Source organism: Novosphingobium sp. IK01 (genome assembly GCF_033242265.1).
GTDB lineage: Bacteria > Pseudomonadota > Alphaproteobacteria > Sphingomonadales > Sphingomonadaceae > Novosphingobium > Novosphingobium pituita.
In genome coordinates this window covers 2,795,809-2,850,836 of record NZ_BTFW01000001.1, presented here as the reverse complement: position 1 = coordinate 2,850,836, position 55,028 = coordinate 2,795,809, and the positions used below count along the sequence as shown (strand labels likewise).

Sequence of the window (55,028 nt, the reverse complement as noted above, 5' to 3'; positions counted from 1 at the left end):
GCGCTCGCCGCATACCATGTCGGCATTCCGGCATAGGCGCGGGCCGGAGCAGGCGCCATTACAGCAACCCCAGATACGTATCGTATTCGAAGCGGTCGATCTGGCGCAGGAACATCGCGCGGTCCTGCTGCTTGCAGGCCAGATAGATCGCGCAGAATCGCGCGCCGAACATTTCCGCCGCGCGCTCCGAGGCAGCAAAGGCAGCCATCGCCGCGCCCCATTCGACCGGCAGCGGGGCCCCGGCGCCCGGCTGCATCGGATCTTGCGCGGGGGGCGGCATCGCGCCTTCCTCGATCCCCTGCATCATCGCGCCCAGCATCGCGGCCATGGCGATGTAGGGGTTCACGTCGGCCCCGGAAATGCGATGCTCGATCCGCGTCGCCTTGGCGTCCCCGGCAATCACCCGGATCGCCGCCGACCGGTCATCGATCCCCCAGCCTGCCGATGTCGGCGCATGGGCATCGGGACGGAACCGGCGGAACGAATTGTAATTGGGCGCAAAGGCCAGCATCGTCTCGGGCATGGCAGCCAGCAGCCCGGCCACGGCATGGAACAGCGCGTCGGACGGGCCACCCTCGGGCCGGGCCAGCACATTGGCGCCCGAAGCATCCTGAAGGCTGGCATGGATGTGCATGCCGCTGCCCGAACAGTCGCCATAGGGCTTGGCCATGAACGTCGCGCCCAGACCCTGCGCGGCGGCCAGCGCGCGCACGATCCGCTTCATCAGCACGGTATCGTCCGCCGCCGCCAGTGCGTCGGCACGGTGGAGCAGGTTCAGTTCATACTGGCCCGGCCCCGCCTCGCTCACCACGGCGTCTGCCGGGATGCCCATGGCGTGGGCCACCTCCATGATCTGGTCGAACAGCGCGACATGGGCGGTGAGCGCGCTGGTCGAAAGCGTGTCGTTGCGCGCCATGTTGCCATCGGGCGGCACGGGCAGGCCCTGATCGAGGCGGTAGAGATAGAATTCCAGTTCGGTCGCCACCACCGGGGTCAGCCCGCGCGCGGCATAGCGTGCCAGAACGGCCTTGAGCACCCCGCGCGGGTCGGCCTGCGCGGGCGTGCCATCAGGCCCTTCATCGCGCCCGACCATTTCGAGGAAGACCTGCGCGCTGTCCTCGCCCAGCCAGGGCGCCTTGCTCCAGCGCCCGGCCACCGGCCAGCACAGCCCGTCCGGGTCACCCGTGCCGAAGGCCAGCCCGGCCTCGGGCACATCACAGCCCCAGGCATCGAGCGCGAAGATCGAGAGCGGCATCGGCAGCCCCTTGGCCGCCAGCCCCAGCGCCTTGTCGCGCACCATCCATTTGCCGCGCGGCGCCCCGTTCACGTCGACGAGAAAGGCCTCGACGCGGGTTACTTCAGGGTGCGCGTCGAGCCAGTCGGCAAACGAGGCGTCAGCAAGCGAGGGAGAGGCGGGAGCGATGGCAGAATTCATAGTGTGATCACATATTGCATCGTCCAGCGGCTGTCCAGCCTCTAACCGGACCTACCCCTTTCACCACCCCATGCCCCATTCTCCCGGAGGAGGAAAGCCCCGCGCACGGCCCCGCCGCAAGACCCGAGCCACGCAATGAAAAAACCGCGCAAGCCCCGCCGGTCCGCCCTTGCGCCGAAGCCCTGCGCGGGCCTTGTCCCACACAAAAACCGTGCCCGACCATCACCAGGCCGCGCAGACGGCTTGCAAGCGCGCAATTGATCCCACATAGTGATCACACATTTTCAGACCGGACCGCGCCCCACGATGACGAGCCCCAGCCTGCCCGCCCAGATTCCTTCACGCCTTCCCTCGCTCAGCGTGATCGGCGCCGAGCGTGCGCCCGCTGCCAGCGGGGAAAGCCTCGACAACCTGGATCCGGGCACGGGCCGCATGCTCAACACCCTGCCCGCCGGCAGCACCGCCGACATCGACCGCGCCGTGGCCGCCGCCCGCGCCCGGTTCGAGGGCGGGCAATGGCGCGACATGAAGCCCGCGCAGCGCAAGAAGACCATGCTGGCGCTGGCCGACGCGCTCGAAAGTGCCGCCGAGGAATTCGCCGTCCTCGAAACGCTCGATACTGGCAAGCCGATCAGCGACACGCGCGGGGTCGACGTGCCCCTCGCGCTCGATACCTTGCGTTTCTATGCCGAGAGCATCGACAAGATTTACGGCGAAGTCGGCCCGAGCGGGCCGGACAAGCTGTCCTATGCGGTCCACGATCCGCTCGGCGTGATCGGGGCCATCGTGCCGTGGAATTTCCCGCTGCTGATGGCCATGTGGAAGATCGCCCCGGCCATCGCGATGGGCAATTCGATGGTGGTCAAGCCTTCCGAACTGTCCTCGCTCACCGCGCTGCGGCTGGGTGAACTCGCACTCGAAGCGGGCCTGCCCGAAGGCGTGCTCAACGTGGTGACCGGCACCGGGCCGGACGCCGGGGCGGCGCTGGCGCTGCATCAGGATGTCGACATGATCGCGTTCACCGGTTCGGGCCCGGTCGGTCGCCAGCTCATGCATTATGCCGCCGACAGCAACCTCAAGCGGGTCAGCCTCGAACTGGGCGGCAAGAGCCCGCACATCGTCTTTGCCGACTATCCCGACCTCGACCGCGCGGCACAGGCCGTGGCCTGGGGCATCTTCTACAACCAGGGGCAGGTCTGCACGGCGGGTTCGCGCCTGCTGGTCGAGCGTTCGATCCATGGCGAATTCGTCGAGAAAGTGCTGGCCGTGGCGCGGACCATCGTGCCGGGCGATCCGCTCGATCCGGCAACGAAACTGGGCGCGGTGATCAGCGAGAAACAACTCGACGGCGTGCTGGTAAAAATCGCGCGGGCGCAGCAGGAGGGCGCGGCCCTGCGCCTTGGCGGCAGCCGCGCGCGCGTGGAAAGCGGCGGCTTCTTCCTTGATCCCACGGTGTTCGACGCGGTCGACAACCGGGCCAGCCTCGCCCGCGAGGAAGTGTTCGGCCCGGTTCTCGCGGTGATCCCGTTCGACACCCCGCAGGAAGCGCTCGCGCTCGCCAACGACACCGATTATGGCCTGGCCTCGGGCCTGTGGACCGGCTCGATCGACGTGGCGCAGGCCTTTGCCCGGCGGCTGCGCGCAGGCATGGTCTGGGTCAACGGCTGGGACGCCTGCGACATCACGATGCCCTTTGGCGGCTTCCGGCAATCGGGCTTTGGCCGTGACCGCAGCCTTCACGCGCTCTACAAATATGCCGACATGAAATCCGTGACCATTTCCACCACCGGGATTTTTCCGGCATGAGCGGGGCGCCTTCGCGCCTTTTGCTGGGCGTTTCGTGCTGCCTGCGCGAGAATGATGGGGCCGAGCCTGTCCACGGGGTGATCGACCGCTATCTGCGCGCGCCGGCCCGGCATGGCGATTGCGATGTCGTGCTGGTCCCCGCGCTGCCCGGCCTGACCGACTGGACCGCCATGGCCGGTCGGCTCGACGGACTGCTGCTCACCGGAAGCCCTTCGAATGTCGAACCATGGCGCTATGGCACGCCGTCCGCAGGCAGGCTTGCCGATGGCCCGTTCGACCCGGCGCGCGATACCACCACGCTCGCGCTGGCAGAGGCCATGCTGCGCGCGGGCAAGCCGGTCTTCGGCATCTGCCGGGGGTTTCAGGAACTCAACGTCGCCTTTGGCGGCACCTTGCGCGTGCTCGCAACCGATGGACCGGTTTCCCACCATGCGCCCGACGGGGTCAGCCTCGAAACCATGTTCGCGGCCTGCCACCCGGTCGCGCTCAGCCCCGATGGCATCATGGCCCGCGCGCTCGGCACGCAGGAGATGACCGTCAACACCGTCCACTATCAGGGCGTCGATGCACTGGGCATTGTCGGGCCGGGCCGGAGCCTGACCATCGAGGCGCGCGCGCCCGACGGCCAGATCGAGGCCTTTTCCGCCGACGTCGTAGGGGCCGAAGTCTTCGCGGTGCAGTGGCACCCGGAATGGGACGCCGACAGCAACCCCGCCTCGGCCTGGTTCTTCGCCCACCTCCACGGTGCGATGGAGCGGGCGCGAACCCGCACGCACGCAGACACAGGAGCCGCCTGAAGATGATGAGCACCTGGGACAGGAGCAAGGGCTCGTTCCTCGCGGTGATCGCTGCACCGGCCCTGTGGATCGTGCTGTTCTTCGTGGTCCCGCTCAGCGTGATCTGGGCCTACAGCTTTGGCCGCACGCTCGGGCTGACCGAAGTGGCCGTGACGGGCACGCTGGCCAACTATGCGCGGGTGTTCGATCCGGTCTACCTGATGATCTTTGGCAAGTCGCTGGTCTTTGCCGGGCTGACGACTGCGGTGTGCCTGCTGGTGGGCTTTCCCTATGCGCTGGCGATGACCTTTGCCTCGGATCGGGGCAAGATCCTGCTGTTGCTGGGGATCATGCTGCCGTTCTGGACCAACCTGCTGGTGCGCACCTATGCGCTGATGGCGGTCATGCGCACCGAGGGCTATATCAACGACGTCTTCGGCCTTGTCGGGCTGGGCCCGTTCGAGATGCTGCACACCAATTTCGCGGTGATCGTCGGTCTCGTCTATGTCCACCTGCCGTTTATCGTGCTGCCGCTCTATTCGACGCTCGACCGGATGGACCGCTCGCTGATCGAGGCCAGCCTCGATCTGGGCGCAGGGCACATCACCACGATGCTCAAGGTGGTGATCCCGATTGCCAAACCGGGCATTCTCTCGGCGATCATGCTCACCTTCATTCCCGCGCTCGGCTCCTACCTCACGCCCGACCTGCTCGGCGGGCCCGACAGCCAGATGATCGCCAGCGTGATCGAACGCCAGTTCAAGCGCGCGAACGACTGGCCGTTCGGCGCGGCGCTCTCGTTCATGCTGATGTATCTGACACTGCTGGCCATGGGCCTGCGCGCGCTTTACGAGCGGCGCCAGTCTGGTGCACGCACGGCGGGAGAAGCCTGATGTCCGGCAAGAACCCCATCGGCCCGCTCGACTATGCCCGCCGCTGGCCCTTGCGGCTCTGGGTGGGCGCGGTGATCCTGTTCCTCTACGTCCCGCTCGCCAGCCTCGTCGCCTTCAGCTTCAACGACAGCCGCCGCACGATCCGCTGGGAGGGCTTCACGCTCGACTGGTATGGCACGCTGGCCAACGACGACGCACTGATCGCGGCCTTCACCAATTCGCTGACCATCGCCTTTCTCTCGATGATCGTCTCGGTCGTGCTCGGCGCGCTCACCGCCATTGCGCTCTGGCGGTTCCGCTTTCCGGGCAAGGGCCTGTTCGACGGGGCGGTCACCCTGCCGATCGTCGTGCCGGAAATCTGCATGGGCGTGGGGATGCTGGTGTTCTTTGGCCAGATCATGCCCTGGCCGCGCGATCTGGTCTGGCCGTTCGATCTGGGCGCCATCGTGATCGCCCATATCACGTTCAGCTTCCCGTTCGTGGCGGTGGTCGTGCGTGCGCGCCTGGCCAGTTTCAACCGCGAGATGGAAGAAGCCGCGCGCGATCTGGGCGCGAGCGAGCTGCGCGCGCTGTGGGACGTGCTCGTCCCCCATGTCCGCCCGGCGCTGATCTCGGGAGCCCTGCTCGCCTTCACGCTCAGCCTCGACGATTTCGTGATCACCTTCTTCACTTCGGGGCCCAACACGGTCACCTTCCCGGTGAAGATCTATTCGATGGTGCGCTTTTCGGTCACGCCCGAGGTCAACGCGGCCTCCACCGTGCTGATGCTCATCACCATCGCCCTCACCGCCATCGGCATGAAGCTGCAAGGCAGCGCCATGACGCAAAGCCACTAGATTTCGGCACAGGAACCCCGCCCCCGCCCATGACCATGACCATGCCCCAGACACTCCAGCCGCTCATCCAGTTCGAGGCCGTCTCCAAGCGCTTCGGCTCGTTCATCGCGGTCGACGATGTCAGCCTCGATATCGAGCGGGGCGAGTTCTTCTCGCTGCTCGGCCCCTCGGGCTGCGGCAAGACGACCCTGCTGCGCATGCTCGCCGGGCTCGAAACGCCCAGCGAGGGGCGCATCCTGATCGACGGGGTCGACATGACCCACGTTCCGCCCAACCGCCGCCCGGTCAACATGGTGTTCCAGTCCTACGCGGTCTTCCCGCATCTGACCGTAGCGCAGAATGTCGCCTATGGCCTGAAGATCGACCGCGTGCCCCGCGACGAGCGCGAGGCGCGGGTGGAAGAGGCGCTCAAGCTGGTCAAGCTCGACGAATTCGGCCACCGCAAGCCCGACCAGCTTTCGGGCGGGCAGCGCCAGCGCGTCGCGCTCGCCCGCGCGCTGGTCAAGCGGCCCAAGGTGCTCCTGCTCGACGAGCCGCTCTCCGCGCTCGACGCCAAGCTGCGCGATGCGATGCGTGCCGAACTCGCCCAGATCCAGCACGATGTCGGCGTGACGTTCGTGATGGTCACCCACGACCAGGACGAGGCGCTGGCCATGGCCAGCCGCTGCGCGCTGATGAACCGGGGCCGCCTGCAACAGGTGGCCGCGCCCGCCGACCTCTATGAATATCCGGCCAACCGCTTCGTGGCCGACTTCATCGGCACGATCAACATGGTCGAGGGCCGCCTGAGCATCGACGAGCCCGATCACGCCGCGGTCACCGCGCGCCAAGTGCCCGCGCCGATCTACCTCGACCACGGTGTCACCGGCGCGCCCGACACCCCGGTCTGGGTGGGCATTCGGCCCGAAAAGATCACCATGACCCCGATCGCCCAGGGCCGCCCGGAAGGGCCCGCCGCCTTGCCGCAGGCCAATGTCGTGGCCGGAACCATCGTGCGTTCGGCCTATCTGGGCAGCCAGACTCTCTACGACGTGGAAACCGGAGGGGGCCCAAACGGTGGGGGCATGGTATTCAAGGTGGCGCGGGCCAATGGGGTGCGCAGCCTGTCGCCCTCCCTGGCGACCGGCCTGCCGGTGGGCGAACAGGTTTTTCTCAGTTGGGCACCGGGCGCGCCGGTCGTCTTGCTGGGGTAGACCAACAAGGCAGTTGCCCGCGCCCGAAGGCCGGGCCATGATCACGCCACGCCACTCTTTTCCCAAGAAGAACGAGGCCTATCTGATGACCCAGGACTTTGCCGAATGGATCCGCGCCAAGGGCATCAGCGAAGTCGAATGCCTCGTGCCCGACATCAACGGGGTCGTGCGCGGCAAAGTCTGGCCCGCCGACAAGTTCATCGCCTCGGTCGGCAACATGAGCCTGCGCCTGCCCTCCTCGGTGTTCTCGGTCACGATCACCGGCGCCTATGCCGATACCGACGAGGATGATTTCCTCTACCGCGACCCCGACGTGACGCTCCAGCCCGACATCAGCTCGATCTGCGTGGCGCCCGGCTTTCGCACCCCCACCGCCTTTGTCGTGGCCGATGCGCTTCACCGCGATGGCAGTCCCTTCACGGTCGCACCGCGCCATGTGCTCAAACGCATTCTGGCAAAATATGCCGCGATGGGCTGGCAGATGGTCGTCGCGCCCGAGCTGGAATTCTACCTGACCGAGATGAATTCAGACCCCGACCTGCCGATCCAGCCCCCGCGCGGGCGCTCGGGCCGGGCGGAAAGCTCGCCCCAGCCCTATGGGCTGGAATCGGTGACCGAATACGAGGACATCATCGAGGAAATCTACGACAATTCGGAAATTGCCTCGCTCCAGCTCGACACGATGATCCACGAGGGCGGCACCGCCCAGCTCGAAATCAACTTCAACCACGGCGATCCCGTCGCGCTGTGCGACCAGGTGGTGATCTTCAAGCGCATCGTCCGGCAGGTCGCGCTCAAGCATGGCGTCTATGCGACCTTCATGGCCAAGCCGATGGAAAGCCAGCCGGGCAGCGCGATGCACCTGCACATCTCGGCAGTGGACGAGGCGGGCCACAACCTGTTCGGCACGGACGATGGCCTGACACAGGAATTTCGCTGGTTCGTGGGCGGGCTGCAACGCTACCTGCCGCAAGTCGTGCCGCTGTTCGCGCCCAACGTGAACTCGTTCCGCCGCATCCGCCCGGCCCACAGCGCGCCGATCAACGTGCAATGGGGCCTCGACAACCGCAGTTGTGGCTTGCGCATCCCGGTCAGCTCGCCGCGCAACACCCGGATCGAGAACCGCCTGCCCGGCGCCGATGCCAATCCCTATATCGCCATCGCCGCCACGCTGGCCTGTGGCTATCTGGGCCTGAGCGAGCGGATCGAGCCGCTCCCGCTGATCACCCGCAACGCGTACAACGAAGCGCGTACCCTCCCCCACAACCTCGATGCCGCGCTCAAGCAGATGATCGAATGCCAGCCGGTGATCGACCTTCTCGGCGCCGAATTCATCAAGGCCTTCCACGAGATCAAGCTCAACGAACTGGCCGCCTACGACGAAGTGATCTCGTCATGGGAACGCGATCACCTCTTGCTCAAAGCGTGAAGCACCGCCACACCTTGAAGCGATGACCGTTTCCCGCCGCATGTTCCTGCGCGATGCCGGCCTTGCCGGCATCGGCCTCAGCTTTACCGGTGCCATGGCAGGCTGCTCGCGCAGCAAGCCTTCGCGCGCGCTCAACCTCTATACCTGGGACACCTATATCGGCGAGCACACCGTCGCCGATTTCACCAGAGCGGCGGGCGCGGGTGTCAACATCAGCCTGTTTGCCAACAATGATGAACTCTTCGCCAAGCTGCGCGGCGGCAACCAGGGCTATGACGTGATCGTGCCCTCGAACGATTTCGTCGAGCGCATGGTCGCGGCCAATCTGCTGGCCCCGCTCGATCCCACGAAAATCCCCAACCGGCGCAATATCGCCCCGCGCTTCCTCGATGCGCCGTTCGATCCGGGCCGCCGCTATTCGATGCCCTATACCTGGATCGTCACCGGCATCGGCTATCGCAAGTCGAAGGTGAAGGGCATTCCCGACAGCTGGAAATGGGTGCTCGATTCCGATGCCTACAAGGGCCGCATCGCCCTTCTGGGCGAGGCCAGCGAACTGTTCGAGATCGGCGCCAAGTATCTGGGCCACCCGGCCAATACCAGCGACCCGGCGGTGATCGAGCAGGTCAAGGCCATGCTCATCCGCCAAAAACCCAATATCGCCGCCTTCCACGACGACAACGGGCAGGACATGCTGCTGGGTGGCGATGTTGATCTGGTGATCGAATACAACGGCGACATCGCGCAAGTCATGCGCGACGATCCCGATCTCGATTTCGTGGTCCCGCGCGAGGGCGGCATCCTCGCCAGCGACGGGCTGTGCATCCCGCGCAATGCCCCAAACCCCGATCTGGCCCATGCTTTCATCAATTTCGTGCTGGGCGCCGCGCCGGGCGCCGACATCGCCCGCACGATCCGCTATCCCACCCCCAACGAGGCCGCCCTCGCGCTGATGCCCGACAGCTATCGCAAGAGCCCGGTGATCTTCCCCCCCGCCGCCGCGCTCGCAACCTGCGAATATTCACGCTATCGCGGGCAGGCGATGAACAGCCTCTACGAAGCCGCAATGACCCAGGTCCGCGCGGCCTAGGCGGCACCAGACACTCAGAGGATCTCGAAGCCGCTGCCCAGTGCCGTGCGCAGTTTGTCGAGGGCCTGCGCCTTGAGCTGGTGGACGCGGGGGACCGAGACTTCGAGGACTTGCGCGATTTCGGCCAGGTTCAGTTCCTCGACGAAATAGAGCTGGATCACCAGTTGCAGCCGCTCGGGCAGGCCCGCCACGGCGCGGGCGACCATGTGGCGGGTTTCGCTGTCGGCCAACTGGGCAAAGGCATCGGGGCGCTCGTCGGCGAAGGCCGGGTCGCTGTCGGCATAGGCATCGTCGATGGATTCGAGGCGGACCGGCTCGCTCGACAGACGCAAGTCGGCCAGTTCGGCATCGGTCAGGCCCAGCGCGCGGGCCAGTTCGGGCTCGGTGGGCATGCGACCCAGTTCCATCGTCAACTGGTTGGTCTTTTCGCGCAGGGTGCGGCGGCGGTCGGACGAGGTGCGCGAGAGCGGCATCGTGCGGCGCACCAGATCGACCATGGCCCCGCGCACGCGCAGCTTGGCATAGGCGGCAAAGCCATCCTCGGTCGGGCCGCTGTGCTTTTGCGCGCATTCGGTCAGCGCGACCAGCCCGGCCTGGACCAGATCGTCGACATCGACGCCCGAATGGCCCGAGCCGTGGACATGCCAGGCCAGACGCCGCACCATCGGCAGGAACCGGCGGATACGCTCGGCGGTGTCGTCACCATAGGCACGCATGGCGGCAAAGCTTCGGTGATCGTGTTTCATGGACGCTCGTTTCGGCAGAAATGGAACAGGGTGCGGGGGGAGCGGAAAAAGGCAGGATTCATGCCGCCATGGCCGGGGGGGCTGGCAATTGCGGGGGGGCGGGGGGCGCTTCCTCGCCGATCACGGCGACGACCTCGATCGGCTGGGTGGGCGGCAGTTCGGCAATCGAGAGCACCACGCAGCCCGGCGCGCGCTGGCGCATGAGCGCGGCCAGCGCCCGGCGCGCGCGCGGCTGGACGATCAGCGCGGGGGCAATCGCGCCGATGCCGCGTTCGGCCATGATCGCGCCCACCCGCTCGCCGATGGTGCGCGCCAGATCGGGCTCGATCACCGGCTGCCCGGTGACCGGATCGTGCATGCCCCCCACGATCATCCCTTCGAGCTGGGCCGAGAGGGTGAGCACCGGCAGGCGCTCGGTCGGCCCGCAGACACGCGCCACGATCAGCCCGCCCAGCTCGGCACGCAGGAGATCGACCAGCTTGTCGTGCTCGGTCGTCTGGAGCACGCCCTGCGCCAGCGCCGACAGGATCGGCAGCGGATGGGCGATGGTGATCCCGTCTTCGAGCAGGGCGTGGAACAGGCGGGTGATCGCGGCGAGCGAAAGCGGCTGGGGATGAAGCGCCTCGACAAGGCCGGGCGTGCGTTCGCGCACCGCGTCGAGGATCGCGCGCACTTCGTCGGGGCCAAGCAGAAGCTGGGGCCGCTCGCCCAGAAGCTGGTTGAGGTGGGTGGCGATGACCGTGCTGGCGTCGACGGTCAGGAAGCCCTCGGCAATCGCCTGATCGCGCAAGGCGGCCTCGATCCACAGCGCCGGGCAGCCGAAGCTGGGGTCGCGGGTTTCCTCGCCAACCAGCGCATGGTCGGGCCGCGCCTCGCCCGCGTCGATTGCCAGCACGCGGTCGGCCCGCACCATCGCCCCGCCCAAGGGCACCCCGCCGAGCAGGATGCGATAGTCGTTGGGAGGCAGTTCGAGGCTGTCGCGCACGCGGAAGGCCGGGACGACGAAGCCGAACGACTGGCTCAACTGCTTGCGCACGCCGGTGATCCGCGTGACCAGCGGCGAGCCGCGCCGCTCGTCGACGAGGTGGACGAGACCATAGCCCAGCTCGATGGTGACGAGCGTATGGTCGCTGACCTCGTCGAGGGTAATGCGCGAGGGATCGCTGGGTGGAGCTTCGGGCTCCAGCACCGGGGCCGGACGGCGCGCACGGCGGCGCAAGGCCCACCACAGCCAGCCCGCCGCCGCCGCCGCAGGCAGGAATACCGATTGCGGCATGGCCGGGATCACGCCGATGGCTGCCAGAATGATCGCCACGGGCAACCATGTGGCCGGATTGGCGAACTGGTGGCCGATCTGCCCGGCCAGATCGCGCGTGTCGGCCACGCGGGTCACGATGACGGCGGCGGCAATCGAGAGCAGCAGCGAGGGCACTTGCGCAACGAGCGCGTCGCCCACGGCCAGCGTCACATAGCGCTGGGCTGCGTCCCCGGCGGTCAGCCCGTGGCTCAGCATGCCGAGGCAGAAACCGGCGATGATGTTGACGCCCAGAATCAGCAGGGCGGCAATCGCATCGCCCTTCACGAACTTGCTGGCGCCGTCCATCGCGCCATAGAAATCGGCCTCGGTCGCCACTTCGCGGCGGCGGGCCTTGGCTTCGTCGGCGGTCATCAGGCCAGCGGCAAGATCGGCGTCGATGGCCATCTGCTTGCCGGGCAAGGCATCGAGGGTGAAGCGGGCCGAGACTTCCGAAACGCGGCCCGCGCCCTTGGTGACGACCACGAGGTTGATGATCACCAGGATCATGAACACGAACAGCCCGACCGCGAAATTGCCGCCGATCAGGAAGGCGCCAAAGGCCTCGATCACATGGCCCGCCGCTGCCCCGCCCTCGTGCCCGCGCACCAGCACGATGCGCGTGGAGGCGACGTTGAGCGCAAGGCGCAGCAGGGTGGCAAACAGCAGGACAGAAGGAAACGCGCTGAAGTCGAGCGGCTTTTCCGCGTTCATCGCCGCCATCAGGATCGCCACTGACAGGGCGATGTTGAGGACGAAGAACATGTCGAGCAGCATCGAGGGCAAGGGCACGATCATCAGCACGATGAGCGTGAGGATGCCGGCGGGCAGGGCCATGGCACCGGGCGAACCGCCAAGAGGGGCAAGCTTCCTGAACATCACCGTTTACAGCCCCATGGCCTTGAGCCGGCCATAGGCCTGGCGGACATGCTCGCTGCCCGCGCCCGCCAGCGATGATCCCCCGCCCAGCGCGAAGGTCTCGCGCAAGGTGTCGGCCATCGAGGTGCGGCCCTGCGCAGCGGTCGGCTGCGCCGCGCCCGCATCGAAGGCGGCTTCCTGAAAGGCCTGTGCCACCGGGCTGCCTGTGAAGGTCTTGCCGGTATAGCTCGCGCTGCCCGCGCCCAGTTCGGGCGCGCCCGAAGGCAGCGTGGCCCAGGGGCCGTCGAGCGCAGACGGATCGCCATAGGGCAGATTCGCCAGGGCCCAGTCGCCATGGAGCGACGGCAGGCTGCTGCCGGTCGCGGCAGCCTCCAGCCGGTCGCGCAGGAGGCTCATGACCCCGGCCAGCGAACGCGGGGCGCCGGTGGAATCGTAGAAGATCGGACGATTGGCCGCCGCCGCCTTGGGCAGCAGCGCGGCGGCGCTGGCATCGGGATTGGCGCCAAGGCCGGTCAGGAAGCGCGTGGCCCCGTCTGCTCCCAGAAAGTGCGCGAGGTAAAGTTCGGCATGGTCGGGGTCGCGGCCCAGCACGGTCTGGAGCGCGGCGCGGTTGTCGTTGGCCAGTTCGCCCGCCATCAGCGCGGACAGGCGCGGATCGTTGCGCAGCGCCAGAAGCTGCGTGCGCAGCCCCGGATCGCTGGCGGCATTGCCCACCGCCTGCCCGGCCCAGTCGAGCCCATGCTCGGCGCCATGGCGGGCAAGCGTGGTCAGCCAGGTCTGCCCGGTGAACTGGTAGAGCCCCGTCGCACTCGACGTGCGGGCGCGGGCGCGCGGGTCGAGCCCCGATTCCAGCCGGGCCTGGGCCAGCAGATAGCCGAAGTCGACCCCGGTTTCATCGGCGGCATGGGCAATCGCCCCATGGACACCACCATCGCCCGAGGCACCCGGCGGCAGGGAACCGGCAACCGATGCTGCATTCCGGGCGGCAGGGTTTTGCACTGAGCTCAACGCCAATTCCCTTGTCTTCAAACGGGCGAGCCAGATGCGACGCCCGGAGCAAGGGAGAATTTGCAAAGCCCGTGCCAAATGCGGGCGCCCTGCACGAAAACGGCGGAAAACCGCGCCCGACAGACATGCGAAAGGGCGGCATTGCGCACTGCAATGCCGCCCTCATGCTGCGCACAAAACGGCGCGGGAGACAAAAGAGGATGTCGCTCAGCGCGCGCGGGCAGTCCGGGCATGATGGGCACGGACCTCGCCGGCGCGGGCCCGATAGATCGCGGGGGCTCCGGTCAGGGCATCGAGCCGGGCCGAGACATTGGCCGCGATCAGGTTGCGCACGCGGCGGTTGGCCTCGTTGAGGCGGCGCGCGGCATCGACCATGCCCCGGCATTCCTCGTCGAGGGCCTCGGCCGGGACGGCTTCGAGGCGGCTGCACAGGGCAGCTTTGCCCACCGCGCAGCCCATGATCGCGTCGATGTCGAGGCCCGAGAGGGCCTGCCGCTCCTGCGCCAGAACGGCGAGCATCTGTTCGAGCGCCTGGTGCAGGTCGGCGGGGTAGCGGATCGGGGCATCGGCAGTCATGGTGGTCACGGTCATTGCGGGGTCCTCAGCAGCAGGCCTGCGGCAATCATGGCATCGCCGATGCGGGCGGGGAGGACCGGATAGGATCCTTCCTCGATGGCCCGGCGGATCTGGGCGACGCGATCGGTATCCACCGGAACGTCACCCGCACGGGTGGCATCGGTGGTGGTGACGGTGGCAGCGCCCCCGGCAACGGCAGCGGTGGCCGCAACGGCAGGGGGCGGTGAAGCTGGGGCCGTCGATGCGGCGGCGGCAGTGGTGGTGGTGACAGGTGGGGTGGTGGTGACAGGTGGGGTGGTCTTGCCCTGGACCGCGCCCACCGGCCACGACGGTCCGATTTCGATGTTGGACATGGTCGAAGCTCCTCGGGGTGATGCCGGGAAGGACGGTGCCATGCCGGGGTTCTTAAGGGGCAGCGGCGGAATTTTGCCGCATCTCTTCGCCTCGCGTCATCATCATGGTTTATTCGACGGGAACCTCGACCAGGCCGGGGCGCACGATGCGCGCGCGCAGCGGGTCGGCTCGCGGGGCCGTGCGCACGCGGATCCACGCGCCCGCGGCCCCGGCATCGAGCGCCTCACCGCCTTGTTCCACCGAGAAACCTTCGCCCCGGATGGCGATGGTGACAGCCTCGCCGCGCTGGATCGAAAGCGGCGCGCTGGCCCCTTCCGCGAGAGCGGGCGCCTGGGCCAGCGGTACGTAGAGACGCCAGCCCCCGCCATCCGGGCAACGCACGACGACGCTGTCCCTTGCGGGCGAGCGCGTATCCAGCCCGGCGTTGCGCCAGCCCACCAGCAGCGGTGAATGACAGGCGGCCAGCCGCAGGCGCCGGTCGATCGGCTGGGCCGCGCCCCCCGGCACGCCGATGGCGCGGCCCGTGAAGCGGGCCACGGCCAGATCGATCATCGCAAGGTCGGCAAAACCGGCGGGCGCCGCCAGCACGGGGGCCTGAAAGCCCGATCCGGCCAGAAAGGCGGCAAGAGCGCAAGCGGCGGCACAGGCAGCACCCCGCAAGGGACGCAAACAGGAAACGGGCATCGGGCGATCTCGATATCTGGTTGACGGATAGCCGGAAGAAAGCAGGGTTCGTGCCAGATGATGGCAGATGCGCGCGGGCAAGCCGCTCAGGGCTGCTCGCGGTCATAGCCCAGCGCCACGCTGGCCCCGGCCGGAAGGCCCGGCTCGATCACCAGACGCGCGCCTTGCGCCCGCGCGCCCGCCATCCGTGCCAGCATGGCGGCATGGTCGAGCGCGGCCTCGCGCGCACCGGGCGCCGGGGCATAACGCACCACCACCGAGAGCCGCAGGCGCGGATCGCGCCCCTGATCGGCCAGCCACTGCCCCAGCGGGGGGGCGCCGGGCGCATCGCGCCAGAGCCCGACCGGCTCGGCCTGAAGCGAGGCGGCGATGCTGGCCGGAGGGGCCGGTTTGGGCGGGGGAGGCTGGCTTCGGGCGCGCGGATCGGGGCCTTCGGCAACCGACAGGGCCGAGGCGGTGATCATGAACAGGATCAGCGAGAGATCGGCCAGAATGGTTTGCCAGCCGGTCTGTCCGGGCCGGGTGATCATGCCGCTTCACGCGGATCGGGGGTGGAAGGGCCGGGCGCCGGGGCTTCCTGACCGGCCAGACGGCCCTCCTCCTCCGGCGGATCGTCGGGCTCGGGAGGGATCAGCCCCTCACCCGGCTCGAACGGCGCGAGGGCATAGCCCTCGCCATGGGGCGCCGGTGTCGAGGGCGAAGGCGCCGTGTTGCTCCGGTCGGGGCGTCGGTCGGGGCGCCGGTCCGGGCGTCTGTCCGGGCAGGCCGGGCCGACCTGCCGGGCCAGCCATTCCATCACGCTGGCGCGGGCTTCCTCCTCTTCCTGCGAGGCCCGCTCGACCGCGCGGCCCAGCGGGCCCAGCACGATATGGGCCAGCAACAGGCCATAGAGCGTGGTGAGCACCGACATCGCGATGGCACCGATGAAATTGCCGTGGGCAAGGCTGTCGACCCTGAGCTGGCTGAGCGCGACCAGCGTGCCCGCCAGCCCGAACACCGGGGCCAGATCGGCCCCTTGCGCCAAAGTGCGCACGGCGGCGGTCGCCTTGCGCAGGCGGGCGCGGCGCCAGACCTCGTGCTGCTCGACCAGCCCGTCGAGCGAGCGGGTGCGCAACAGCGCGCCGGTGGCGGCCTCGAATTCCGGGTCGGGCAGGCGCCGGGGATTGGCGCGGATCACCCCGTCCTGACAGATCAGCGTGACCTCGTGGGCCAGTTCGGCACGCATCGCATCGGCCTTGAAACCGGGGCGCAGCAAATGGCCCACGGCCACGAGCGCGGTCGCGCTGTCGCGCCAGCCGCACCGCAGCACGGTGCCCAGCAAGGTTCCGCCCACGACGATCCCGGCCGAGAAGCCGTCGAGCAGATGGGATAGGTCCATGGCCAGTCCTTCATGGGGCCCCTTGGGTGGAGCCGCTCGGGCCAAGGACGGCGCGGAGGGAGGGAAATTCAGGGGATGCCCACGCCTTCCCCTCCGCTTCCCCTCAACCGGCATCATCGGGAAGACCTGCCTTGCCGGGGCGGCAGCGGTTTGCCGGATGGGCAGGGCAGAATGGGCGCACGGGGAACACCGGGCCGGATTTTGCGCGATTGGCACGCCCCTTGCCTAGCGAGGGACGACAGCGGGACCGGCAAGGGTTCTGTCCCGCACAGCAAAGGCCAAGCCCATGAGCGATACCCCACCCTCCAGCGCGCTGTTCGGCATTCATGGTGCCGCGCTCGAACTGCGTGCCAGCCGCCTCGGGCTGCTGGCCTCGAACATCGCCAATGCCGCCACCCCCGGATACAAGGCCCGCGACATCGATTTCGGCGCCGCGCTCAAAGCCCGGCTGGCCGGGGCCAGCCAGGCCCAGGCCGAGGCGGGGGCCACGCTCTATCGCGTGCCGGTCATGCCCAGCCTCGACGGGAACACCGTCGAGATGGCCACCGAGCAGACCGCCTTTGCCGAAAACGCCGTCGGCTATTCGGCCACGCTGCAATTCATCAAGGGGCAGGTCGACGAAGTGACCCGCGCGCTGCGGGGAGACTGACCATGGGCACCGTTTCTCCCAAGGGGCCGCTCACCCTGTTCGGGGTTGCCGGGCGGGCGATGTCGGCCCAGCTCGTGCGGATGAACGCGGCGGCCTCGAACCTGGCCAATGCAGGCACTGTCGCCACCAGCGACGCGGGGGCCTATCGCCCGCTGCGCCCGGTCTTCGCCGAAGAGCTCGACCGCAAGAGCGGCCTTGCCACGGTCAAGGTCCAGGGGGTCTTCCGCGCCGACGTAGGAGCGGTGCGCACCCACGATCCCGATCACCCGATGGCCGATGCCAACGGCGATGTCTGGTCCGCCCCGGTCGATGAAAGCGCCGAGATGGTCGAGATGACCGAAGCCAGCCGCCAGTACCAGAACATGGTCGAGGCGCTGCAAACCGCCAAGCAACTCATGCTCGACACGATGAGGATGAAATAATGACCACTGTCACGTCAGCCAATGGCACATCAGCCAATGGTGCCGCGAGCGCCACTTCAGCAAACGCCACCGGGTCGGGCGCTTCGACCGCAACCGGCTGGGGCAGCCTGGGCGCCGACGACTTCCTCAAGATGCTGACCGCCCAGCTCCAGAACCAGGACCCGACCAACCCGGTCGACAACAGCCAGATGGTCACCCAGCTCGCCCAGTTCTCGACGCTGTCGAACTCGACCACGATGAGCAGCACATTGAGCGCCATCGCCGGCAAGCTCGACACCCTCAACACCGCCAATGCGGGCAGCTCGGCCACCGACAGCCAGATCGCCGCCACGCTGGCCACCATCTCGCAGCAACTGGCCGCCATCAGCGCGGCGCGTGGCGCCGCGGCCTGATCCCCCTTCTTCCAAGGAGCACACCCCCATGTCGTTCTACACGTCCCTCAACGGCATCAAGAATGCCCAGACCAGCCTCAACGTGGTGAGCAACAACATCGCCAACTCGGAAACCACCGGCTTCAAGAACAGCCGCGTGATCTTTGCCGACGTGGTCGCCGGCACGGCCTTCACCAATCCGCGCCTGATCGAGGGGATCGGCGCCAAGGTGGAATCGATCACCCAGAACTTCAAACAGGGCCCGATGGAGTCGACCGGCTCCTCGCTCGATCTGGCGATCAGCGGCGACGGCTTTTTCACCACCGTCTCGCCCACCACCGGGCAAACCTATTATTCGCGCAACGGCGCCTTCCAGCTCGATCCGGCGGGCGCCATCATCGATGGCTCGGACAACCGCCTCCAGCTCTTCCCGACCGATGCCACCGGCGCGGTCACCAGCACGACCATGATCGACGGCATCGTGCCGGCCACCAATGGCACGGGCTCCGAATTCGCCGGGCTGACCGTGAGCGAGAACGGCAATGTGACGGCCTCCTATGCCGATGGCACCAACACCATCATCGGCAAGGTGGGGCTGGCCACGTTCCTCAATCCGCAGGGCCTGCGCCAGCAGGGATCGTCGGACTGGACTTCCACCGGCATCTCGGGCGCGGCCAGCTATGGCCAGCCAACCAATGGCCAGTACGGCAAGCTCATGTCGGGCTATCTCGAACGCTCGAACGTGGAAATGTCGGACGAGCTGGTCGGCCTGATCGTGGCCCAGCGCGCCTATCAGGCCAATGCCAAGGCCATCGACACCTCGACCCAGGCCACCCAGGCCATCCTCAACTTGCGCAGCTGATCCAAACGGCTGACTGAACGGGAGGGCGCCGCGCATGGACCGGCTGATCTATACCGCCTATTCGGGCATGACCGCCTCGCTCGTGCGCGAGCGGGTGATCGCCAGCAACATGGCCAATACCCAGACCACCGGCTTTCGTGCCGACATGCTCAACGGCGTGCCGATGACCCTCAAGGGGCCCGCGCTCGAAGCGCGCGCGATGACGCAGGACTTCGTCCACGCCTCGAACATGAAGCAGGGAACCGTGGTGCCCACCGGCAACCCGCTCGACGTGGCGCTGACCGGCACGGCCCTGCTCGCGGTGCAGGCGCCCGACGGCAGCGAGGCCTATACCCGGCGCGGCGATCTTTCGGTCAACCCGGACGGACTGCTGCTCAATGGCGACGGACGACCGGTCATCGGCGATGGCGGACCGGTCACCGTGCCGGTCGAGGGCAAGATCACGATTTCGCCCGATGGCTCGGTCATGGCCTCCGACCCGCAGAACCCGACCGCGATCCCGCAAGTGATCGCGCGGATCAAGCTGGTCTCGACCGAGGGCAGCCAGGTGGGCAAGGGGCTCGACGGGCTGTTCCGCGTGACCGGGGCCAATGGCACCATCGGCGCCCTGCCCCAGGACGAGGAAGCCAAACTCGTCCCCGGCTCGCTCGAACAGTCGAATGTCGATCCCACGCAAGTCCTCGTCGAGATGGTCGAGGCGCAGCGCCTGTTCGACATGCGCACCAAGCTGATCGCCACCGCGCGCGAGGTGGATGAACAATCGACCTCGCTCATGCGCCTGCCGTCCTAGCTAAAGTTTGAAGTGAAAACATGATGTCATTCGTCATCCCCGCGCAGGCGGGGATCCAGTGCCCAGGGTTGCCCATGCAAACAGAGCGCCAAGCTGGATTCCCGCCTGCGCGGGAATGACGAGAAAGGGATCGAACATCGCGCGGCGCGCCCATTTGCTCATGCCGCCTATCGTCCGCTCTGATCTTCCGCTGATTTTCGAACGCGAGGTTTCCCATGCCCAGTTCCGCCCTTCATGTCGCGCGTACCGGTCTCGAAGCACAGGACACGCGCATGCGCGTGATCGCCAACAACCTGGCCAACGTGGGCACCACCGGCTTCAAGCGCGACCGCGCCAATTTCGCCACGCTGACCTATCAGGACACCCGCATCGCCGGGCAGCAGTCGTCGAACGAGACGGCCTATGCCACCGGGCTCAATCTGGGCACGGGGGTCACCCTTCAGGGCACCAGCCGGATGGACAGCCCCGGCCCGTTGCAGAACACGGGTGCCGCGCTCGACCTCGCGCTCGATGGCGACGGCTTCTTTCAGGTGAACCTGCCCGGCGGCCAGCTGGCCTATACCCGCGCGGGCAATTTCAGCCGCTCGTCCGAAGGCACGCTGGTCACCTCGCAAGGCTATCAGGTCCAGCCCGCGATCACCATTCCCGAAGGCGCAGGCACGATCACCGTCGCCCCCGACGGCACCGTGACCGCCACCCTGCCCGGCGCCAACGAGGCCACCACGCTCGGCCAGATCACCATCGCCAGCTTTCCCAACTCGCAAGGGTTGCGCGCGATCGGCGACAACTTCCTGATCGAGACCGGCGCAAGCGGCAATGCCCAGATCGGCAACCCCGGTGACGCCGGGCGCGGCCATATCCAGCAGGGCTATCTCGAAGGCTCCAACGTCAATGTCGTCGAGGAACTGGTCGACATGATCGAGTGCCAGCGCGCCTACGAAATCAATTCCAAGATGATCGCCTCGATCGACGAAATGCTGCGCAACGCCAACCAGACGTTGTGATGCACGCGCGATCTTCCAGCCAGAACGCCGGGAACCCCGCCCCATGATGACCCCGTTCGATCCGCTGTTCGATGCCGCGCTGCACGCACGCAAGCCCCGCCATCGCCCGGCGCCCACTCCGCCCCATCTGGCCCCCCGCGCCACCTCGCTCGGCTATCGGCTGATGGTGCTGGTCATGGTGCCCCCGCTGCTGGTGGCGCTGATGCTGATCGCCCGGCCCGCCCATGCGCGCACCCGGATCGAACCGGGCTTCGAGGCCGCCTTGCCCGATCCGCCCGCGCCCAAGCCCGCCGATGGCGGCATCCTCAACCTGACGAGCGGCTATGCCGCGCTGGTCGAGGGCGCCCGCGCGCACGGGGTCGGGGATTCGCTGGTGATCGTGCTGTCCGAACAGTTCACCTCGTCGAAATCGGCAGCCAGCAAGACCGGCAAGACCGCCTCGTTCAGCTTCACCCCCCCCAACAAGGGGCCGCTCTCGCTGCTGAGCGGCAACCAGCTCAACAATTCGGGGGCGAGCACCTTCAACGGCTCGGGCAATGCCTCGCAGACCAGTTCGCTGGGCGGTGAAATTGCCGTCACGATTGCCGAAGTGCGCCGCAACGGCACCGTGCTGGTGCGGGGCAACAAGCGCCTGCTGCTCAGCCAGGGTCAGGAATGGGTGCAGTTTTCGGGCATCGTGCGGCTGGCCGATATCGACACCACCAACCGGGTCCAGTCGGGCCAGGTGGCCGATGCGCGGATCACCTATTCGGGCAGCGGCAGTATCAGCCGCGCCTCGCGCGAGGGCTGGCTGACCAAGCTGCTGTCGTTCTTCAGCCCGTTCTGACGCGCCGTTCCTGTCCCGCGCCCTTCCAGCCGAGGTCCTTCATGCTGCCCCTTCCCGATTCCCTCCCCGATCTGGCCCTGGCCGCCCTCGCCGGCCTGGCCTTGCGGCCTCTGGCCAGCGCGCCTCGCACGGGTGGGGGCAAGGCGCCCCGCCCGAAAACCGGGCTTTCGTGGATGGCCCTGCTCGCTGCGCTGCTGGCCGCCGTGCTGGGGCTTCCGGCGGCAGCCCATGCCGAGCGGGTGCGCGATCTGGGCGAGTTCCAGGGCGTGCGCTCGAACCAGTTGACCGGCTATGGCGTGGTCGTGGGCCTGCCGGGGACGGGCGACGACAACCTCGAATATGTCACGCAGGCTATGCGCGGGGTTTCGGGGCGGCTGGGCGTGCAATTGCCGCCCGGTGTCTCGCCGGGTCTCAAGAACGCCGCCGCGGTCATGGTCACCGCCGACCTTCCCGCCTTTGCCAAGCCGGGCCAGCGCATCGACGTGACCGTCTCGACCATCGGCAAGGCCAAGTCGCTGCGCGGCGGCGCGCTCGTGCTCGCCCCGCTTTATGGCGCGGACGGGCAGATCTATGCGATGGCGCAGGGCAATCTGGCGGTGGGCGGCCTTGGCATCACCGCCAAGGACGGCTCGCAACTGACCGTCAACGTGCCCACGGTCGGCCGCATCGCCGAAGGGGCCACGGTGGAACGCGCGGTGGCCACCGGCTTCGATCGCGACCCGACCTTGCGCTGGAACCTGTTCGACGCCGATTTCCTGAATGCCGCGCGCGTGCGCGATGCGATCAACCGCCGTTTTCCCGGCATGGCCAGCGTGGAGGACGGGGTAACGCTCGCCCTCGCCCTGCCCGGCGGGGTCGATGCACGGGCCAGCACGATGGCCCAGATCGAGGCGATCGAGGTGACCCCTGCCGAAGCGGCGGCCAAAGTCATCGTCAACAGCCGCACCGGCACGGTTGTCATCAACAGTGCGGTGCGCCTGTCGCCCGCAGCGATCAGCCACGGCAAGCTGGTGGTGAAAATCGACGAGAAACCGCGTGTGTCGCAGCCCGGCCCGTTCTCCAACGGACAGACCGCGATTGTCCCCAACAGCCAGATCAGCGCCAGCGAGGACACGGCCCATGTCGCCCTTTTCGCGCCGGGGGCCTCGCTCTCCTCGCTGGTCAACGCCCTTAACAAACTGGGCGTTTCGCCGTCCGATCTGGTGGCGATCCTCGAAGCGCTCAAGCAGGCCGGTGCGCTCAAGGCCGAAATGGTGGTGATCTGATGACCAATACGACCCCGGTTTCAGGCCTTTCGGCCCCCTCTTCTGCCCCCGCGGCGAGCGGCACGGACCGCGCCCGCCTGCACAAGGCCGCGCAGGATTTCGAGGCGATGTTCCTGCGCCAGATCCTGTCCAGCGCGCGCGCTTCGACACAAGGCAGCCAGGCCCTGTTCGGCCACAAACCCGACGACACCTTCACCCAGATGCGCGACGACCGCTTTGCCCAGATCATCGCGCAATCGGGCACACTGGGTCTGGCCGCCCGCCTCGAAGCGCAATTCGCCAGCCATCTGGCCGCCACGGCTGCCGATACGGCCTCACGCGCGGTTTCGGGTGTGGTCTCGGGCGTGGCGTCCGGCGTGCAATCGGCGGCGCACTCTGTGTCCTCGCTTCTTTCCTCCAGCGCCGCGAAAGGCTGAGCGCCATGGCCTCCGATCTTCTCACGATTGCCCGCAGCGGGGTGAAGGCCGCGCGCATCCAGCTCGACATCACCGCCCAGAACATCACCAATGCCTCGACGGAAGGGTACGTCCGCCGCTCGGTCGCCACCGAAGAAGTCGTCTCGCTCGGCTATCTCGGGCAGAACCGCGATGTCTCGCTTTCGGGCGTGCGTGTCTCGGGGGTGATCCGCAATGCCGACGCCTTTCGCCAGGCCGAAGTGCGCCGCACCGGGGCCGACACCGCGCGCGCCGATACCGAAGTGACGGGGCTCGAAAACATCAACGCCGCGCTTGAAAATTCAGGTATCTACGATGCGATCACCGGGGTCGAGGCTGCGCTCCAGCAGCTCACCCAGGCGCCCACCGACACCCCCTTGCGCGCCGCGACCATCGCGGCGGCGCAGACCATGGCCACCAGCTTCAATATCGCCTCCAACCAGCTCGACGCGGTGGCCGCCGGCCAGCAGGCGGGCGCGGCGGACGGGGTGGCGCAAGTCAATGCGATGGCCGCCGAACTGGCGCAGGTGAACGCGCGCCTCTCGCGCATGGCCGATGTCACCACCGATCGTTCGGGCCTGTTCGACCAGCGCGACAAGATCCTTGGCCAGATGGCCCGCTATGCCAATATCGCCACCAGCTTTGCGCCCGATGGCAGCGTGGCGGTGACGCTGGGCGGCACCTCGGGCGCGCCACTGGTCAGCGGCAACAGCGCCCAGAGCGTGGCCATCACGACCGCTGCCGACGGCACGATCACGTATGCCGTCAATGGCGGCGCGGTCACGCTTTCGGGCGGGTCGCTGGCCGGGCAGCAGCAGGTTCTGGTCAACGTGGCCGATGTCCACACCCGGCTCGACGATCTGGCCCAGACCGTCGTCAACACGGTCAACACCGCGCAGGCCGGGGGCACCGCGCTCGACGGCACGGCGGGCGGCGCGCTGTTTTCGGGCAGCACGGCCGCCACCATCGCCATGGCCACCACGCAAGGGTCGGCCATCGCCACCGCCGGGCTGGGCGCCCCTGCCGGAAGCCGCGACATCAGCAACCTGAAAGCCCTGCAAAACGCGCTCACCAGCGCCGATCCGGCCGGAACGATGGACACCATCCTCTATCATGCCTCGGCGGCGGTGCAGTCGCGCACGACCACACGCGATGCGCTCAAGACCATTTCCGACGCCGCGAAGACCGCGCTTCTGGCGCAATCGGGCGTCGATCTCGACACCGAAGCCATCAACCTCACCCGGTTCCAGCAGGCGTTCCAGGCCTCGGGCCGGGTGATCCAGGTCGCCAGCGACCTGTTCAACTCCCTCCTCGCGATCAGGTAGGACAGCCATGACCACCAGCGTTTCGACGACCACTTCGGCCTATTACGACCGATCCGCAAACGATCTGGCCAACTTGCGCGTCCAGATGGAGCGCACACAGACCCAGATCGCCAGCACCCACAAGCTGGTCTCCTCGTCCGACGATCCGCTGGCCGCCTCGCGCCTGCGCAATCTGGCGCGTCAGGACACGCTGGGCAAGATCGACGCGGGCGCGGCCAATCGCGCCACCGCCGACCTCAACCTCGGCGATTCGGCGATGACCGAGATCATCAACACGCTCCAGCGCGTGCGCCAGCTGGCCAACCAGGCCGCCACCGGCACCGTCTCGGACGAGCAGCGCGCCAGCATCGGCAACGAACTGGGCGAATTGCGCGGCAACCTGATCTCGCTGGCCAATTCGCGCGACAGCGCGGGCCATGCGCTGTTCGGCGGCGATGCGGCGGGCGATGCCTACAGCCTCGATCCCGTCACCGGCCTTGTCAGCTATATCGGCAGCGGCACGGCGGGCACGCTGGCGCTGGGCGACGGACAGAGTGTCCAGCGCACGCTGACCGGCCCCGAATTCCTCTCGTTCACCTCGGGCGGTGCGCCGACCGACGTGTTCGCCGCGCTCAAGACCATCACCGACGCGATCAGCGCGGGCGGCAGCGGCGCGCAGAGCGCGGCCAATGCGGCGCTGACCACGCTCGACGACGCGATCACCGCGGTCTCGACCGGGCAGACGGTGGTGGGCACGCGCCTGTCGTGGATCGACCTTGCCACCCAGCGCCAGACCACGATGAGCGAGGCGCGCGCGCAGGACGAAGCGACGCTGGGCGCCACCGACATTCCCACCGCCTATACCCGGCTTCAGGAACTGGCCACCGTGCTCCAGGCCAGCCAGGCCGCCTTTACCAAGATCTCGGGCCTCTCGCTATTTACCATGATGGCGTGAATTTCCGCGCGCATCTGCCGTTCTTTGGAATGGCAGGCGCCTCTTGCGCACGCTGCCCCCGGCTCAATCGACAAGGCTGATTTACATGTACGCTGGCATCGGCATCGTTGTCCTGCTCGCCATGGTCTTTGGCGGCTTCATCATCACCGGTGGCGCCATCGGCCCCGTGGCCGAGGCCATTCCGCACGAAATGCTGATCATCGGCGGGGCAGCGCTGGGCGCGACCATCACCGGCAATTCGCTCCACGAATTGAAGGGCATCGGCGCGGGGCTGGGCAAAGTCTTCAAGGGGCCCAAGCACACCAAGCAGGACCATATCGACGCCATCGTGCTGTGTGCCAAGCTGATGAAGATCCTGCGCAGCGATGGCCCGGTCGCCCTCGAAAGCCATGTCGCCGATCCCAAGAACTCGGCCCTGTTCGCCGAATATCCGCGCCTTCTGGGCAACCATGCGCTGGTCTCGCTGATCTGCGACACGCTGACGCTGATCGTGGTGTCTTCGGGCACGCTCGAAGTCCATGCCGTCGAGGACGTGATGGACCATGCCATGAAGACCCATTTCCACGAGGAAGAGGAAGCCCAGCACGCGCTTCAGGGGCTGGCCGACGCGCTGCCCGCGCTGGGCATCGTGGCCGCCGTGCTGGGCGTGGTGAAGACCATGGGCTCGATCGACAAGCCGCCCACGGTGCTGGGCGCGATGATCGGTTCGGCGCTGGTCGGCACGTTCATGGGCGTGCTGCTGGCCTATGGCATCGTCGCCCCGCTGGCCGGGCGCCTCAAGCAGGTGCTCGACCAGGATGCGATGATCTTTCAGGCGGCCAAGCAGGTGATCGTCTCCTCGCTCCATGGCTGGCCGCAGCCACTGGTGGTCGAGAGCGCGCGCTCGGGACTGGGCCATGCGTTCCGCCCCGGCCTGTCGGAACTGCTCGACGCCCTGCGCGGCCGGTAAAGGAAGCCCCCCATGGCCAAGCCGCCCAAGGGCAAGGAACCGCCCAAGCCGATCATCGTCAAGAAGATCACCGTGGTCGCCGGCGGGCACCATGGCGGCGCGTGGAAGGTCGCCTATGCCGACTTCGTGACCGCGATGATGGCCTTCTTCCTGCTGATGTGGCTGCTGGGCGCGACCACCGAAAAGCAGCGCAAGGGCATCGCCGACTATTTCACCCCCACGCTGGTCAAGACCCGCAAGGGCAGCGCCGGGTCGAACGGGTTGCTGGGCGGTTCATCGCTGACCGATGTCGACAACTATCCCCATCGCGGCGGACAGACCGGCACGCGTTCGATGACCATCCCGCGCGACGCCACCGGCGGCCCCAAGGACGGCGGATCGAAGGTGAAACGCACGCAAGTGATGGAGCAGCGCCTCAAGGAAAAGCTCGACGCCAACGAGAAGCTGCGCAAGCTGGCCAAGCAGGTTCACATGACGATGACCCCCGAGGGCATCCGCATCGACATGCTCGACGACGCGGATTTCTCGATGTTCCGTCTCGGTACCACGATCCTGACCCCGGATGCCGCCGAACTGATCCGCGCCATCGGCCAGGCCATCGCGCCCGAGCCCAATGGCATCAGCGTGCGCGGCCATACCGACTCGCTGCAATGGAAACCGGGCGATCCGGCCAACAACTGGTCGCTCTCGGCAGGCCGCGCCGAGGCCACCCGGCAGGCCCTGATGCACAATGGCATCGCCGAAGGACGCTTCCGCCGGATCGAGGGCGTGGCCGACCGCGAACCGCTGATCCCCGATGCCCCTGCCGATCCGCGCAACCGGCGCATGTCGATCTTGTTGATCGACTGAACGTCCTTTGCCCGATCTTGTTGATCGACTGAACGTCCTTTGCCCGATCTTGTTGATCGGCTGGGCGCCCCTGCCCCGCCTTATCGGCGCGGGCGTGGTTTGGGGGCCAGCCAGATCAGCACGGTGGCCAGGAAGAACACCGCCATGCACACCGAGAAGACCTGCCGCGTGGCCAGCGTGACCGCCTCGGTCTGGACCATCCGGTCGAGCATGGCGAGCGCCTTGTCCGCTGGCAGCGGCATCTGCGGCACCCGGATCAGGCCGACCAGTTCCGAGCGGTCGAACTTGGCCATGTGTTCCCACCAGGTGGTCGACATCGAGGTGGCAAAGGCGCCCGACATCGTGCGCATGAAGTTCTGGATCCCCGCGCCCGAGGCGGTCTGGTCGGGCCGGACCGAGGCCATGGCCAGCGCCGTCGACCCCACGAAGAAGAACGGCATCCCCAGCCCCTGGAGCAATTGCGGCAGGGCGATCGTCCAGAAGCCCATGTCGGTCACCCAGATCGTGCGCAGGATCGCCACGCAGCCGAGCCAGAATGTCCCGAACGAGATCAGCAGGCGCGTGTCGACCTTGCCGACCAGCTGGGCCACGATGGGCGAGAACACCACCGCCAGAATCCCCGTGAAACACATCGCGAAACCGGCCCAGGTCGCGGTGTAATCGAGGTTGGTCTGGAGGAACATCGGGATCAGCACGAGGAAGGTGAAGAAGGCCGCATAGGCCACGCTTTGCGAGAAGACCGCCACCGTGAAGCCCCGGTTGCGGAAGACCGAAAGGTCGACCACCGGGTGTTCCTCGGTCAGTTCCCAGATCAGGAAGGCGATGAAGCCGATCACCGCGACAATCGCCAGCACGACGATGAACGAACTGGCCAGCCAGTCTTCCTCGCGGCCCTTGTCGAGCATGATCTGCAACGCGCTGACCCAGACCACCAGCAGCCCCAGCCCGATGAAATCGATGGGCGTCTTCTGGGTCGGCGTCTCGTAGGGCAGGATCATCCGCCAGGCCGAGACCAGGCAGAACAGCCCGATCGGGATGTTGATGAAGAACAGCCAGTGCCACGACCAGTTGTCGGAGATGATCCCCCCGCAGATCGGCCCGGCAATCGGCGCGACGACCGTGGTCATCGCCCACAGGCCGAGCGCCTGCCCCCCCTTGTCGGGCGGGAAGATGCGCAAGAGCAGGGTCTGCGTCATCGGCATGATCGGCCCGCCGCACAGGCCCTGCGCCACTCGGAAGGCGATCAGCGCGGGCAATGTCGTCGACACCCCGCACAGCATCGAGAACAGGCCGAACCCGGCCAGCGCCATCAGGAACACCCGCACCGCGCCGAACGTGCGCGCCAGCCAGCCGGTCAGCGGCACGCAGATCGCCTCGGCCACGGCATAGGAGGTGAGCACCCATGTCCCCTGCGTGGGCGAAACCGCCAGCGCGCCCGAGATATGGGGCACCGCCACATTGGCGATGGTGATGTCGAGCACGACCACGAAATTGGACAGCGCGAGGGCAAAGCCGGCGAACGCCAGCCGTCCTCCCTTGAGCGGCGCGGGCCCCGCGCCGCCAAAGCTCATCGGCGGACCGCCGGCCATGTCAGTTGGCGCCCCGGCCCGGCTGGTGCGCGCGGGTGTCGATCGTGGCGGTCATCGAAAGACCGATCCGCAACGGGTGCGCGCCCAGTTCATGGGGATCGAGCGAAATGCGCACGGGCAGGCGCTGGACCACCTTGATCCAGTTGCCGGTGGCGTTCTGCGCCGGAATCACTGCAAGGGCCGAGCCCGTGCCGCCCGAGAAACCCTCGACCCGGCCATGGTAGACGATGTCGTCGCCATAGAGGTCGGAAACCAGCTCGACGCTCTGGCCGGGCCGGACATGGGTCAACTGGCTTTCCTTGAAATTGGCGTCGACATGGGCCTGCCCGATCGGCACGACCGTCATCAGCACCGCGCCCACCGCCACGCTCTGGCCGACCTGGACATTGCGCTGGGTGATCACCCCGCTGACCGGCGCGCGGATGATCGTGCGGCCCAGATCGACCCGCGCCTTGTCGAGGCGGGCCTTGGCGGCCAGCACTTGCGGGTTGGTTTCGGGCACGGTGCCCTCGATCAGCGCGGCATTGGCGTTTTCCTGGCCATTGGCAGTGCCGCGTGCGGCCTGCGCCTGGGCGAGGCTGGCGCGGGCGGCGGCCAGCTGGCCCTGCGCCTGGGCAAAGGCATTGCGCGCCGTGGTCAGTTCCTCGCCCGAGACAGCGCCATCGGCGACCAGCGACTGGCGCCGCCTCAGGTCGACCTGCGCGCGCTGGAGATCGGCGGTGGCGACCTGCACTTGCGCGGTCATCCGGGCGATGTCGGCATCGCGTTCGCCCACTTGCGCGGCCAGCGCATGGCCGGTGGCGATCGTCTGGCGCACCTTGCGCAACGCGTCGGCATAGTCGGCCTCGGCAGCGGCGAGCGCGATCTTCGCGTCGGTCTGGTCGAGTTCGACCAGCACGTCGCCCTTGTGGACGACCTCGGTATCGTTGACCGCCACGCGGCGCACGGGGCCGGCCACCAGCGGCGTCACTTGCGCCACTTCGGCGGCGACATAGGCGTTGTCGGTATCGACATAGCGCCCGCCCTCGATCCACGCATAGAGCCCCGCCCCCACCGCGACAGCCGCCAGCACGCAGCCAAAGACGAGGAACGCGCGCTTGCGCTTCGCACGCCGCGCCGTGGCATCCTGGGCAGCGGCAACGGAAATCTGAGGGTCGATGTCAGCCATGGGAGGAACGTCCCGAACAGGAGAGGAAGAGGGAGAAATGCAAGGGAAAGCGCCCGCTCAGGTCGCCTTGAAGCCGCCGCCCAGCGCGCGCACCAGCGCGACATGGGCCGAGAGCGTGCGCGCTTCGAGGTCGGCCAGCAGCCGCCGGTTGGCGATCAGCGCATCTTCGGACGACAGCACCGAGAGATAAGTCGACAGCCCCGCCTCGTAGCGACGGCGGGCGATGCGATAGGCATCGTCCGACGCGGTCACCGCCTCGCGCGCGGCGCGCAACTGGCCATCGACCGAACGCTGCGTGGCCGCCGCATCGGCAACATCGCGCAGCGCCTGAAGCAGGGTCTGGTTGTAGGTGGCCACGGCCTCGTCATACCCGGCGCGGGCCTGACGGTACTGGCCCTTGAGGCGCCCGCCCGAAAACAGCGGAATGCCGATGGCAGGCCCCGCCGAGCCCAGATCCGAGCCGCTGGTGAACAGGTTGCTCAACCCCAGCGACTGCATGCCGATCATCGCGACCAGATTGACGTTGGGATAGAACTGCGCATGCGCCACCGAAATTTGCGCGGCCGCCGCCTCGGCGCGCGCACGGGCGGCGGCGATGTCGGCGCGGCGGCCCACCAGATCGAGCGCGAGATTGGCCGGAAGCCCCTCGGGCGCGAGGCTGTCGAGCCGGGGCAGCGTGATCGCCTCGCCGCGCGCGGGCGGCGCGCCAATGGCGGCGGCCAGCGCGTGACGGGCCAGTGCAATCGATTCGTCCGCCGCGATCAGGTCGGCACGGGCGACGGGAATCGCCGCTTCGGCCTGCCGCTGTTCGGCGCGGGTATCGAGGCCGTTGCGCACGCGCCCCTGCACCAGCCGGGCGGTATCCTCGCGCACGCGCAGCGCCTCGGCCCGGACAGCGCGGGCCGCCGCCGCGCGCGCCAGCGTGGCATAGGCTTCCGCCACGCCGGTCGCGATGGCCAGCCGCGCGGCATCGGCCTCGATCCGCGCGGCCTCGCGCTCGGAAGTCGCCGCGCGCAGGGCCGCGCGGTTCTTGCCGAAGAAATCGAGTTCGTAGTTCGCGCTCAGGCTGACGACGCCGGTATCCCGCCAGCCCTTGGGGGCAAATTCATGCGGGAACAGATAATTGTAGGTCTGCTTGGCCCCGCCGATGTTGACGTCTCCGCTCAGCGAGGGCAGCAGCGCCGCGCCGCTGGCCTGGGCATAGCCTTGCGCGGCATGGAGCCGGGCCTGCGCGGCCACGAGCGAGGGCGAATCCTTGAGCCCCTCCTCGATCAGCGCCGAAAGCTGGGGATCGCCCAGCCCCTGCCACCATGTGTCCGACGGCCAGTCGGCAGGGCGCCGGTCGGCATTCCCGGCCCTGTCCGTGGCAGACGATTCCATGGAAGCGGGAAGATCGCTGGCGGCCACATCGCGCAGGGTCTGCCGGGGCCCCATCGGCGGCGTGGACACACACCCGCCCAGCAAGCCCAGCCCGGCCACGACAGCCAGCAACGACGCCCGGCCTGCCAGGACACGACCAGACACGCCGGCGAAAGAGGAAGACATCGCAAACCTCGGGTAACGAGAGGGGGAAGAGGATCAGAAAAAGCTGTACCAAGCGGTCACTAGGGAGCACTGCCCTCTTGCACTGCGGCTGTCAACTCCTATGTGTACCACATGGTCACTATCCCCAGACTGAAGCGCTGCACGCCCGACGAGCGCCGTGAGAACATCCTCGCGGTGGCCACGCGGGTCTTTACCCAGTCCGGCTATGGCGAGACCTCGATGTCGTCGATCGCGGCCGAACTGGGCGGTTCGAAGGCCACGCTCTACAAATACTTCCCCTCCAAGGAGCATCTGTTCGAGGCTGTCCTGCTGCGCAATTGCGGCGAGGTGAAAGCCGCGCTCCAGGCCCTCGCGGAAAACGATTCGGACGATCTGGAAGCCATGCTCGCCGACTTCGGCACGCGTTTCCTCTCGACGCTGTGCAGCCAGCGCTCGCTCGATGTCTACCGGATGGTCCATGCCGCCAGCGTGCAGTTTCCCGAGGCCGCGAAGCTGTTCTTCCGCTCGGGGCCCGATCATTCGCGCCGCAGCCTCGCGCCGATCCTCGCCCGGCAGGCAGCCTTGCGCGGAATTACCCTGGAAGACCCGTGCATGGCCGCCGACCAGTTTCTGGGCATGGTGCGCGGCAACCTGCACATGCGCGTGGCGCTTCGCGTGATTCCCCCGCCCGAGCCGGACACGATTCGCCGCTATGCCAGCCATGCGGCCCATGTGTTCACGCAGTGGCTGCTCCTCGCCGCGCCGCGCACGGGCGAACAGGGCGAGCAAGGCGAGCGGGCCGAATCGCCCTCTCCTGATTTGCCCTCGCCCGATTCGCCTCAGGCGTCTTCGCCAGACGCCTGAAACCCGGCGATCCTGAAGAATCGCCGGGCACAGAAACCCTCTCACGACCAGGCCCCTGCCCCCGCCCGCCCGAAGGCGGACGGAAGCCCGTCGCTGATCGAAACCGCCCCGATCAGCGCAGCAGGGTCAGCACGTTCTGCTGGCTCTGGTTGGCCTGGGCGATCATCGCGGTCGAAGCCTGGGCCAGGATCTGGGCCTTGGCCATCTGGGTGGTTTCGGCCGAGTAGTCGGTATCCTGGATACGGCTGCGCGCGTCCGAGAGGTTGGTGATGTTGTCGTTGAGGTTGTTCACCACCGATTCGAGACGGTTCTGGCCGGCGCCCAGCGTGGCGCGGGTGGCGTTCACTTCCTTGAGCGCGGCATCGACATTGTCCATCGTGGTCGAGGCCTTGGTCGTGTCGGTCACGTCGAGCGCCTGGGACGTGGAGGTCGAGTCATAGGCGGTCAGCGTGCCGCCGAACAGGTTGACGCCGCTGAACGCCTTGCTGACGATGTTGACCGTGTCGCCGGTTTCCGCGCCGGTCTGGATCGACTTGGTGAGGTCGTCGCTGCCGTCGGTCGCCGCCGTGCCACCAGCCACGGCGAACACGTTGTTGCCGTTGAACTTGGTGTTGTTGAGCACGTCGGAAATCTGGTTGGTGAGGTTGGCCACTTCCGACTGCATCGCGTCGCGGTCCGACTGCTGGTAGGTGTCCGACTTCGACTGGACCGCCAGCTCGCGCACGCGCTGGAGCATGTTGGTCACTTCGCTCAGCGCGCCTTCGGCCGTCTGGGCCATCGAGATGCCGTCGTTGGCATTGCGCACGCCCTGGCTCATGCCGGTGATCTGCGCGGTCATGGTCGTGGCGATCGCGAGGCCCGCCGCGTCGTCCTTGGCGCTGTTGATGCGCTTGCCGGTCGACAGACGTTCCATCGCGGTCTGGGCCATGCGGCTGGCCGAGTTCGATGCATTGGTCGCCTTGATGGCGCTGACATTGGTGTTGATAACCGCCATGATTCTTCTCCGTGTATTCGCGTCTTTGACCCGGCCCGGACAAATCGGGGGGGCCGCTTCCGGGGTCTGGTCTTTCCGGCTGCACGGCAAAGAGCGGCAGGATGGGCGGCAATTTAAGGGCAAGCTTTTGCCGGTTGGCGTTTTTCGGCGGTTTTGCGGACGGGCCAGAAATAGACGATTCCCCTTAGGACCGCCGCTGATCTTAAAGTTTTACAGCATTTGACGGTTTCGCGCGAAAACTGCCCCTCGTGGACATGGTTAAAACAGGGGTCTTTGTCATGAATCGCGAATGCGATGACGCCAGTGGGGGTTCAGCATCCGCCAATATGCCGAGCAGCGATGCATCGGGCACCGGTACGCCGGGGACCGATGGGGCCGCCGGGGAACATGGCGCGCTGATCCGGCGCGCCCGCGCCATTCTTGATGGCACGCTCGCCTCGGTCGATCTGGCCGTGCTGATCGACAGCACACAGGCAGGCAGCGCGCAGGCAAGCCGGCAGGCAGCCCCCGTCGTCGCGCTCGAACGCGCCTCGCAGCCCGGCCTCGCGCGGCTGGCCGGAAAGCGCCGCTTCGCCTTGCGCTACAACGATCCGCTGGCCCAGAGCACGCTGTGCGCGCTGATCGCCTGCGCCACCCCGGCGGGCAGCCCGATTGCCGCCGATCCCGAGAGCCTGTCCGTTCTCGCCCTGGCCGAGCGTCTGGCCGCCAGCGACATCCCCGTGCTGATCAACGGCCCGACCGGCACCGGCAAGGAAGTGCTCAGCCGCTTCATCCATGCCGCCAGCCCCCGCAAGGACGGGCCGTTCATCGCCATCAACTGCGCGGCCATGCCCGAGACCATGCTCGAAGCCCTGCTGTTCGGCCACCAGAAGGGCGCGTTTACCGGCGCGAGCGCGGCGGGCGAAGGCTTCTTCCGCGCGGCGGACGGCGGCACCCTGCTGCTCGACGAGATCGCCGAAATGCCCCTGCCGCTTCAGGCCAAGCTGCTGCGCGCGCTTCAGGAAGGCGAAGTCGTGCCACTGGGCGCCACCCAGCCGGTCAAGGTCGACGTGCGGGTGATCGCCTGCGCCAACCGCGACCTTCCCGCCGAAGTGGAGGAAGGCCGCTTCCGCGCCGATCTCTACTACCGGCTCAATGTCTTCCCGCTCACGCTTCACGCGCTGGCCGACCGCCCCGACGACATCGGCCCGCTCGCCTTCGCGCTGATGCTGCGCCACACCGCGCCCGACCGCCCCACCCCGTGGATCTGCGACGAAGCGCTGGCCATGCTCGCCCGCCACACCTGGCCGGGCAATGTGCGCGAACTGGAAAACGTCGTGCGCCGCGCGCTGCTGCTGGCCGGGAACGCCGCCGAAGTGGGCCCCGAACACATCGTGTTCGACCGCCCGGCCCGCAGCGCCGCGACCGAAGCCGCACTGGCCGATGCCAGCCAGACCCGCGCGGCCAATGGCAAGCTTTCGAACATCGTCCAGCTCTCCGAAGCGCGCGCGATCCTCGCCACGCTCGAAGCCTGTGGCGGCAGCCGCGTGGCCGCCGCGCGCGAACTGGGCATTTCCGAGCGCACCTTGCGCTATCGGCTCGCCAGCTTCCGTGAAGCGGGCATTGCGGTGGCAGGAGGGCGGCGATGAGCGGGATCAGTTCCATCGGCGCGGGCGGCGGCATCCAGCAGATCATGGCCATGCGCCAGCAGATCATCGAGCGTTCGCAACTGCTCCAGCAGATCCGCACGCCCGACACCGGCACATCTTCGGCGCAAGGCAGCGCGCCGGCGGGCGGCTTTACCGATGCGCTCAAGTCCGCGCTCGACACCGTCAACGCCAGCCAGACCAAGGCCGAGGGCCTCGCCCAGTCCTATGAAAAGGGCGAGACCGTCGATGTGGCCAAGGTCATGCTCGCGCGGCAGGAAGCCGGGGTCGCCTTCGAGGCCACGCTTCAGGTCCGCAACAAGCTGCTGACGGCCTACCAGGACATCATGCGGATGGGGGTCTGATAAATGGCCGATCTCGTTCACGCAGGGACAGGCGCCGGGCCGCCGGCGACCATCCCGCCCGCCGCCATGGCGCGGCCCTCGCTGCTCACCCCGCTGACCGATCCGGCAGGCGGTTCGCTGCCCGCGCGGATGAGCAGCTTCCTGCGTCAGCCGCCGCTGCGCCGGGTCCTGCCGTGGTTTGGCGGGATCACCGCCGCCGGGATGACCGGGCTGCTGTGGCTGGCGATGGCGCCCGCGCCCCAGCGCATGCTCTATTCCGACCTTTCGGATGCCGAACGCGCGCAAGTGGCGACCGCCCTCGAAAAGGCCTCGATCCCCTACAGAATCGACAACACCACCGGCGCTGTCACCGTGGGCGAGAACGATCTCTATCGCGCGCGCATGGTCGCCGCTTCGGACGGGGCCATCGCCGCGCCCGAGAGCGGCGCGCAAATGATCGACAAGCTGCCGATGGGCGCCAGCCGCACCATCGAGGGCCAGCGCCTTCAGGCCGCGCGCGAGCGCGAACTCGAACTCACGATCATGGAGATCGACGGGGTCGAGGCCGTGCGCGTCCATCTGGCCCAGCCCGAAAAATCGGTCTTCGTGCGCGACACGGCGGCCCCTTCGGCCTCGGTCATGGTGCGTCTGGCCAAGGGACGGCAGCTGGCGGCCAGTCAGGTCGCGGCGGTGGTCAACCTCGTGGCCGGATCGGTGCCGGGGCTTTCCATCGACGCGGTCAAGGTGATCGACCAGCACGGGCGCCTGCTCTCGTCGGACAAGCCGGGCGATGCTGACCGGCTCGAATTGCAGGGCCGGATGGAAGACAAGCTGCGCGAGCAGGTGTCCCAGTTGCTCACCCCGATGCTGGGCGAAGGAAACTTTTCCAGCGAGGTCCAGGTCGATCTCGACATGGACCAGGTGACCTCCGCGCGCGAAAGCTACGACAAGCAGGGCGCGGTGCGGACAGAGACGCAATCGGCCTCGCAAAGCAGCGGCAATGGCGCGCAGGGCGTGCCCGGTGTCCTGTCGAACACCCCGCCCGCCCCCACGACCGCCGCCGTCGGCGCGCCGCAGGGCACGCCTTCCCCCACCCCATCGGGAACCCCGCCCCCCACCAATGGCGAAAGCGCCTCGTCCAAGACCTATGAGCTGGGCCGCGAAGTGGCCGTCACCAACAACAATCCGGGCAAGATCCGGCGGTTGACGGTCGCCGTCGCGCTCTCGGCCGACGTGCTGGCCAAGGCCAAGCCGCAGGAGATCGACCAGATCAAGCAACTGGTCAGCGCCGCCGTCGGTGCCGATCCGGCGCGCGGCGATCAGGTGGCCGTGGCCGTGCGCCCGTTTTCCCCCGCCGATGTTTCCCCGCCCAAGTTCTATGAAACGCCCTGGTTCGCCATGGCCGTGCGCAATGGCGTGGCGCTGCTGGCGGTTCTGCTCACGCTGCTGCTGGGCGTGCGCCCGCTGATCCGCGCGCTGCGCCGCGATGGCGCGGCTCCGGCGGGCAAGAAGGTCAAAAAGGGCAAGAAGGGCAAGGCCGCCGCCGCCGATGATGAGGACGACGAGGACGAAAACGGGGACGAGGAAACCGCGCAAGAGGGCGCGGACAGCGCCGAGGGCGAAATCCCCCGTCCCACCCGCTCCATCGGCCCGAGCCCGACGACCGGCGTGATCAAGCCGATGCTCGCCCCGGCACAGGACGAAAGCGGCGCGATCGACACCGAACTGCTCAGCCGTCAGGTCGGCCTGGCCCAGCGCCTCGTGCAGGAAAAGCCCGACAGCGCGGTGGCCGTGCTGCGCCAGATGCTCAAGGAACCCGTCGCCGAGGAGAGCTCGTAAATGCCCGAGGAAGCCGACGACACCTTTACCGAGCCCGAACTCGCCGCCGTCATGGTCATGCTGCTCGAAGACCAGCAGGCCGCCGACCTGCTGGCCCAGCTCGAACCGGGCGAATTGCGCCTGCTGGGCGAAAAGATGTGCGCGCTGGGCGAAATCGGGCCGGTGGCCATCGCCCACTCGATTGCCGGGTTCGTCGAGCGGACCGAGCGGCTGGGCCTGCCCGCCCATGATCGCGTGGGGCAGGTGCGCGAGTTGATGACCCGCGCGGTCGGCGAAGTGAAGGCCGACAGCCTGATGCAGCGCATCGCGCCCGAGGCCGCGCAGGATACCTCCGCGCTCGAACTCGCGCGCTGGCTTACCCCGCAAGTGCTGATCCCGCTGATCAAGGCCGAGCATCCGCAGGCGATTGCCGTCCTGCTCGTCCAGATCGACGCGGACGTGGCCGCCGCCGTGCTCCATGGCCTGCCCGAAGAGATCCAGACGCAAGTCGTCCACCGCATCGCCACGCTGGGCAAAGTCTCGGGCGAGGCGCTGGCCATGCTCGAAGACGTGCTCACCCGCCGCATCGTCGCCGTCCACAGCCGCGCCGCGCTCACCATGGGCGGCCCGCGCGAAGCCGCCGAGATCATCAATGCCGCGGCCAAGGCGGTCGAAAAGCGGGTCATGCCCGAGATCACCAAGATGGACAAACAGCTCGCCAAGGACATCGAGAACGAGATGTTCAAGTTCGAGCACCTGTTCGTGCTCGAAGGACAGGCGATGGGTGCCGTCCTGCGCGAAGTGGACAGCGACACGCTGATCGCCGCGCTCAAGGGCATCGAGGAACCGCAGCGCGAAGTGTTCTTCCGCGCCATGTCGAGCCGCGCCGCCGACGGCGTGCGCGACGAAATCGCCGCGCGCGGACGCCTCAAGCGCGCCGAAGTGGTCGAGGCGCAAAAGGCCATGATCACCGCCGCCCGGCGCCTGGCCGCCGAAGGGGTGATCGTGTTCGGTTCGGGCGACGACGACTATGTCTGACATGCAGCCCCTGTCCGGCTTTGGGCCGATGGGCGAGGCACTGCCCGCGATGCGCCCGTGGGGCAGCCTTCCGGCCGCTTCACACGGGTTCCTGCGCGATCCGCGCTTTGCCCGCGCCCTGCCCCCGCCCCCGCAGGCCAGCTTTACCCCGATGCCCGAGCCCGACCTCGAAGACCCGCTCGAACAGGCCCGCGCGCAAGGCTATGCGCAAGGGGCCGCCGAGGCCCGGCGCGAGGCCGAAGCCCTTGCCGCCGCGCAGGATGCCGCGCGCCACCGCCTCGAAGCGGCGTTTCGCGCCATCGACGCCCACGAACTCGACACCCTCGAAACCCGCCTGCGCGAAACCGTGGAGGCCTTGTGCGCCAGCGTTCTGGCCGATGCCGCGCTCGATCCGGCGGGGCTGGCCGCGCGCGTGCGCCGCGCCGCGCAGATGCTGGCGCGCGCCGACGACCAGCGGGTGATCCGCCTTCACCCCGAAGATTTCGCCCTGCTCGGCCATCATCTTCCCGCAGGCTGGCCCGAGGACTGGCACTATGAACCCGATCCCGCGCTCGAACGCGGCACCGTGCGCGTCGATGGGGCCATGGGCGGGGTGGAAGACGGCCCCGCGCAGTGGCGCAAGGCCCTCGACGAGGCCTTGCAGCAAGTGTGATGGCCAGTTCCCCGCTTCATCCCGCCCTTCCGATGCTGGCGCGGCTGGCCAATGCCCATCCCGATCTGGCCCCGCGCCGGTTCGGACGGCTGAGCGCCTGCGATGGCGGGTTGCTCGAAGTGTCCGGGCTTCAGGTGCCCATCGGCACGCAATGCCGGATCGCCCACCGGCGCGGCGATCTGGCCGCCGAAGTGATCGGATTCCGCAACGGGCGCAGCCTGATGATGTTGCTGGGCGATCCGGTCCTGCTGCGTCCGGGGGCCAAAGTCTGCCCGGAAGGGCGGCCCGGCATGGTCCCGGTGGGCGAGGCGTTCCTGGGCCGCGCCGTCGATGGCGAGGGCAAGCCGATCGACGGCGGCCCGCCGCTGGCGCACACCGCGCAATGGCCCGCTGGCGGCGTGCGCACCGGCGCGCTCGACCGCAGCCCGGTGCGCCTTCCGTTCGAGACCGGCGTGCGCGCGCTCGATGCGCTGACCACATTCGGCGTGGGCCAGCGCATCGGCATCATGGCCGGGTCGGGCGTGGGCAAATCGGTCCTGCTCGACATGGTGGCCCACGGCGCACAGGCCGAAATCGTGATCGTCGGCCTGATCGGTGAACGCGCACGCGAAGTGTCCGATTTCGTCGAACGACACATGACCGGCGCGCGCCGCGCGCACAGCGCGGTGATCGCGGTTCCCGCCGACCATGCGCCCAACTTGCGCATTCGCGGGGCGATGATGGCCACCGCGCTGGCCGAATATTTCCGCGCACAAGGCCGGCGCGTGCTGCTGATCATGGACAGCCTGACCCGCGTGGCCCACGCCGGGCGCGAAATCGCGCTGCTGCTGGGCGAACCGGGCGCCGCGCGCGGCTATCCGCCGTCCGCCCTCGCCACGATCACCAAGCTGGTCGAGCGGGCGGGCAATTCGGCGGCCAGTAGCGGCTCGGTCACCGGGCTCTACACCGTGCTGGCCGATGGCGACAACCAGGACGACCCGGTGGTCGACACCGCGCGCTCGATCCTCGACGGGCATATCGTGCTCTCGCGCGAGCTGGCCCAGCGCGGCCACTATCCGGCCATCGACATTCCCGCCTCCTTGAGCCGCGTGATGAACGACATCACCAGCCCCGAGCATCAGGCCCTCGCCCGCCAGTTCCGCGCGCTGATCGCGGCTTATGAAAGCAACCGCGACCTCGTGCTGATGGGCGCCTATCGGCAAGGTGCCGATCCCCAGCTCGACCGCGCCATCGCCATGCACGATGGCCTGTCCGCGTTCCTGATGCAGGAAGCGCGCAGCCTCGTGCCGATGGCCGACGCGATCGGGCAGCTCGCCACCCTGCTCGGCGGCTGAACAGGGCCATGGCGGCCTCCCCACAGCATAAGCGACTGGCGCGGCTCACCCGCCTCGAACGGCTGCGCGCCATTGCCCACCGTCAGGCCATGGTCGCCGCCGGACAGGCCGAAGGCACCTTGGCCCAGTTGCAAAATCTGGCCGCGCGCACCGACGATCTGGCCCGGACTTATGCCGCGCGCACCGATGCCGACGATGGCGCCGCGCTCGCCCATCAGGGGGCCTTTCGCGCCGGGCTGGAGCGCATCGCGCGCAGCACCGCAGGCGAGATCGACACCGCCCGCCGCATCGCCGATACCCGCGCCGCCGAAGCCGCCGCCGCCCAGCGCCGCCGCGACGCGGTGAGCGAACGCGTGGCCACGCAGGCCCGCGCCATCGCCCGCGCCCATGCCGCCGCCGACACCCCGCTGGGCGCCCGCCGCCCCCGCGAGGAGAACGAACACCCCCGCGAGGAAGAGCGCGAAGATAAGCCCCCGCTGGCCGAGGAAACCCCGGACTCGCCGATTTATGGCCCCCTCCACCGCGATTGGCACGGCTCTTGAATTAACCGTGTTCGTACCGCCCAGGAGACCGACCCGCGATGGTTTCGATTGCCCCCTCCCCGTCCCTGCCGACTGTGGCCCCATCACTGGCAAAGTCACTGGCAAATCCTGCCCAGCCGACCGCCCCCGGCACCGTCGCGACCGAAGCAACAGGGCTGATCGCCATGGCAGTGTCCCCGGCGCAAACCGGCGGATTTGCGGCCTTTCTGGGCAAGGCAGACCCGGCCCGCAGCGGGCAGGCCAGCGGGCAGGATAGCGGGCAAGCCAGCAGCCGGGCAACCGCCGCAAGCACCTCGATGCCCACCCCCGGCGCCGTTCCCTCGCCCAGCGCGGCGCCCACGCCCGGCCTGCCGACCGCGCTGGGCCTGGGCCCTGAAGGCGGCAATCCCTTGCCGGATGGCGGCAAGGCCGCCGGTGCCGCTTCCGCCACTCCGATTCCGCCGGCTCCGGCCTCCTCGATCGAGGCCCCTGCAATCGAAGGGGCCGCAATCGAGGGATCCGGGACGCAGCCATCGCCTCTCCCCGCAACGCGCGCCCTCCCCACAACACGCACCTTCGTTGCCGCGACACCCGAAACGCCCGCCCCCTCACCCGAAGCCCCCATGGCTGGCGATGCCGTCTCTGGGCCGGAGCCCATCCGGGTTCTGCTCGACCGCATCGCGTCCGTCGTCGCGGCGCGCACCAGGACCGGGGCCGGCCATCAGGCGAACGAAGACAGCGATGGGGAGCAGGCCCTGCCCGATACCGGCGCGTCCGATGCCCCCGCGCAGGATGGCCTGCCTGCCACGCTTTCGCCGGTTGCGCCCGCCACGGTCCCGGTGGCGCCGACTGTCGTGGCACTTGCCTCCCCCCGGCCCGATAGCCGCACGCGGCAGGAAACGGGTTCTCAGGCGGGCAAGGCTGCCCCTGTTGCCGCACAGGCAAGCTCCCCGGCACGCGCCGCTGGCCCCGATACCGGCAGGCCCATCCCCAGCCCCCAGCAGAACAGCGCGCCGATTGTCCTGACGCCTGTTGCCGCGCCCCTGCCTTCTGCCCCTGAAACCCCTGCGCCTGACCTCGAAGCAGGAAGCACAGCCAACCGCTCCGCGCTTTCGGTGCAGCATACGCTGGCCATGCGGCAGGCGGAAACCGTCGCCGGTCCGGCCACCTCCCAAACCACGTCGCGGCACCCTGCGGACCCAGCCCCCTCGAACGAACGCAGCGAGGGGAATGCGTCCCTCCCTCTGGCCAGCGCCCAGCCCGCCGTATCGATGGCCCAGCCGCAAGGGCTGGCTGTCACGCCTGCGCCGATCCTGCAAGGCGCGCCCGTGGCCCTCGACGGCCCGGCGCAGGCCGTGCCCGGCGCGCAAGTGGCCGCCCTCGTCGATGCAGTCGCCCGCGCCCGCGAGGGCGCCACGCCCGGCGCTGTCGCGGCCACGCTCGCCCACGGGACATTCGGGCGGGTCTCGCTCGAATTTCGCCAGAACGACGATGGCCTGAGCGTGACCATGGCCAGCAGCGATCCGGGCTTTGCCCCCGCCGTTCTGGCCGCCACCCGCACCGATGCGGGCGCCGGCACCAATACGGGCGCCAATACCAATACGGGCTCTGGCAACCAGAACGCACAAAACCCGGCGTTCGGCGGGCAATCGGCCTCTGGCCAATCCGGCCAGGCCCCAATGGGCCAGAACGCATCCAATCCGGGAGGCCATCCGGGCGGATCGGCCCAGAGTGCGCGCAGCACCATGGCAAGCGGGGCCGCAACCGACACACCGGGGGCCGACCGTGATCGCGAAACGCCCGGCGAGCGCGGCCTTTACGCCTGATCACCCCACGGCAGGCCCGCCCGACACCCCGCCCCCATCCCCAGATAGCAAGGACCGAGCATGAGCGAGAAGAAAGACAAGGACAAGGACGGCGCGCCCAAGAAGAAGAAGGGCGGCCCCGTCGTGCTGATCGGGGTGGCCGTGGGCACGCTCGCGATCGGCGGGGGCGCGGTCTATGGCCTGTTTGCCGCCGGCATCCTGGGCGGGCCGCAAGTCGTCATCCACGAGGACAACAAGCCCAAGCTGATCCGCAAGGGCGAGGAAGACCCCTATGCCCCCCCGGCCAAGGAAGGCGAAGGGGAAGGCGGTGGCGGCGGCAAGGAAGTCGATGGCGAGGGCGGCAGCGAATACCGCACCGTCTACTATTCGTTCGCCGAGGATTTCACCTCGAACCTGCGCGATTCCGACCGTCTCGTGCAGATGTCGGTCGCGGTGTCCACAAGGCGTGACTATCGCGTGATCCTGTGGATCCAGAAGCATGAACTGGCGATCCGCTCGGCCATGCTGGCGGTTCTGGCCGACACGCCCGATACCGACGTGGAGACGATCCAGGGCAAGCAGCGCCTGCAACAGCGCCTGACCGCCGCGATCAACAAGGTGCTGACCGATACCGAAGGCTTCGGCGGGGTCGATGCGGTCTATTTCAAGCAGTTCATCGTGCAGTGAACGCGCCTTTGGCCCCGCTTGCGGGCCATGCGCATCCTTTCGGGAAAGAAAGATAGGCGATGAAGCCTGAACGCGAATTCGTGGCCGAGCGGGTGGTGGCACGCCACTGCACCCAGCTCCTGCCGCCCGGCCCGGCCCAGTCGGAGCTGGTGTCCGCGCTCACGCGCACGTCGGAGCGGCTCACCCGCGAACTGGCCGGCGCGCTGGCCACCCTGCTGGGTGGCGAGGAACCCAACGTCGAATGCAACCGCCCGGAACGTACCGTCTATTCCGACTATGCCACCATGCAGGTCATGGGGCACCGCAATCTGGGCGCCTATACGCTCTATGGCGCGGGCCCTGCCAACAATCGCATTCTGGGGATGATCGCGGGCGAGGCCGTGCTGCGGCTGGTCGACCGCACGTTTGGCGGCACCGGGGTCGCCCCCGCGCAGCTCCCGCGCGAACTGCCGCTTTCGGGCGAACTGATGGTCCAGAAGATCGAGGCCATGCTGGCCGCCCGCCTCGGCGCGGCGCTGGGGGCCGATGGCACCGGGGCGATCCGCCCGCTGCGCCGCGAGGGCCATATCGACCACCTCGCCCCGTTCGCCAACGACGAACCCATCGTCGCGCTCGAATTCTCGGTCAACGAGCCCGGCCGCGCGCCCTGGTCGATCGAGATGGCCTTTCCCTACGACACGCTGGCCGCCTTCTTTGGCAACGGCGACCGCCCGCCTGCCGGAATCGACCATCCGCCCGCCAGCCCGATGGCCCAGCCTTTTGCGCAAGTGCCGCTGATGGTCAGCGCCGTGCTGGTCGACATCCGCCTGCCGCTCGCGGCGATTTCCGCGCTCGAAGTCGGGCAGATCCTGCCCGTGCCGGTGGCGCGCGCGGTGCCCGTGCGGGTGGGCGGACAGACCATTGCCCACGGCACCGTGGGCGCGCTGGACGACCGCCTGGCCGTCCAGCTCACCCACGCATTCTGATTTTTTCTCTTCTTTCAGGGGATTGCAACGATGTCCTTTCAACCGCGCGGTTTCGACTTCCTCAAGGATGTCGACGTGCGCCTCACCGTCGAACTGGGCCGGACCGAGATGACGCTCAAGGACGTGCTGGCCTTGAACGAGGAAAGCGTGGTCATGCTCGACCGGCTGACCGACGAGCTGCTCGACGTGATGGTCAACGGCAAGCTGATCGCGCGCGGCGAAGTGGTCGCCCAGGGCGACCGGTTCGGCCTGCGCATCGTCGAACTGGCCGGCAGCGAGACGCCAGCCTCGCCAGCCTCCCCGGCAGCGGCATGGCCGGGCGCCAAGGCTGCGCCCAAGGGCAGCGGAGAGGACGCCTGATGCTCTGGTATCTGGTCAAGCTGGCGCTGGTCCTGCCGCTGATTGCGGGGCTGGCCTATGGCTCGCTGCGGCTGGTGCGGCGCTTCGAGGGCCGCTTTGGCACGCCTGCGGGCGAGCGCACGGTCAAGGTGATCGAGACGCAGATGCTCTCGCCCACCCAGCGTCTGGCGGTGATCGCCTTCCATGATCGCGAAATTCTGGTCGCCAGTTCGCGCAGCGGGCTGGTCCGTCTGGCCGAAGCCCCCGCGCGCCAGCAGGAGCCGAAGGCATGAAGCGCGCGCTTTCGCTGGCCGCATGGACTGCCGCGCTCATCGTGCTGGTCGCGCCGCTCTCCGCGCTGGCCCAGAGCGCCGCGACCACCGCGCCTTCCGGCACTCCGGCCAGCGCACCGGGGGTGACGGCCATCCCCGGCGCGCTCGACCGCGCGTTTTCGCAGATCGCCGGGGCGCAGTCGCAAGGGAGCCTGTCGCTCTCGCTGCAACTGCTGCTGATCATGGGCCTGCTCACGATCCTGCCCTCGCTGATCCTGATGATGACGAGTTTCACGCGCATTCTCGTCGTGCTCTCGATCCTGCGCACGGCGCTGGGCCTTCAGCAATCGCCGCCCAACCAGATCCTGATCGGGCTGTCGCTGTTCCTCTCGCTGTTCGTCATGGCCCCCACGCTCGACCGGGTGAACGCCAACGCCATCCAGCCTTATGCTGCCGGGACACTGGGCGCCGAACAGGCCATTGGCGCGGCGGGGATGGAATTCCACGCCTTCATGGTCCGCCAGACGCGCGAGCGCGACCTTGCGATGTTTTCGACGATGGCCAGGGCCCCGCGCTTTGCCGGGCCGCAGGCGATCCCGTTTTCGATCCTGCTGCCCGCCTTCGTCACCAGCGAGCTGAAAACCGCGTTCCAGATCGGGTTCATGCTGTTCCTGCCGTTTCTGGTGATCGACCTGGTGGTCTCCTCGGTGCTGATGAGCCTGGGGATGATGATGATGTCGCCAACGGTCGTCTCGATGCCCTTCAAGCTGCTGCTCTTCGTGCTGGTCGATGGCTGGGCGCTGATGATGGGCAGCCTTGCGGCGAGTTTTTCGTGAGATGGACGATACCGCAACCTTGCTGGCGCTGGCCGACCGCATGCTGTGGATCACCGCGCTCGTCGCCGCGCCCGTCCTCCTCGCCAGCCTCGCGGTGGGGCTGGTGGTCGGGATCATTCAGGCGGCCACCTCGGTCAACGAACAGACTCTCACGTTCGTGCCCAAGCTGGCGGTGACGGCCCTCGTGCTGGTGCTGCTGGGCGGGGCCATGCTCGGGCTGGTCGAGGACTTCATGAAAGACCTGTTCGACCAGATCGCCACGCTGGGCAACTGACGGAAGCGCGCGCCATGATCCAGATGAACTTCGGCTTCGGCCCGCTGGAGGCCGAATTCTGGCGGATGGTCTTCCTGATGACCCGCTGCGGGGCGGCGCTGTTTGCCGCACCCCTGTTCGGCAGCGCGCAAGTGCCCGCGCAAGTGCGGGTCGTGCTGGCAGGGGCCCTTGCGGTGATGCTCTGCGCGTGGACCGCGATCCCTGCGCCGCCCGCGCTGTTTTCGCTGCCCGGCCTGCTCGATACCTGTGGCGAGATCGTGATCGGGCTGGCGCTGGGCTTTGCCCTGCAATTTGCCTTTGCCGCGCCGGTGATCGCCGCCGAGATGATCGGGGCGAGCATGGGCCTGTCCATCGCGACCGCCGCCGATCCGCTCTCGGGCGCGCATTCGCCCGCACTCGGGCAATATTTCACCGTCGTGCTGACCGTGATCTTCCTCGCGCTGGGCGCGCACCTGCAATGGTTTGCCCTGCTGGTCGACAGCTATCGCGCGTTCCCGCCCGGCGGGGGCTGGTTCACGCCCGACCGCATGGGGATCATGGCCGCCTTTGGCGCGCAGATGTTCGTCTCGGCGCTGGTGCTGGCGCTGCCGGTGGTCCTGCTGCTGCTGCTGGTGCAGGTCATGTTCGGGGTACTCGCGCGCTCGGCGCCCAGCCTCAACATCTTTGCGCTGGGCCTGCCGCTGGGGATGCTGGCCGGGTTGGCCGGGCTGGTCGCCTCCGCGCCGCTGGTGGCCGATGCCATGGGCGACGTGGTGGCGCTGGCGCTGGGACAGGCACAGGCCATGCTGGCCCCGCTGCCGGCAAAGGGCTGACGCCATGGCGGGCGAGGACAGCGGCGAAAAGACATTCGCGCCAACCGAAAAGCGCAAGCGCGATGCCGCGCAAAACGGCGACGTGCTGCGCTCGCGCGAGCTGGGAACGGCGGTGGGCGTGTTCACCGCCATCGGCTGGCTCTGGCTGGCAGGGCCGCTGGTTCTGGCCGAACTGGGCACGATCGCACGGGCAGGCTTTTCGTGGGACCGCGACACCATCGACCATTTCGACCCGGCCCAGCGCGTGGGCGCGGCGCTGATGGGCGTGCTGCCTCCGGTGCTGCTGCTGGGCGTGGCGCTGATGGGGGTGGCGCTGGCTTCGCAACTGGGGTTTTCGAGCGGGCGATGGAACGCGGGCAACCTGATGCCCAAGGGCTCGCGGCTCGATCCGGCACGCGGGCTAGCGCGGATGTTCGGCGCGCAAGGGCTGATCGAACTGGGCAAGGGGCTGGCCAAAGTCGCCCTGCTGGGCACGCTCGGCTATTTCTGGATGCGCGGGCGGGTCGGGCAGGTCGTCGGGCTGGGCGGCGGGCAGATCACGCAAGGGGCGCTGGCCGGACAGCTCGCCTATGCCTGGGGGGCGATGCTCTCGCTGCTGGTGGTGCTGGCCACGGGGCTGGTGCTGATCGCGCTGATCGATTTTCCGATCCAGTGGATCCGCCGCTTCCTGCGCCTGCGCATGAGCCTTCAGGACATTCGCGACGAAACCAAGGAAAGCGAAGGCTCGCCCGAGCGCAAGGCCGCGATCCGCGGGCGCCAGCGCCAGATCGCCATGGCCGGGGTCAACAAGGCCATGCGCGAAGCGCAGTTCGTGATCACCAACCCCACCCATTTCGCCGTGGCGATGACCTATGACCCGGCCATCGCGCCCGCGCCCGTCGTGCTGGCCAAGGGGCGCGGCGAAAAGGCGCTGGCCATGCGCGAACTGGCCGCCGAACTCGACCTGCCCACGCTCGAATATCCCGCGCTCGCCCGCTCGGTCTATTATACCACGCGCGAGCGGCAGATGATCCGCGAGGAACTCTACGCCCCGATTGCCGCGGTTCTGGCCTTCGTCCTCTCGCTCAAGCGCGGCGAAACGCCCGGCGCGCCGATGGTCGATGTGCCGGTCGAGTATCCGTCTTGGTCAAGGGCGAACAGGTTGCCAATCGCGTCCTTCACGCAACAACGTGTTTGCCAGAACGATGATGCGCCGCATGACGGCGGTGATAGCCACCTTCTTTGCTTTCCCTGCATTTACGAACTGCTGATATTTGTCACGGAAATCATGATTGAAGCGAATGGCAACCAACGCAGGCATGTAAATTGCCCGTCGAAGTGATGCCCTACCACCAATAATCCGCTCTTTGCCTTGCCACTTGCCTGACTGTTGCGTCATAGGCGCAAGCCCAGCCAGAGCGGCGATCTTTTTGCTGTCGAGATGTCCAAGCTCTGGCATGTCGATCACCAACGTGGTCGCGGTCAATCTGCCGATCCCGGGAATGGTCATGAGGCGTCTGATGCGCTCATCAAGGGTGCCACGCTGCTGAGCGATCTGCGCAATCACTTGATCCAGGGCTTTGATGTCCGTGTCGATGTCATCGATCCGGCGGCAAAGTTGGTCCTTCACAAGCGGGTTGCTCGCTGTGGCGAGACGCGTCTTTGCGGTGATCTGATCTTTGACCATGGCCCGCCTAGCTGTCAGCAACTCTCTGAGATCATGAATATCTTCGCCTTCAATGCCTTGTGGGGCCAGATCAAGGACCACGCCCATTCGTGCCAACATCCTGGCATCAACGCTGTCGGTCTTGGCCAGACGGCCGATAGCCTGAGCAAAGCGCCGCGCTTGCTTCGGATTGACCTTGATGAAAGGCTGCCCCGCCAAGCTGAGGTATCGTTCAAGCCCACGATGATATGCGCCGGTCGCCTCGAAAACGACCAACACCCCCTTATTCTTACCCAGCCATGTGCATAGCTGGGCGAAACCCTCAACCGTGTTGGGCAGGCTGAGTGCTGCGTCTTGGGAATGCCAAAACGCATCCAGGCGGTCTTTCGACACGTCGATCCCGATGGTATCCTTGGCCATCTCTTCTTTCTACCTTTGCTTGTCGTTCGGGCCCGGAGCCCACGTATCCGTTCAGGTCGTAAGAAAAGACGGAGGCTCGCCAAACTCGACCGCGGTCCTGCAAGACCAAGCTCCGCACGGCGCCGCCTCCGCCACAACCCGGCACCGCAGCTGCGGTGCCGGGTTGTGGCTCCCTTTTGCCTCAGGAGCCGGGAATTCTCATAAGACAAGCTCCGCTTCGATGCCGAGGGGCGGCCCGAAACATCGCTTTCCGGCAAAAAACAGGCCTGAAAAGATCGGGCCAACCCCTTAGAGCCCGACCCAAAAGTCGGGCGGCGGAGGTTTGGCGAGGGATTTTGGGTCACCACAAGAAGGCTGAGAGCCCAGCGATGCTGGAGGCATCGTGGCGAACAGCCGACGCCGTGGTGGCACAAAAGACCCGCCAAACCGACCCGAAGGACTTTTGGGTCGGGCTCTTAAAAAGCGATAATCCCGGTCGTCCTCGACCACATGGCTACCTCCCCCACCAGCTCGACCACTGCGGCCATCTCGGCCACGTCCTCGTCGTCAGCCACGGCCCAGTTGCTGGCATCGCTGGGCAGCAGCACGATCAACACCTCGGGCCTGGCCGAGCAGCTTTCGGCGGCGCAGTTCGCGTCGCGGATCGACGCGGTCACGGCCAAGCAGGACAAGATCACCACCCAGATCTCGGCGGCCTCGACGCTCAAGTCGATGATGAGCACGCTGGCCAGTTCGCTGGGCACGCGCGTGCGCGAGGGCGATCTTGCGGTGACCCCGGTGATCACCAATGCCTCGGTCGCCACGGTCAGCAAGGGCACCCTTTCGGGCAGTGGCACCTCGACGCTCGAAGTCACCGCGCTGGCCAAGGGCCAGACCCTGACCGGACCGACCCTGGCCGCCTCGACCAGCGCGGTCGGCGCGGGCACGTTCACCTTGCGCTTTGGCACGGTGAGCGGCACCAGCTTTTCGGCCGATACCAGCCGCGCGCAAGTCGACATCGCCGTCACCAGCAGCGACACGCTGGGCACGCTCGCGCAGAAGATCAACGCTTCGGGCGCGGGCGTGAGCGCCTATGTCGCCACGGGCGCGAACGGCGCGCAACTCGTGCTGCGCGGCGCCGATGGCGCGGCCAACGGTTTCCAGATCGAAACCACGCCCGATGCCGGCTACACCACGCTGGCCGCCTTCAACTGGAGCGCGGCCACGGGTGCGGCCAGCCAGCTCAAGTCGACCGCCACGGACGCGGCCTATGTCCTCGATGGCGTCGCGCGCACCTCGACCTCGAACACGATCACCGATGCCGCGCCCGGCCTCACCCTCAAGCTGACCGGGACGAATGCGGGATCGCCCACGACGATCTCCTATTCGGACCCTGCCAGCGCGGTGCAGACGGCGATGAACGACCTTGTCGAGGCGCTCAACCAGATCGTCACCCAGCTCAACAGCGACACCGACCGCCATACCGGCTCGCTCACCAACAATGCCGGCGCGCGCGCGCTGCGCCAGATGCTCAGCTCGCTGTCGAGCCGGGTGGTCATGCCCAATGCCACGCCCGGCCAGCCTTCCACGCTGGGCGACCTGGGCCTCAAGATCAACCGCAACGGCACTTTCGCGCTCGACAGCGCGGTCCTGAACAAAACCATGACCGCAAGCCCGGATGGCACCGCCGCGATGTTCACCAACGGGCTCTACGGCGTCTATGCGACGTTCGATTCCATGGCGCGGTCGGTCTCCTCGGTCAGCGATCCGGGCTCGCTGGGCGGGGTGATCACCGCGCTCGGCACGCGGCAGACCAGCCTGACCGAGCAGTTGAGCGACCTCCAGACCAAGCAGGAAACCCTGCGCACGCAACTGGTCAGCCGTTATGCCCAGCTGGCCTCGCGGGTCTCGTCCTCGCAGTCCACGCTCTCGTTCCTCCAGGCGCAGATCACCGCCTGGAACGGCAAGTCGGGGAACTGACATGCGGCCCTTGCGCGATCCGGGCGAGGCCTATCGCCGCGTCGATTTCGAGGCACGGGTCAAGGGCGCCAACCCGCGCCAGCTGGTCGACTTGTGCCTCGAACAGGTGGCCGGCTCGCTCGGCCGGGCGATCTATGCCCACAAGAGCGGCGACAATGCCGCCAAGAGCGCCGCGCTCACCCGCGCGGTCTCGGCGCTCACCGCGCTCCAGATGGGGGTCGACAGCACCAGCCCGGCGGGCGAGGCGCTGATCCAGCTCTACCAGTCGGCGCGGCGCGCGGTGCTCGACAGCGCGCTCCAGTTCAACCCCAAGGGGATCGAGACGATCCGCACCGACTTTCTCGAAATCCGCCAGGCGATGATGGCCAGCTGACCCCTTCTGGCTGTGTCCTTGCGGAAAAGGCCCGGCGCGCCACGGCGCCGGGCCTTTCTTTTTGGACAGACATGGTTTGCCCGCCTCCCCGGACATGAAAAACGCCCCGGATCGGGTCCGGGGCGTTCGCCCAAAAGCGCTTCACCAAAGAACGCAGGTCCCCTCAACTCTGGTTGCACAGGCCAATCACGCGCTCGCCCAGATCGTCGAGCGGGACTTGCGCGACGCTGGGATCGAGGGCGATGGCTGCGGCCGGGGCCTCGCTGACGAGCGCGCTCCTCGGGTCCTGCACCAGCGTGTCCATGCCGCTGTCGTGGAGGAGCTTGAGGCCCTTGGCACCATCGTTGCCCATGCCCGTCAGCAGCGCGCCGACCGCCGGAATGCCCGCGCGGGCGATCGAGCCGTAGAGCAGGTTGGCCGAAGGCCGCGCGCCTTCGACCGGCTCGCGTTCCATCAGGCGGATCTTGGGCGGCTGGCCGGGCTCGACGACGACATGGCGCTCGGGATCGGCGGCGATGTGGATCGTGCCCTGCGCCAGTGGGGCGCCATCGCGCGCAATCTTGACCGAGCACTTGAGGTCGGCGTCGAGGCGCTTGATGAAGGTTTCGGCCAGCATCGGTTCGGTCTGGAGGCAGATCACCGTGGGCGGGCATTCATCGGGCCAGTCGGCGAGAATCGTGGTGAGTGCATCGATCCCGCCCATCGAGGCGCTGAACGCCACGAAGCGTCCGTTCCAGGCAAAGCGGGGCGCTTCGGCGGCAGCAGCGGCAGCGGCCTCGCGCTTGGCCTGAAGCTTGTGGCGGTCACGCACGTTGCTATTGGCAGCGGCCAGCACGATCTTGCCGAGCTTGCCCACGGTCTTGGCGAACTGTTCGGGCGTGGCCTTGAGCGGCTTGGGGAAGCATTCGACCGCGCCCAGCTCGAAAGCCTTGAGCGAGGTTTCGGTGCCCGCCTGCGTAAGGCTGGAAAGCATGACCACGGGCAGCGGGCTGCTTTCCATGATCTCCTCAAGGAAATCGATCCCGCTCATGCCGGGCATTTCGACATCGAGGGTGATCACGTTGGGCTTGAGATCCGCGATCTGCTCGCGCGCATCGGCCGCACTGGCGGCCGCGCCGACGACGCGGACATTCTTGGTCTGGTCGAGGATGTCCGAGAACAGCGCGCGCATGGCCGCTGAATCGTCCACCACAAGAACACGTGCTTCATGCATGGATCGCAAAACCTTCGTCTGGGCTTCCACCGCGCAGGCGGCGCCATGGGTCATCTGGTGTTGACCATGGTCTTACCCGTGCAGGCGCGTGCAAATTCCATCCCCGTGCCTAGGTATCTCACCCTAAGAGGGCGGAAAGCGCCCCTTTTCGGATTGCCCGCTAAGCCTAGCCCGAACGCCCGGCCCCCATGCCGTCGCGCAAGGACGGACAGGCCCGCGCCAAGGCGCTTTTCCCCCGTTTGCACGCCCCATGGGACCGGCTCCGATCACGACCGCGACGACCCGAGACTTTGACTCACACCTTTGACCCACGCCTTTGCGCAAAGGGGAAGACCCGAAGATGTCCACGATCACCCTGCCACCCCGCTGCGACCGCGCGGCCGCCGAGGCCCTTTTGCCCGAACTGGTCGCCGCGCTGGGCGCGGGCCCGATTCATATCGATGGCAGCGCCTGCACCCAGATCGGGCAGGCGATGTTCCAGGTTCTGGTGAGCGCGCGCCGCAGCGGCGAAGGCGCGGTGATCGATCCTTCCCCGGCCCTGCGCGAGGCGGCTGCCCAGATCGGCCTCCAGCGCGAACTTTTCGATGGAGCGGAGGCATGAACGCCGAGGAAATCCAGGCCATCTTCTTCGCCGAGTGCGAGGAATCGCTGGCCGCAGCCGAACAGGGCCTGGCCGCCTGCAAGGAAGGCACCCAGGACGCCGATACCGTTAACGCGGTCTTTCGCGGGGTCCACTCGATCAAGGGGGGCGCGGGCGCCTTCGGCTATATCGCACTTCAGGGGTTCACCCATACGTTCGAGACGCTGCTCTCGGACGTGCGCGACGGCACCGTGCCGATCACCGAACCGCTCGTCGATCTTCTGCTGCGCGCGCTCGATACGCTCAGCGACCATGTCGCCGCCGCGCGCGGGCTGGGCAAGACGCCCGACGACGTGGCCCTCCAGGCCGAACTGACCGCCGCGATGGCTGCCAATGCAGGGGGCAGCGCCCCTGCTGCGCACGCCACGCCCGAGCCGGTCCCAGCCGCGCCCGAACCGGCCAGCAACAGCGATGACGACGACATGGGCATCGATTTCGATTCGATGCTCGATTCCATCGCCGGGGCGATGGCATCCCCCGATGCGAACGGGGCCGGAAATGGGGCCGAAAACGGCGACAGCGAGGAGGAAAGCGGCTCCTGGCTGGTCAGGATCCGCACCCATTCCGGGGCCATGCGCAACGGCAGCGAACCGATGCTGATGCTGCGCGAAGTGCTCGAACTGGGCGGCACCTGCGTCGAATGCGACGTGGGCCATGTCCCCCACCTCGACGCGCTCGATCCGGGCACCGGCTATCTGGGCTGGACGTTCCGCATGCCCGCCACGGTCGACGAAGGATCGGTTCGCGACATCTTCGATTTCGTCGGCGACGATTGCGAGATCGCCATTGGCGCCGATGCCACGATGCCGCCCGTGCGCCTGCCGACCAAGGCCGCCCCGGCAGCATCCGCGCCCGCAACCCCGGCCACCCAGCCCGTTGCCTCCCAGTCCGGCGCCAAGTCATCGCCTGCGGCCCCGGCCACCGCTCCGGCACAGCCTGCTGCGCCACCGCCCCCTGCGGCCGCAGCCGCGCCGCACCCGGCCCCCGCCGCCCAGCATCCCAACGCCGCCACGCCGCCCGCCCCGCCCGCGCCCGGCCAGTCGATCCGCATCGAACTGTCCAAGCTCGACAAGCTGATCGACGCCGTGGGCGAGCTGGTCATCGCCCAGGCGATGATGGCCCAGCGCCTCTCGACCGAGGGCCTTGCCGCGAGCGAGGAAATCGCCGTGCTCGACGGCCTCACCCGCGACATTCAGGAAAGCGCGATGGCCATTCGCGCCCAGCCGATCGGCTCGGTGTTCAGCCGCGTGCCGCGCATCCTGCGCGAGCTTTCGGCCAGCACGGGCAAGCATGTCCGCCTCGAAGTCTCGGGCGAAAGCACCGAACTCGACAAGACCGTGATCGAGCGGCTGGGCGAACCGCTCACCCACCTCATTCGCAACGCCGTCGACCACGGCATCGAGACGCCCGAGGAGCGCCTCGCCTGCGGCAAGAACGCGGAAGGCACGCTCACGCTTTCAGCCGAACACCGTTCGGGCCGCATCCTGATCCGCATCGCCGACGACGGGCGCGGCATCAACCGCGAACGCGTGCTGGGCAAGGCCATCGAAAAAGGCCTCGTCGCGCCCGATGCGCAGCTGACCAAGGAAGAGATCGACCTGCTGATCTTCGCGCCGGGTTTCTCGACCGCGCAAGTGGTCTCGAACATTTCCGGGCGCGGCGTGGGCATGGACGTGGTCCGCCAGAACGTGAAGGAACTGGGCGGGCGCATCACCATCGAATCCGAGCCGGGCGCGGGCACCACGTTTACCCTCACCCTGCCACTCACGCTGGCGATCTCGGATGGCATGGTCGTCAACGTGGGCGACCAGACGCTGGTCGTTCCGCTCGCCAACGTGGTCGAATCGCTGCGTCCTTCGCCCGACGAGATCAAGGGCCTGGGCAACCACCGCGCGATGATGAACGTGCGCGGGCGGTTCATCCCGGTCGTCCCGCTCCATCTGGCGGTCAATGCCGATGGCGCGGTCGAGACACCGACCGAAGGCGTGCTGATCGTGGTGGAAACCGAAGGCGCGGGCCGCGCCGCGCTGCTGGTCGATTCGATCGTCGATCAGCGTCAGGTGGTGATCAAGAGCCTCGACACCCATTACCGTTCGGTCGAGGGTGTGGCCGGGGCGACCATCCTTGGCGATGGCCGTGTTGCGCTGATCGTCGATGTCGATGGTCTCGTCGCGCGCAGCATGGCCGAACTGGGCCAGATCGATCTGGCCGCCCATGGCATCCACGATCTTCCCGCCCCGCATGGCCCCGGTGGCGGCAC

General features: G+C 67.8%; 56 protein-coding genes and 1 pseudogene (2 of these 57 only partly in view). 41 read left to right on the top strand and 16 right to left on the bottom strand.

Annotation, left to right across the window (positions count from 1 at the left end; genetic code table 11):
* Together SBI20_RS13125 and SBI20_RS13120 are read right to left on the bottom strand one after the other, a co-directional pair.
* Positions 1-59 carry the 5' portion of an NAD(P)/FAD-dependent oxidoreductase gene (locus SBI20_RS13125; protein ID WP_317975443.1) on the bottom strand. The gene continues 1,240 nt to the left of window position 1, outside the view, so only the first 59 of its 1,299 coding nucleotides appear in the window; its start codon is at positions 57-59; its stop codon lies off the left edge, out of view.
* Complete coding sequence (locus tag SBI20_RS13120; protein WP_317975442.1) at positions 59-1,435, bottom strand: glutamine synthetase family protein; 1,377 nt, start codon at positions 1,433-1,435, stop codon at positions 59-61. The genes SBI20_RS13125 and SBI20_RS13120 overlap by 1 nt, the downstream gene beginning before the upstream one ends.
* A 306-nt stretch (positions 1,436-1,741) precedes the next feature.
* Between SBI20_RS13120 and SBI20_RS13115 the strand changes: the two genes are divergently transcribed.
* Genes SBI20_RS13115 through SBI20_RS13085 form a run of 7 tightly spaced genes read left to right on the top strand, consistent with a single transcriptional unit; the run spans position 1,742 to position 9,458 of the window.
* Positions 1,742-3,241: an aldehyde dehydrogenase gene (locus tag SBI20_RS13115; protein ID WP_317975441.1), complete on the top strand. Its 1,500-nt coding sequence runs from the start codon at positions 1,742-1,744 to the stop codon at positions 3,239-3,241.
* Complete coding sequence (locus tag SBI20_RS13110; RefSeq protein ID WP_317975440.1) at positions 3,238-4,038, top strand: gamma-glutamyl-gamma-aminobutyrate hydrolase family protein; 801 nt, start codon at positions 3,238-3,240, stop codon at positions 4,036-4,038. The genes SBI20_RS13115 and SBI20_RS13110 overlap by 4 nt, the downstream gene beginning before the upstream one ends.
* A gap of 2 nt (positions 4,039-4,040) precedes the next feature.
* Complete coding sequence (locus SBI20_RS13105; protein WP_317975439.1) at positions 4,041-4,910, top strand: ABC transporter permease; 870 nt, start codon at positions 4,041-4,043, stop codon at positions 4,908-4,910.
* Positions 4,910-5,746, top strand: coding sequence for an ABC transporter permease (locus tag SBI20_RS13100; RefSeq protein WP_317975438.1), 837 nt, complete (start codon positions 4,910-4,912; stop codon positions 5,744-5,746). Before SBI20_RS13105 ends, SBI20_RS13100 begins: the two co-directional genes overlap by 1 nt.
* 41 nt (positions 5,747-5,787) lie before the next feature.
* The gene (locus tag SBI20_RS13095; protein WP_317975437.1) at positions 5,788-6,939 is read left to right on the top strand and encodes an ABC transporter ATP-binding protein; all 1,152 of its coding nucleotides are present in this window, start codon (positions 5,788-5,790) and stop codon (positions 6,937-6,939) included.
* A 37-nt stretch (positions 6,940-6,976) separates the two neighbouring features.
* Positions 6,977-8,368 (top strand): glutamine synthetase family protein, encoded by a 1,392-nt coding sequence (locus tag SBI20_RS13090; protein WP_317975436.1) that lies wholly within the window; start codon positions 6,977-6,979, stop codon positions 8,366-8,368.
* A 22-nt stretch (positions 8,369-8,390) separates the two neighbouring features.
* Positions 8,391-9,458, top strand: a complete 1,068-nt coding sequence (locus tag SBI20_RS13085) for a polyamine ABC transporter substrate-binding protein (protein WP_317975435.1) — start codon at positions 8,391-8,393, stop codon at positions 9,456-9,458.
* A gap of 14 nt (positions 9,459-9,472) precedes the next feature.
* Here SBI20_RS13085 and SBI20_RS13080 read toward each other — a convergent pair whose 3' ends face one another.
* The 8 genes from SBI20_RS13080 to SBI20_RS13045 form a co-directional block, all read right to left on the bottom strand.
* Positions 9,473-10,204, bottom strand: coding sequence for a sigma-70 family RNA polymerase sigma factor (locus tag SBI20_RS13080; protein WP_317975434.1), 732 nt, complete (start codon positions 10,202-10,204; stop codon positions 9,473-9,475).
* A 58-nt stretch (positions 10,205-10,262) separates the two neighbouring features.
* Positions 10,263-12,377, bottom strand: a complete 2,115-nt coding sequence (locus SBI20_RS13075; RefSeq protein ID WP_317975433.1) for a flagellar biosynthesis protein FlhA — start codon at positions 12,375-12,377, stop codon at positions 10,263-10,265.
* 6 nt (positions 12,378-12,383) lie between these two features.
* The gene (locus tag SBI20_RS13070; protein WP_317976138.1) at positions 12,384-13,376 is read right to left on the bottom strand and encodes a lytic transglycosylase domain-containing protein; all 993 of its coding nucleotides are present in this window, start codon (positions 13,374-13,376) and stop codon (positions 12,384-12,386) included.
* A gap of 216 nt (positions 13,377-13,592) precedes the next feature.
* A complete protein-coding gene (locus tag SBI20_RS13065; protein ID WP_317975432.1) occupies positions 13,593-13,976 on the bottom strand; it encodes a flagellar protein FlgN in 384 nt (127 codons plus the stop codon).
* Entirely contained in the window at positions 13,973-14,314 is a 342-nt protein-coding gene (gene flgM, locus SBI20_RS13060; RefSeq protein WP_317975431.1) for a flagellar biosynthesis anti-sigma factor FlgM, read from the bottom strand. Before flgM ends, SBI20_RS13065 begins: the two co-directional genes overlap by 4 nt.
* A 109-nt stretch (positions 14,315-14,423) precedes the next feature.
* A complete protein-coding gene (locus tag SBI20_RS13055; RefSeq protein WP_317975430.1) occupies positions 14,424-14,999 on the bottom strand; it encodes a flagella basal body P-ring formation protein FlgA in 576 nt (191 codons plus the stop codon).
* An 86-nt stretch (positions 15,000-15,085) separates the two neighbouring features.
* Positions 15,086-15,529 (bottom strand): hypothetical protein, encoded by a 444-nt coding sequence (locus tag SBI20_RS13050; RefSeq protein ID WP_317975429.1) that lies wholly within the window; start codon positions 15,527-15,529, stop codon positions 15,086-15,088.
* Positions 15,526-16,377 (bottom strand): MotA/TolQ/ExbB proton channel family protein, encoded by an 852-nt coding sequence (locus SBI20_RS13045; RefSeq protein ID WP_317975428.1) that lies wholly within the window; start codon positions 16,375-16,377, stop codon positions 15,526-15,528. The genes SBI20_RS13050 and SBI20_RS13045 overlap by 4 nt, the downstream gene beginning before the upstream one ends.
* A gap of 286 nt (positions 16,378-16,663) precedes the next feature.
* Between SBI20_RS13045 and flgB the strand changes: the two genes are divergently transcribed.
* The 13 genes from flgB to SBI20_RS12980 all read left to right on the top strand — a co-directional run bounded on the left by flgB (position 16,664) and on the right by SBI20_RS12980 (position 27,057).
* Positions 16,664-17,026 (top strand): flagellar basal body rod protein FlgB, encoded by a 363-nt coding sequence (flgB, locus tag SBI20_RS13040; RefSeq protein ID WP_317975427.1) that lies wholly within the window; start codon positions 16,664-16,666, stop codon positions 17,024-17,026.
* A gap of 2 nt (positions 17,027-17,028) precedes the next feature.
* Complete coding sequence (gene flgC / locus SBI20_RS13035; protein WP_317975426.1) at positions 17,029-17,448, top strand: flagellar basal body rod protein FlgC; 420 nt, start codon at positions 17,029-17,031, stop codon at positions 17,446-17,448.
* Positions 17,448-17,840, top strand: coding sequence for a flagellar hook capping FlgD N-terminal domain-containing protein (locus SBI20_RS13030; RefSeq protein WP_317975425.1), 393 nt, complete (start codon positions 17,448-17,450; stop codon positions 17,838-17,840). Before flgC ends, SBI20_RS13030 begins: the two co-directional genes overlap by 1 nt.
* A 28-nt stretch (positions 17,841-17,868) precedes the next feature.
* A complete protein-coding gene (locus SBI20_RS13025; RefSeq protein ID WP_317975424.1) occupies positions 17,869-18,681 on the top strand; it encodes a flagellar hook-basal body protein in 813 nt (270 codons plus the stop codon).
* Positions 18,682-18,715: 34 nt separating this feature from the next.
* Positions 18,716-19,471, top strand: a complete 756-nt coding sequence (locus SBI20_RS13020; RefSeq protein WP_317975423.1) for a flagellar basal body rod protein FlgF — start codon at positions 18,716-18,718, stop codon at positions 19,469-19,471.
* Positions 19,472-19,686: 215 nt separating this feature from the next.
* Positions 19,687-20,475, top strand: coding sequence for a flagellar basal-body rod protein FlgG (flgG, locus tag SBI20_RS13015; RefSeq protein WP_317975422.1), 789 nt, complete (start codon positions 19,687-19,689; stop codon positions 20,473-20,475).
* A 43-nt stretch (positions 20,476-20,518) separates the two neighbouring features.
* Positions 20,519-21,301: a flagellar basal body L-ring protein FlgH gene (locus SBI20_RS13010; protein ID WP_317975421.1), complete on the top strand. Its 783-nt coding sequence runs from the start codon at positions 20,519-20,521 to the stop codon at positions 21,299-21,301.
* 173 nt (positions 21,302-21,474) lie between these two features.
* A complete protein-coding gene (locus SBI20_RS13005) occupies positions 21,475-22,566 on the top strand; it encodes a flagellar basal body P-ring protein FlgI (RefSeq protein ID WP_317976137.1) in 1,092 nt (363 codons plus the stop codon).
* Positions 22,566-22,982: a rod-binding protein gene (locus tag SBI20_RS13000; RefSeq protein WP_317975420.1), complete on the top strand. Its 417-nt coding sequence runs from the start codon at positions 22,566-22,568 to the stop codon at positions 22,980-22,982. The genes SBI20_RS13005 and SBI20_RS13000 overlap by 1 nt, the downstream gene beginning before the upstream one ends.
* A 5-nt stretch (positions 22,983-22,987) precedes the next feature.
* Positions 22,988-24,325 carry a flagellar hook-associated protein FlgK gene (gene flgK, locus SBI20_RS12995; protein ID WP_317975419.1) on the top strand — a complete coding sequence of 446 codons (1,338 nt, stop codon included), beginning with the start codon at positions 22,988-22,990 and terminating at the stop codon, positions 24,323-24,325.
* Between the two features lie 7 nt (positions 24,326-24,332).
* Positions 24,333-25,259 carry a flagellin N-terminal helical domain-containing protein gene (locus tag SBI20_RS12990; protein ID WP_317975418.1) on the top strand — a complete coding sequence of 309 codons (927 nt, stop codon included), beginning with the start codon at positions 24,333-24,335 and terminating at the stop codon, positions 25,257-25,259.
* Between the two features lie 85 nt (positions 25,260-25,344).
* Entirely contained in the window at positions 25,345-26,208 is an 864-nt protein-coding gene (gene motA / locus SBI20_RS12985; RefSeq protein WP_317975417.1) for a flagellar motor stator protein MotA, read from the top strand.
* Between the two features lie 12 nt (positions 26,209-26,220).
* A complete protein-coding gene (locus SBI20_RS12980; protein ID WP_317975416.1) occupies positions 26,221-27,057 on the top strand; it encodes a flagellar motor protein MotB in 837 nt (278 codons plus the stop codon).
* A gap of 80 nt (positions 27,058-27,137) precedes the next feature.
* Here the strand turns inward: SBI20_RS12980 and SBI20_RS12975 are convergent, their stop codons facing one another.
* Genes SBI20_RS12975 through SBI20_RS12965 form a run of 3 tightly spaced genes read right to left on the bottom strand, consistent with a single transcriptional unit; the run spans position 27,138 to position 31,305 of the window.
* Positions 27,138-28,646 (bottom strand): DHA2 family efflux MFS transporter permease subunit, encoded by a 1,509-nt coding sequence (locus tag SBI20_RS12975; protein WP_317975415.1) that lies wholly within the window; start codon positions 28,644-28,646, stop codon positions 27,138-27,140.
* 1 nt (position 28,647) lies between these two features.
* Positions 28,648-29,814, bottom strand: coding sequence for an HlyD family efflux transporter periplasmic adaptor subunit (locus SBI20_RS12970; RefSeq protein ID WP_317975414.1), 1,167 nt, complete (start codon positions 29,812-29,814; stop codon positions 28,648-28,650).
* 57 nt (positions 29,815-29,871) lie between these two features.
* Positions 29,872-31,305, bottom strand: a complete 1,434-nt coding sequence (locus SBI20_RS12965; RefSeq protein WP_317975413.1) for an efflux transporter outer membrane subunit — start codon at positions 31,303-31,305, stop codon at positions 29,872-29,874.
* A gap of 165 nt (positions 31,306-31,470) precedes the next feature.
* Here SBI20_RS12965 and SBI20_RS12960 point away from each other — a divergent pair, with 165 nt between their 5' ends.
* Positions 31,471-32,202 carry a TetR/AcrR family transcriptional regulator gene (locus tag SBI20_RS12960; RefSeq protein ID WP_317975412.1) on the top strand — a complete coding sequence of 244 codons (732 nt, stop codon included), beginning with the start codon at positions 31,471-31,473 and terminating at the stop codon, positions 32,200-32,202.
* A 112-nt stretch (positions 32,203-32,314) separates the two neighbouring features.
* Here SBI20_RS12960 and SBI20_RS12955 read toward each other — a convergent pair whose 3' ends face one another.
* A complete protein-coding gene (locus SBI20_RS12955) occupies positions 32,315-33,196 on the bottom strand; it encodes a flagellin N-terminal helical domain-containing protein (protein ID WP_317975411.1) in 882 nt (293 codons plus the stop codon).
* A gap of 326 nt (positions 33,197-33,522) precedes the next feature.
* Between SBI20_RS12955 and SBI20_RS12950 the strand changes: the two genes are divergently transcribed.
* The 16 genes from SBI20_RS12950 (at position 33,523) to SBI20_RS12875 (ending at position 47,839) form a co-directional block, all read left to right on the top strand.
* A complete protein-coding gene (locus SBI20_RS12950; protein WP_317975410.1) occupies positions 33,523-34,824 on the top strand; it encodes a sigma-54 interaction domain-containing protein in 1,302 nt (433 codons plus the stop codon).
* Entirely contained in the window at positions 34,821-35,186 is a 366-nt protein-coding gene (gene fliE, locus SBI20_RS12945; protein ID WP_317975409.1) for a flagellar hook-basal body complex protein FliE, read from the top strand. The genes SBI20_RS12950 and fliE overlap by 4 nt, the downstream gene beginning before the upstream one ends.
* Before the next feature lie 3 nt (positions 35,187-35,189).
* Complete coding sequence (gene fliF, locus SBI20_RS12940) at positions 35,190-37,004, top strand: flagellar basal-body MS-ring/collar protein FliF (RefSeq protein ID WP_317975408.1); 1,815 nt, start codon at positions 35,190-35,192, stop codon at positions 37,002-37,004.
* A complete protein-coding gene (fliG, locus tag SBI20_RS12935) occupies positions 37,005-38,021 on the top strand; it encodes a flagellar motor switch protein FliG (protein WP_317975407.1) in 1,017 nt (338 codons plus the stop codon). It begins immediately after the preceding gene.
* On the top strand, positions 38,014-38,673 hold the full coding sequence (locus tag SBI20_RS12930) for a FliH/SctL family protein (protein WP_317975406.1): 660 nt from the start codon (positions 38,014-38,016) through the stop codon (positions 38,671-38,673). The genes fliG and SBI20_RS12930 overlap by 8 nt, the downstream gene beginning before the upstream one ends.
* Positions 38,673-40,007, top strand: a complete 1,335-nt coding sequence (locus SBI20_RS12925; RefSeq protein WP_411911526.1) for a FliI/YscN family ATPase — start codon at positions 38,673-38,675, stop codon at positions 40,005-40,007. Before SBI20_RS12930 ends, SBI20_RS12925 begins: the two co-directional genes overlap by 1 nt.
* 8 nt (positions 40,008-40,015) lie before the next feature.
* Positions 40,016-40,549, top strand: coding sequence for a hypothetical protein (locus tag SBI20_RS12920; protein WP_317975405.1), 534 nt, complete (start codon positions 40,016-40,018; stop codon positions 40,547-40,549).
* Between the two features lie 164 nt (positions 40,550-40,713).
* Complete coding sequence (locus SBI20_RS12915; protein ID WP_317975404.1) at positions 40,714-42,354, top strand: hypothetical protein; 1,641 nt, start codon at positions 40,714-40,716, stop codon at positions 42,352-42,354.
* 60 nt (positions 42,355-42,414) lie between these two features.
* On the top strand, positions 42,415-43,020 hold the full coding sequence (locus tag SBI20_RS12910) for a flagellar basal body-associated FliL family protein (protein WP_317975403.1): 606 nt from the start codon (positions 42,415-42,417) through the stop codon (positions 43,018-43,020).
* A gap of 59 nt (positions 43,021-43,079) precedes the next feature.
* The gene (locus tag SBI20_RS12905) at positions 43,080-43,985 is read left to right on the top strand and encodes a FliM/FliN family flagellar motor switch protein (RefSeq protein WP_317975402.1); all 906 of its coding nucleotides are present in this window, start codon (positions 43,080-43,082) and stop codon (positions 43,983-43,985) included.
* A 30-nt stretch (positions 43,986-44,015) separates the two neighbouring features.
* Positions 44,016-44,345 carry a flagellar motor switch protein FliN gene (gene fliN, locus SBI20_RS12900; protein WP_317975401.1) on the top strand — a complete coding sequence of 110 codons (330 nt, stop codon included), beginning with the start codon at positions 44,016-44,018 and terminating at the stop codon, positions 44,343-44,345.
* Complete coding sequence (locus SBI20_RS12895; protein WP_317975400.1) at positions 44,345-44,617, top strand: flagellar biosynthetic protein FliO; 273 nt, start codon at positions 44,345-44,347, stop codon at positions 44,615-44,617. The genes fliN and SBI20_RS12895 overlap by 1 nt, the downstream gene beginning before the upstream one ends.
* Entirely contained in the window at positions 44,614-45,432 is an 819-nt protein-coding gene (gene fliP / locus SBI20_RS12890; protein WP_317975399.1) for a flagellar type III secretion system pore protein FliP, read from the top strand. The genes SBI20_RS12895 and fliP overlap by 4 nt, the downstream gene beginning before the upstream one ends.
* Position 45,433: 1 nt before the next feature.
* Positions 45,434-45,706: a flagellar biosynthesis protein FliQ gene (gene fliQ, locus SBI20_RS12885; RefSeq protein WP_317975398.1), complete on the top strand. Its 273-nt coding sequence runs from the start codon at positions 45,434-45,436 to the stop codon at positions 45,704-45,706.
* A 14-nt stretch (positions 45,707-45,720) separates the two neighbouring features.
* The gene (fliR, locus tag SBI20_RS12880; RefSeq protein WP_317975397.1) at positions 45,721-46,518 is read left to right on the top strand and encodes a flagellar biosynthetic protein FliR; all 798 of its coding nucleotides are present in this window, start codon (positions 45,721-45,723) and stop codon (positions 46,516-46,518) included.
* Between the two features lie 4 nt (positions 46,519-46,522).
* Positions 46,523-47,839 carry an EscU/YscU/HrcU family type III secretion system export apparatus switch protein gene (locus SBI20_RS12875; protein WP_317975396.1) on the top strand — a complete coding sequence of 439 codons (1,317 nt, stop codon included), beginning with the start codon at positions 46,523-46,525 and terminating at the stop codon, positions 47,837-47,839.
* On the opposite strand, the pseudogene SBI20_RS12870 reads toward SBI20_RS12875, so the two are convergent.
* Positions 47,729-48,583: pseudogene (locus SBI20_RS12870) on the bottom strand (IS110 family transposase); the annotation flags it as partial. The gene SBI20_RS12875 and the pseudogene SBI20_RS12870 overlap by 111 nt on opposite strands.
* A 489-nt stretch (positions 48,584-49,072) precedes the next feature.
* On the opposite strand from SBI20_RS12870, the gene fliD reads away from it, so the two are divergent.
* On the top strand, positions 49,073-50,542 hold the full coding sequence (gene fliD, locus SBI20_RS12865) for a flagellar filament capping protein FliD (protein WP_317975395.1): 1,470 nt from the start codon (positions 49,073-49,075) through the stop codon (positions 50,540-50,542).
* Between the two features lies 1 nt (position 50,543).
* A complete protein-coding gene (locus tag SBI20_RS12860; protein ID WP_317975394.1) occupies positions 50,544-50,915 on the top strand; it encodes a flagellar export chaperone FliS in 372 nt (123 codons plus the stop codon).
* 163 nt (positions 50,916-51,078) lie between these two features.
* Here SBI20_RS12860 and SBI20_RS12855 read toward each other — a convergent pair whose 3' ends face one another.
* On the bottom strand, positions 51,079-52,128 hold the full coding sequence (locus SBI20_RS12855) for a chemotaxis protein CheB (RefSeq protein WP_317975393.1): 1,050 nt from the start codon (positions 52,126-52,128) through the stop codon (positions 51,079-51,081).
* 340 nt (positions 52,129-52,468) lie between these two features.
* On the opposite strand from SBI20_RS12855, the gene SBI20_RS12850 reads away from it, so the two are divergent.
* Together SBI20_RS12850 and SBI20_RS12845 are read left to right on the top strand one after the other, a co-directional pair.
* Positions 52,469-52,729: an STAS domain-containing protein gene (locus SBI20_RS12850; RefSeq protein ID WP_317975392.1), complete on the top strand. Its 261-nt coding sequence runs from the start codon at positions 52,469-52,471 to the stop codon at positions 52,727-52,729.
* Positions 52,726-55,028, top strand: the 5' portion of a protein-coding gene (locus tag SBI20_RS12845) for a chemotaxis protein CheA (protein ID WP_317975391.1). Its footprint extends 40 nt past the window's final position; the window shows 2,303 of its 2,343 coding nt (coding positions 1-2,303); it begins with the start codon at positions 52,726-52,728; its stop codon lies off the right edge, out of view. The genes SBI20_RS12850 and SBI20_RS12845 overlap by 4 nt, the downstream gene beginning before the upstream one ends.

Excerpts from the sequence above, each read along its gene's own strand:
- SBI20_RS13120 (WP_317975442.1), bottom strand. The coding sequence starts at position 1,435 with ATGAATTCTGCCATCGCTCCCGCCTCTCCCTCGCTTGCTGACGCCTCG.
- SBI20_RS13115 (WP_317975441.1), top strand. The coding sequence starts at position 1,742 with ATGACGAGCCCCAGCCTGCCCGCCCAGATTCCTTCACGCCTTCCCTCG.
- SBI20_RS13110 (WP_317975440.1), top strand. The coding sequence starts at position 3,238 with ATGAGCGGGGCGCCTTCGCGCCTTTTGCTGGGCGTTTCGTGCTGCCTG.
- SBI20_RS13105 (WP_317975439.1), top strand. The coding sequence starts at position 4,041 with ATGATGAGCACCTGGGACAGGAGCAAGGGCTCGTTCCTCGCGGTGATC.
- SBI20_RS13100 (WP_317975438.1), top strand. The coding sequence starts at position 4,910 with ATGTCCGGCAAGAACCCCATCGGCCCGCTCGACTATGCCCGCCGCTGG.
- SBI20_RS13095 (WP_317975437.1), top strand. The coding sequence starts at position 5,788 with ATGCCCCAGACACTCCAGCCGCTCATCCAGTTCGAGGCCGTCTCCAAG.
- SBI20_RS13090 (WP_317975436.1), top strand. The coding sequence starts at position 6,977 with ATGATCACGCCACGCCACTCTTTTCCCAAGAAGAACGAGGCCTATCTG.
- SBI20_RS13085 (WP_317975435.1), top strand. The coding sequence starts at position 8,391 with ATGACCGTTTCCCGCCGCATGTTCCTGCGCGATGCCGGCCTTGCCGGC.
- SBI20_RS13080 (WP_317975434.1), bottom strand. The coding sequence starts at position 10,204 with ATGAAACACGATCACCGAAGCTTTGCCGCCATGCGTGCCTATGGTGAC.
- SBI20_RS13075 (WP_317975433.1), bottom strand. The coding sequence starts at position 12,377 with ATGTTCAGGAAGCTTGCCCCTCTTGGCGGTTCGCCCGGTGCCATGGCC.
- SBI20_RS13065 (WP_317975432.1), bottom strand. The coding sequence starts at position 13,976 with ATGACCGTGACCACCATGACTGCCGATGCCCCGATCCGCTACCCCGCC.
- flgM (WP_317975431.1), bottom strand. The coding sequence starts at position 14,314 with ATGTCCAACATCGAAATCGGACCGTCGTGGCCGGTGGGCGCGGTCCAG.
- SBI20_RS13055 (WP_317975430.1), bottom strand. The coding sequence starts at position 14,999 with ATGCCCGTTTCCTGTTTGCGTCCCTTGCGGGGTGCTGCCTGTGCCGCC.
- SBI20_RS13050 (WP_317975429.1), bottom strand. The coding sequence starts at position 15,529 with ATGATCACCCGGCCCGGACAGACCGGCTGGCAAACCATTCTGGCCGAT.
- SBI20_RS13045 (WP_317975428.1), bottom strand. The coding sequence starts at position 16,377 with ATGGACCTATCCCATCTGCTCGACGGCTTCTCGGCCGGGATCGTCGTG.
- flgB (WP_317975427.1), top strand. The coding sequence starts at position 16,664 with ATGAGCGATACCCCACCCTCCAGCGCGCTGTTCGGCATTCATGGTGCC.
- flgC (WP_317975426.1), top strand. The coding sequence starts at position 17,029 with ATGGGCACCGTTTCTCCCAAGGGGCCGCTCACCCTGTTCGGGGTTGCC.
- SBI20_RS13030 (WP_317975425.1), top strand. The coding sequence starts at position 17,448 with ATGACCACTGTCACGTCAGCCAATGGCACATCAGCCAATGGTGCCGCG.
- SBI20_RS13025 (WP_317975424.1), top strand. The coding sequence starts at position 17,869 with ATGTCGTTCTACACGTCCCTCAACGGCATCAAGAATGCCCAGACCAGC.
- SBI20_RS13020 (WP_317975423.1), top strand. The coding sequence starts at position 18,716 with ATGGACCGGCTGATCTATACCGCCTATTCGGGCATGACCGCCTCGCTC.
- flgG (WP_317975422.1), top strand. The coding sequence starts at position 19,687 with ATGCCCAGTTCCGCCCTTCATGTCGCGCGTACCGGTCTCGAAGCACAG.
- SBI20_RS13010 (WP_317975421.1), top strand. The coding sequence starts at position 20,519 with ATGATGACCCCGTTCGATCCGCTGTTCGATGCCGCGCTGCACGCACGC.
- SBI20_RS13005 (WP_317976137.1), top strand. The coding sequence starts at position 21,475 with ATGGCCCTGCTCGCTGCGCTGCTGGCCGCCGTGCTGGGGCTTCCGGCG.
- SBI20_RS13000 (WP_317975420.1), top strand. The coding sequence starts at position 22,566 with ATGACCAATACGACCCCGGTTTCAGGCCTTTCGGCCCCCTCTTCTGCC.
- flgK (WP_317975419.1), top strand. The coding sequence starts at position 22,988 with ATGGCCTCCGATCTTCTCACGATTGCCCGCAGCGGGGTGAAGGCCGCG.
- SBI20_RS12990 (WP_317975418.1), top strand. The coding sequence starts at position 24,333 with ATGACCACCAGCGTTTCGACGACCACTTCGGCCTATTACGACCGATCC.
- motA (WP_317975417.1), top strand. The coding sequence starts at position 25,345 with ATGTACGCTGGCATCGGCATCGTTGTCCTGCTCGCCATGGTCTTTGGC.
- SBI20_RS12980 (WP_317975416.1), top strand. The coding sequence starts at position 26,221 with ATGGCCAAGCCGCCCAAGGGCAAGGAACCGCCCAAGCCGATCATCGTC.
- SBI20_RS12975 (WP_317975415.1), bottom strand. The coding sequence starts at position 28,646 with ATGGCCGGCGGTCCGCCGATGAGCTTTGGCGGCGCGGGGCCCGCGCCG.
- SBI20_RS12970 (WP_317975414.1), bottom strand. The coding sequence starts at position 29,814 with ATGGCTGACATCGACCCTCAGATTTCCGTTGCCGCTGCCCAGGATGCC.
- SBI20_RS12960 (WP_317975412.1), top strand. The coding sequence starts at position 31,471 with ATGGTCACTATCCCCAGACTGAAGCGCTGCACGCCCGACGAGCGCCGT.
- SBI20_RS12955 (WP_317975411.1), bottom strand. The coding sequence starts at position 33,196 with ATGGCGGTTATCAACACCAATGTCAGCGCCATCAAGGCGACCAATGCA.
- SBI20_RS12950 (WP_317975410.1), top strand. The coding sequence starts at position 33,523 with ATGCCGAGCAGCGATGCATCGGGCACCGGTACGCCGGGGACCGATGGG.
- fliE (WP_317975409.1), top strand. The coding sequence starts at position 34,821 with ATGAGCGGGATCAGTTCCATCGGCGCGGGCGGCGGCATCCAGCAGATC.
- fliF (WP_317975408.1), top strand. The coding sequence starts at position 35,190 with ATGGCCGATCTCGTTCACGCAGGGACAGGCGCCGGGCCGCCGGCGACC.
- fliG (WP_317975407.1), top strand. The coding sequence starts at position 37,005 with ATGCCCGAGGAAGCCGACGACACCTTTACCGAGCCCGAACTCGCCGCC.
- SBI20_RS12930 (WP_317975406.1), top strand. The coding sequence starts at position 38,014 with ATGTCTGACATGCAGCCCCTGTCCGGCTTTGGGCCGATGGGCGAGGCA.
- SBI20_RS12925 (WP_411911526.1), top strand. The coding sequence starts at position 38,673 with ATGGCCAGTTCCCCGCTTCATCCCGCCCTTCCGATGCTGGCGCGGCTG.
- SBI20_RS12920 (WP_317975405.1), top strand. The coding sequence starts at position 40,016 with ATGGCGGCCTCCCCACAGCATAAGCGACTGGCGCGGCTCACCCGCCTC.
- SBI20_RS12915 (WP_317975404.1), top strand. The coding sequence starts at position 40,714 with ATGGCAGTGTCCCCGGCGCAAACCGGCGGATTTGCGGCCTTTCTGGGC.
- SBI20_RS12910 (WP_317975403.1), top strand. The coding sequence starts at position 42,415 with ATGAGCGAGAAGAAAGACAAGGACAAGGACGGCGCGCCCAAGAAGAAG.
- SBI20_RS12905 (WP_317975402.1), top strand. The coding sequence starts at position 43,080 with ATGAAGCCTGAACGCGAATTCGTGGCCGAGCGGGTGGTGGCACGCCAC.
- fliN (WP_317975401.1), top strand. The coding sequence starts at position 44,016 with ATGTCCTTTCAACCGCGCGGTTTCGACTTCCTCAAGGATGTCGACGTG.
- SBI20_RS12895 (WP_317975400.1), top strand. The coding sequence starts at position 44,345 with ATGCTCTGGTATCTGGTCAAGCTGGCGCTGGTCCTGCCGCTGATTGCG.
- fliP (WP_317975399.1), top strand. The coding sequence starts at position 44,614 with ATGAAGCGCGCGCTTTCGCTGGCCGCATGGACTGCCGCGCTCATCGTG.
- fliQ (WP_317975398.1), top strand. The coding sequence starts at position 45,434 with ATGGACGATACCGCAACCTTGCTGGCGCTGGCCGACCGCATGCTGTGG.
- fliR (WP_317975397.1), top strand. The coding sequence starts at position 45,721 with ATGATCCAGATGAACTTCGGCTTCGGCCCGCTGGAGGCCGAATTCTGG.
- SBI20_RS12875 (WP_317975396.1), top strand. The coding sequence starts at position 46,523 with ATGGCGGGCGAGGACAGCGGCGAAAAGACATTCGCGCCAACCGAAAAG.
- fliD (WP_317975395.1), top strand. The coding sequence starts at position 49,073 with ATGGCTACCTCCCCCACCAGCTCGACCACTGCGGCCATCTCGGCCACG.
- SBI20_RS12860 (WP_317975394.1), top strand. The coding sequence starts at position 50,544 with ATGCGGCCCTTGCGCGATCCGGGCGAGGCCTATCGCCGCGTCGATTTC.
- SBI20_RS12855 (WP_317975393.1), bottom strand. The coding sequence starts at position 52,128 with ATGCATGAAGCACGTGTTCTTGTGGTGGACGATTCAGCGGCCATGCGC.
- SBI20_RS12850 (WP_317975392.1), top strand. The coding sequence starts at position 52,469 with ATGTCCACGATCACCCTGCCACCCCGCTGCGACCGCGCGGCCGCCGAG.